This is a genomic window from Cellulomonas sp. P2_F12, assembly GCF_056403775.1.
Genome location: NZ_JBFUEV010000001.1, coordinates 1,024,426 through 1,066,962 on the forward strand (window position 1 = coordinate 1,024,426; position 42,537 = coordinate 1,066,962).

At 71.1% G+C, this 42,537-nt stretch carries 43 protein-coding genes, 1 tRNA gene, 3 pseudogenes and 2 riboswitches (1 of these 49 only partly in view); of the genes and pseudogenes, 14 read left to right on the plus strand and 33 right to left on the minus strand.

The features are described from left to right. On the plus strand, nucleotides 1-1,075 hold the 3' portion of the coding sequence (locus AC1DWH_RS04650; RefSeq protein WP_477092680.1) for a DUF5597 domain-containing protein. 554 nt of this gene lie to the left of the window's left edge; 1,075 of the gene's 1,629 nt are visible here — the last part of the coding sequence; its start codon lies beyond the left edge, outside the window; the stop codon is at nucleotides 1,073-1,075. 199 nt (nucleotides 1,076-1,274) lie between these two features. Here the strand turns inward: AC1DWH_RS04650 and AC1DWH_RS04655 are convergent, their stop codons facing one another. Next, the gene (locus tag AC1DWH_RS04655; RefSeq protein ID WP_456847466.1) at nucleotides 1,275-1,430 is read right to left on the minus strand and encodes a hypothetical protein; all 156 of its coding nucleotides are present in this window, start codon (nucleotides 1,428-1,430) and stop codon (nucleotides 1,275-1,277) included. Nucleotides 1,431-1,744: 314 nt separating this feature from the next. Here AC1DWH_RS04655 and AC1DWH_RS04660 point away from each other — a divergent pair, with 314 nt between their 5' ends. Then, complete coding sequence (locus AC1DWH_RS04660) at nucleotides 1,745-2,926, plus strand: PP2C family protein-serine/threonine phosphatase (RefSeq protein WP_477092681.1); 1,182 nt, start codon at nucleotides 1,745-1,747, stop codon at nucleotides 2,924-2,926. 36 nt (nucleotides 2,927-2,962) lie between these two features. On the opposite strand, the gene AC1DWH_RS04665 is transcribed toward AC1DWH_RS04660, so the two are convergent. The 4 genes from AC1DWH_RS04665 to AC1DWH_RS04680 all read right to left on the minus strand — a co-directional run bounded on the left by AC1DWH_RS04665 (nucleotide 2,963) and on the right by AC1DWH_RS04680 (nucleotide 5,789). After that, nucleotides 2,963-3,088 (minus strand): hypothetical protein, encoded by a 126-nt coding sequence (locus AC1DWH_RS04665; protein ID WP_477092682.1) that lies wholly within the window; start codon nucleotides 3,086-3,088, stop codon nucleotides 2,963-2,965. Next, on the minus strand, nucleotides 3,088-4,290 hold the full coding sequence (locus AC1DWH_RS04670) for a zinc-dependent alcohol dehydrogenase (protein WP_477092683.1): 1,203 nt from the start codon (nucleotides 4,288-4,290) through the stop codon (nucleotides 3,088-3,090). Before AC1DWH_RS04670 ends, AC1DWH_RS04665 begins: the two co-directional genes overlap by 1 nt. A 132-nt stretch (nucleotides 4,291-4,422) precedes the next feature. Next, nucleotides 4,423-5,199, minus strand: a complete 777-nt coding sequence (locus AC1DWH_RS04675) for an aldo/keto reductase (protein WP_477092684.1) — start codon at nucleotides 5,197-5,199, stop codon at nucleotides 4,423-4,425. Between the two features lie 149 nt (nucleotides 5,200-5,348). After that, nucleotides 5,349-5,789: an Hsp20/alpha crystallin family protein gene (locus AC1DWH_RS04680; RefSeq protein ID WP_477092685.1), complete on the minus strand. Its 441-nt coding sequence runs from the start codon at nucleotides 5,787-5,789 to the stop codon at nucleotides 5,349-5,351. A gap of 463 nt (nucleotides 5,790-6,252) precedes the next feature. On the opposite strand from AC1DWH_RS04680, the gene AC1DWH_RS04685 reads away from it, so the two are divergent. Genes AC1DWH_RS04685 through AC1DWH_RS04695 form a run of 3 tightly spaced genes read left to right on the plus strand, consistent with a single transcriptional unit; the run spans nucleotide 6,253 to nucleotide 9,286 of the window. Further along, nucleotides 6,253-7,245, plus strand: coding sequence for an acyl-CoA dehydrogenase family protein (locus AC1DWH_RS04685; RefSeq protein WP_477092686.1), 993 nt, complete (start codon nucleotides 6,253-6,255; stop codon nucleotides 7,243-7,245). Continuing rightward, on the plus strand, nucleotides 7,242-8,600 hold the full coding sequence (locus AC1DWH_RS04690) for a PIG-L family deacetylase (protein ID WP_477092687.1): 1,359 nt from the start codon (nucleotides 7,242-7,244) through the stop codon (nucleotides 8,598-8,600). Before AC1DWH_RS04685 ends, AC1DWH_RS04690 begins: the two co-directional genes overlap by 4 nt. Then, nucleotides 8,597-9,286, plus strand: a complete 690-nt coding sequence (locus tag AC1DWH_RS04695; RefSeq protein WP_477092688.1) for a glycosyltransferase family 2 protein — start codon at nucleotides 8,597-8,599, stop codon at nucleotides 9,284-9,286. The genes AC1DWH_RS04690 and AC1DWH_RS04695 overlap by 4 nt, the downstream gene beginning before the upstream one ends. Nucleotides 9,287-9,316: 30 nt before the next feature. Here AC1DWH_RS04695 and AC1DWH_RS04700 read toward each other — a convergent pair whose 3' ends face one another. From AC1DWH_RS04700 to AC1DWH_RS04740, 9 genes are all read right to left on the minus strand, one after another. After that, nucleotides 9,317-11,326, minus strand: coding sequence for a beta-galactosidase (locus AC1DWH_RS04700; RefSeq protein ID WP_477092689.1), 2,010 nt, complete (start codon nucleotides 11,324-11,326; stop codon nucleotides 9,317-9,319). Further along, nucleotides 11,323-11,637, minus strand: coding sequence for a hypothetical protein (locus AC1DWH_RS04705; RefSeq protein WP_477092690.1), 315 nt, complete (start codon nucleotides 11,635-11,637; stop codon nucleotides 11,323-11,325). Before AC1DWH_RS04705 ends, AC1DWH_RS04700 begins: the two co-directional genes overlap by 4 nt. A gap of 60 nt (nucleotides 11,638-11,697) precedes the next feature. Continuing rightward, nucleotides 11,698-13,911: a family 78 glycoside hydrolase catalytic domain gene (locus AC1DWH_RS04710; protein ID WP_477092731.1), complete on the minus strand. Its 2,214-nt coding sequence runs from the start codon at nucleotides 13,909-13,911 to the stop codon at nucleotides 11,698-11,700. A 786-nt stretch (nucleotides 13,912-14,697) separates the two neighbouring features. Then, a complete protein-coding gene (locus AC1DWH_RS04715) occupies nucleotides 14,698-15,615 on the minus strand; it encodes a carbohydrate ABC transporter permease (RefSeq protein ID WP_477092691.1) in 918 nt (305 codons plus the stop codon). Beyond that, nucleotides 15,602-16,420, minus strand: a complete 819-nt coding sequence (locus AC1DWH_RS04720) for a carbohydrate ABC transporter permease (RefSeq protein ID WP_477092692.1) — start codon at nucleotides 16,418-16,420, stop codon at nucleotides 15,602-15,604. Before AC1DWH_RS04720 ends, AC1DWH_RS04715 begins: the two co-directional genes overlap by 14 nt. A gap of 144 nt (nucleotides 16,421-16,564) precedes the next feature. Continuing rightward, nucleotides 16,565-17,920 carry an ABC transporter substrate-binding protein gene (locus AC1DWH_RS04725; protein ID WP_477092693.1) on the minus strand — a complete coding sequence of 452 codons (1,356 nt, stop codon included), beginning with the start codon at nucleotides 17,918-17,920 and terminating at the stop codon, nucleotides 16,565-16,567. A gap of 340 nt (nucleotides 17,921-18,260) precedes the next feature. Then, nucleotides 18,261-18,449 (minus strand): hypothetical protein, encoded by a 189-nt coding sequence (locus AC1DWH_RS04730; RefSeq protein WP_477092694.1) that lies wholly within the window; start codon nucleotides 18,447-18,449, stop codon nucleotides 18,261-18,263. A 135-nt stretch (nucleotides 18,450-18,584) separates the two neighbouring features. Beyond that, nucleotides 18,585-19,340 carry an SDR family oxidoreductase gene (locus AC1DWH_RS04735; RefSeq protein WP_477092695.1) on the minus strand — a complete coding sequence of 252 codons (756 nt, stop codon included), beginning with the start codon at nucleotides 19,338-19,340 and terminating at the stop codon, nucleotides 18,585-18,587. Continuing rightward, entirely contained in the window at nucleotides 19,337-20,368 is a 1,032-nt protein-coding gene (locus tag AC1DWH_RS04740; RefSeq protein ID WP_477092696.1) for a zinc-dependent alcohol dehydrogenase, read from the minus strand. Before AC1DWH_RS04740 ends, AC1DWH_RS04735 begins: the two co-directional genes overlap by 4 nt. Before the next feature lie 133 nt (nucleotides 20,369-20,501). Between AC1DWH_RS04740 and AC1DWH_RS04745 the strand changes: the two genes are divergently transcribed. From AC1DWH_RS04745 to AC1DWH_RS04755, 3 genes and pseudogenes are all read left to right on the plus strand, one after another. Further along, nucleotides 20,502-20,828 (plus strand): L-rhamnose mutarotase, encoded by a 327-nt coding sequence (locus tag AC1DWH_RS04745; RefSeq protein WP_477092697.1) that lies wholly within the window; start codon nucleotides 20,502-20,504, stop codon nucleotides 20,826-20,828. Continuing rightward, nucleotides 20,825-21,667 carry an amidohydrolase family protein gene (locus AC1DWH_RS04750; protein WP_456846554.1) on the plus strand — a complete coding sequence of 281 codons (843 nt, stop codon included), beginning with the start codon at nucleotides 20,825-20,827 and terminating at the stop codon, nucleotides 21,665-21,667. The genes AC1DWH_RS04745 and AC1DWH_RS04750 overlap by 4 nt, the downstream gene beginning before the upstream one ends. 58 nt (nucleotides 21,668-21,725) lie before the next feature. Next, nucleotides 21,726-21,878 (plus strand): annotated as a pseudogene (locus tag AC1DWH_RS04755) (aldo/keto reductase); the annotation flags it as partial. A gap of 393 nt (nucleotides 21,879-22,271) precedes the next feature. On the opposite strand, the gene AC1DWH_RS04760 reads toward AC1DWH_RS04755, so the two are convergent. Then, nucleotides 22,272-22,673, minus strand: a complete 402-nt coding sequence (locus AC1DWH_RS04760; RefSeq protein WP_477092732.1) for a hypothetical protein — start codon at nucleotides 22,671-22,673, stop codon at nucleotides 22,272-22,274. Beyond that, a complete protein-coding gene (locus AC1DWH_RS04765) occupies nucleotides 22,558-23,703 on the minus strand; it encodes a mandelate racemase/muconate lactonizing enzyme family protein (protein ID WP_477092733.1) in 1,146 nt (381 codons plus the stop codon). The genes AC1DWH_RS04760 and AC1DWH_RS04765 overlap by 116 nt, the downstream gene beginning before the upstream one ends. 127 nt (nucleotides 23,704-23,830) lie before the next feature. Between AC1DWH_RS04765 and AC1DWH_RS04770 the strand changes: the two genes are divergently transcribed. After that, complete coding sequence (locus AC1DWH_RS04770) at nucleotides 23,831-24,607, plus strand: FadR/GntR family transcriptional regulator (protein ID WP_477092698.1); 777 nt, start codon at nucleotides 23,831-23,833, stop codon at nucleotides 24,605-24,607. Between the two features lie 156 nt (nucleotides 24,608-24,763). Here the strand turns inward: AC1DWH_RS04770 and AC1DWH_RS04775 are convergent, their stop codons facing one another. The 6 genes and pseudogenes from AC1DWH_RS04775 to AC1DWH_RS04800 form a co-directional block, all read right to left on the minus strand. Beyond that, complete coding sequence (locus AC1DWH_RS04775) at nucleotides 24,764-25,261, minus strand: MGH1-like glycoside hydrolase domain-containing protein (protein ID WP_477092734.1); 498 nt, start codon at nucleotides 25,259-25,261, stop codon at nucleotides 24,764-24,766. A gap of 294 nt (nucleotides 25,262-25,555) precedes the next feature. Beyond that, a pseudogene (locus AC1DWH_RS04780) lies at nucleotides 25,556-25,705 on the minus strand (helix-turn-helix transcriptional regulator); the annotation flags it as partial. 160 nt (nucleotides 25,706-25,865) lie between these two features. Then, a tRNA-Ala gene (locus tag AC1DWH_RS04785) sits at nucleotides 25,866-25,938 on the minus strand. A 71-nt stretch (nucleotides 25,939-26,009) separates the two neighbouring features. Continuing rightward, nucleotides 26,010-26,708: a histidine phosphatase family protein gene (locus AC1DWH_RS04790; RefSeq protein ID WP_477092699.1), complete on the minus strand. Its 699-nt coding sequence runs from the start codon at nucleotides 26,706-26,708 to the stop codon at nucleotides 26,010-26,012. Continuing rightward, entirely contained in the window at nucleotides 26,705-27,094 is a 390-nt protein-coding gene (gene rsfS, locus AC1DWH_RS04795) for a ribosome silencing factor (protein WP_456847472.1), read from the minus strand. Before rsfS ends, AC1DWH_RS04790 begins: the two co-directional genes overlap by 4 nt. A 19-nt stretch (nucleotides 27,095-27,113) precedes the next feature. Beyond that, on the minus strand, nucleotides 27,114-27,512 hold the full coding sequence (locus tag AC1DWH_RS04800) for a hypothetical protein (RefSeq protein WP_477092700.1): 399 nt from the start codon (nucleotides 27,510-27,512) through the stop codon (nucleotides 27,114-27,116). 403 nt (nucleotides 27,513-27,915) lie between these two features. Here AC1DWH_RS04800 and AC1DWH_RS04805 point away from each other — a divergent pair, with 403 nt between their 5' ends. Then, complete coding sequence (locus AC1DWH_RS04805) at nucleotides 27,916-28,356, plus strand: hypothetical protein (protein WP_477092701.1); 441 nt, start codon at nucleotides 27,916-27,918, stop codon at nucleotides 28,354-28,356. Nucleotides 28,357-28,537: 181 nt separating this feature from the next. On the opposite strand, the gene nadD is transcribed toward AC1DWH_RS04805, so the two are convergent. From nadD to AC1DWH_RS04855, 10 genes are read right to left on the minus strand one after another with little or no spacing between them, the layout of a single operon-like run. Then, complete coding sequence (nadD, locus tag AC1DWH_RS04810) at nucleotides 28,538-29,140, minus strand: nicotinate-nucleotide adenylyltransferase (RefSeq protein ID WP_456845707.1); 603 nt, start codon at nucleotides 29,138-29,140, stop codon at nucleotides 28,538-28,540. 26 nt (nucleotides 29,141-29,166) lie between these two features. Further along, nucleotides 29,167-29,322 (minus strand): hypothetical protein, encoded by a 156-nt coding sequence (locus AC1DWH_RS04815; protein ID WP_456826655.1) that lies wholly within the window; start codon nucleotides 29,320-29,322, stop codon nucleotides 29,167-29,169. 55 nt (nucleotides 29,323-29,377) lie between these two features. Continuing rightward, a complete protein-coding gene (locus AC1DWH_RS04820) occupies nucleotides 29,378-30,688 on the minus strand; it encodes a glutamate-5-semialdehyde dehydrogenase (RefSeq protein ID WP_477092702.1) in 1,311 nt (436 codons plus the stop codon). Beyond that, a complete protein-coding gene (locus AC1DWH_RS04825) occupies nucleotides 30,685-31,806 on the minus strand; it encodes an LLM class flavin-dependent oxidoreductase (protein ID WP_477092703.1) in 1,122 nt (373 codons plus the stop codon). The genes AC1DWH_RS04820 and AC1DWH_RS04825 overlap by 4 nt, the downstream gene beginning before the upstream one ends. Before the next feature lies 1 nt (nucleotide 31,807). Further along, the gene (locus AC1DWH_RS04830; protein WP_477092704.1) at nucleotides 31,808-32,914 is read right to left on the minus strand and encodes an LLM class flavin-dependent oxidoreductase; all 1,107 of its coding nucleotides are present in this window, start codon (nucleotides 32,912-32,914) and stop codon (nucleotides 31,808-31,810) included. Continuing rightward, nucleotides 32,911-33,432, minus strand: a complete 522-nt coding sequence (locus AC1DWH_RS04835; protein WP_477092705.1) for a GNAT family N-acetyltransferase — start codon at nucleotides 33,430-33,432, stop codon at nucleotides 32,911-32,913. Before AC1DWH_RS04835 ends, AC1DWH_RS04830 begins: the two co-directional genes overlap by 4 nt. Continuing rightward, nucleotides 33,429-34,775: a M20 family metallopeptidase gene (locus AC1DWH_RS04840; RefSeq protein WP_477092706.1), complete on the minus strand. Its 1,347-nt coding sequence runs from the start codon at nucleotides 34,773-34,775 to the stop codon at nucleotides 33,429-33,431. The genes AC1DWH_RS04835 and AC1DWH_RS04840 overlap by 4 nt, the downstream gene beginning before the upstream one ends. Next, nucleotides 34,772-35,185, minus strand: a complete 414-nt coding sequence (locus AC1DWH_RS04845) for a rhodanese-like domain-containing protein (protein ID WP_477092707.1) — start codon at nucleotides 35,183-35,185, stop codon at nucleotides 34,772-34,774. The genes AC1DWH_RS04840 and AC1DWH_RS04845 overlap by 4 nt, the downstream gene beginning before the upstream one ends. A 28-nt stretch (nucleotides 35,186-35,213) precedes the next feature. Next, complete coding sequence (locus AC1DWH_RS04850; RefSeq protein ID WP_477092708.1) at nucleotides 35,214-35,699, minus strand: GNAT family N-acetyltransferase; 486 nt, start codon at nucleotides 35,697-35,699, stop codon at nucleotides 35,214-35,216. Continuing rightward, a complete protein-coding gene (locus AC1DWH_RS04855) occupies nucleotides 35,696-36,514 on the minus strand; it encodes a nitroreductase family protein (protein ID WP_477092709.1) in 819 nt (272 codons plus the stop codon). The genes AC1DWH_RS04850 and AC1DWH_RS04855 overlap by 4 nt, the downstream gene beginning before the upstream one ends. 16 nt (nucleotides 36,515-36,530) lie before the next feature. Beyond that, nucleotides 36,531-36,640, minus strand: a riboswitch (SAM riboswitch). Nucleotides 36,641-36,814: 174 nt separating this feature from the next. After that, nucleotides 36,815-36,924: riboswitch (SAM riboswitch) on the plus strand. Nucleotides 36,925-36,962: 38 nt separating this feature from the next. Between AC1DWH_RS04855 and AC1DWH_RS04860 the strand changes: the two genes are divergently transcribed. The 4 genes from AC1DWH_RS04860 to AC1DWH_RS04875 all read left to right on the plus strand — a co-directional run bounded on the left by AC1DWH_RS04860 (nucleotide 36,963) and on the right by AC1DWH_RS04875 (nucleotide 42,228). Then, entirely contained in the window at nucleotides 36,963-37,961 is a 999-nt protein-coding gene (locus tag AC1DWH_RS04860; RefSeq protein WP_477092710.1) for an ABC transporter permease, read from the plus strand. 1 nt (nucleotide 37,962) lies between these two features. Then, on the plus strand, nucleotides 37,963-38,895 hold the full coding sequence (locus AC1DWH_RS04865) for an ABC transporter permease (protein ID WP_477092711.1): 933 nt from the start codon (nucleotides 37,963-37,965) through the stop codon (nucleotides 38,893-38,895). Next, complete coding sequence (locus AC1DWH_RS04870; RefSeq protein WP_477092712.1) at nucleotides 38,892-40,523, plus strand: dipeptide ABC transporter ATP-binding protein; 1,632 nt, start codon at nucleotides 38,892-38,894, stop codon at nucleotides 40,521-40,523. The genes AC1DWH_RS04865 and AC1DWH_RS04870 overlap by 4 nt, the downstream gene beginning before the upstream one ends. Nucleotides 40,524-40,587: 64 nt before the next feature. After that, the gene (locus AC1DWH_RS04875; RefSeq protein ID WP_477092713.1) at nucleotides 40,588-42,228 is read left to right on the plus strand and encodes an ABC transporter substrate-binding protein; all 1,641 of its coding nucleotides are present in this window, start codon (nucleotides 40,588-40,590) and stop codon (nucleotides 42,226-42,228) included. 63 nt (nucleotides 42,229-42,291) lie between these two features. Here AC1DWH_RS04875 and AC1DWH_RS04880 read toward each other — a convergent pair. Further along, nucleotides 42,292-42,537 (minus strand): annotated as a pseudogene (locus AC1DWH_RS04880) (hypothetical protein); the annotation flags it as partial.

The following is a 42,537-nucleotide window of genomic DNA, read 5'->3' on the forward strand; positions in this document are numbered from 1 at the left end:
CTTGGGGTCGAGCCGCGACCGCTCCTCCGCCGCCCAGCTCGCCTGGCTGTCGCCCGTGCCTGAGGCCCTCGTCGAGGCGGTGGCGACCGAACCCGCGGCCTTCGACGACGACGTCGTCGATCTGTTCGGTCGCTCGCGCCCGGACGGGGCATCGTGGCAGCAGCGATTCGGCGACGACGATCCGCTGGCCGACGAGGTCTTCATGGCGTGGGGGTTCGCCAGCTATGTCGGCGCCCTGGCGGCGAAGGGCAAGCAGATCAAGGCCCTACCTGCGTACGCGAACGCCTGGCTGGGCCCCCAGCCAGGTCAGGACACGCCGGGCCAGTATCCCAGCGGCGGTCCGACCGCACGGATGAGCGGGGTGTGGCGCGTCGCCGGACCGGCGCTCGATTTCGTGTCCCCCGACATCTACGTCTCCGACAGCGAGTCGGTCATGCGCGACTACACGTCGGACATCAACCCGCTCTTCATCCCCGAGGCGCGTGTACTGACCGGTGACGCCTTCCGCGCGTTCGGCGCCTTCAACGCCATGGGCTATCACGTCTTCGGAATCGACGACGTCCGTGAAGACAGCCAGCTCTACGACGCCTTCCGGAAACTCCTCGCACTCGCCCCGCAGATCCTCGAAGCCCAGCGGGACGGTCGGGTGATGGGATTCGCGCTGGATCCGGGGACGGACGCTGCCACCGCACGGCTCGGGTCGACGACAGTCACAGTGCGAAGTGCGCCGAAGCTCCTCGCTGACATGCTGCTGGATGCGGGTGTCCGGCTGCCGGAGCCGGCCCCGCTTCCCGACGAGACTCTGCCGACCGCCCACGCGCCCTCCCCCGGAGACTCCCGTCCGTTCGGAATCGTCCTGCACACCGGAGATCTCGAATACATCGCACTGGGACGGCAGGCGATGATCGACTTCAGTCGGGAGGGATCCGTGCTCGAGATCGACAGCCTGCGGGAGCTTCGTCTTCACGACGGCGCCTGGGTCGAGGGCCGCATCCTCAACGGAGACGAACGACTGATGATCCTCGGCCCACACGGGGTGTCGGCCGTGAGGATCACGCTGATCGCGAGCGAGTAGAAGCAGGCCAAGCAGCAGGAGGACGTACGGCTCGGCCGCGCCTTGCGGGAGTCGCGCGAGTCCGGCGCCGATGAGAACGACTGACGACTGAGAGCCAGTGCTGGATCTATCCCCAACCCGAACGGCCGACAGTTGGCAGACCGCCTCGGCGCCCACGCCGTCAGCCTGGGAGCACGACGTGTGCTGACGTCCGTGGCAGTCAGGCGCGAGACCTGCCGCGCCCCACAAGCCAGCCGATGAGGCTGATGACGAGCAGTGCGATGCCGATCCACAGCAATACCTTCGCCGCTGTGACAGCGACGCCGAGAACGATCATCACGACACCAACGACGATCAAGATCAGCCAGAGTGCCATGGGAGCATCTCCTCTTCGGGACTCGGCCTGGAGCGTGAAGCAACCCGCCCGGGCCTGGGGCGACGTCTCTGTACCCCTGGACCGAGCGTCCCACCGAGGCGGGCACCGCGCGAGCGGACGCAGCCATGACCGCCGGGACTCGTCCACGGTCAGAATCACCCGCAGCCAGCGGCGCATCGTCGGCCGCTGCTGCGCCTTGGGGCAGTTGCCGCCTGACTAGGGTGAGAGAAGGCTGGCATCGTCGACGATCTGGGTGGAGTGACATGACCGCGGGGCCAGACGACCCACGAGGGGGCTCGACTCTGCACGCGCTGATGTCGCTGCTGGAAGGCACGCACCTCGCACCGCCGGACCTGATTCCCGACGCGGTCGACACAGCGATCTCCCACCTCGACGCGAGCGGCGTGCTGTTCCTCGCGGACTACAGCGACACCGTGCTCGTGCCCATGGTGGGCGCCGACCGAGCTCGCCCCGACCTGCTGGCCGTCGACGCGACCCTCGCGGGGCGTGCGTACCGGCTGCTCACCGTGCAGACCAGTGTCTCCGACGGCGTGGGACTGATCTGGATGCCCGTCATCGACGGGGTCGAACGCCTCGGTGTCCTGCAGGTCAGCGTGACGGATGCGGGCCGGCTCGAGGACGACGTGTTCCTGCACGACGTGTGGTCGTTCGCGCACCTCCTCGGCCACCTCGTCTCGATCCTCGACGAGTACGGCGACGCCGTCGATGCGGTGCGCCGCCAGACGCCGCGGACCGTCTCCGCCGAGCTCATCTGGCAGCTGCTCCCACCGCTGACGTCGGGCACCAGCAAGGTCGTCGTCAGCGGCCGCCTGGAACCGTCCTCCGAGGTCGGCGGCGACGTGTTCGACTACGCGCTGTCCGACAGCCGGGCGCAGTTCGCGATCTTCGACGCCACCGGCCACGACCTGCACTCCGGCCTCGCGGCCGCGACCGCGCTCGCTGCCTACCGCAACTCACGCCGTGAGGGTCACGGACTGTTCGAGCAGACCGAGGCGGTCCACCGCGCGGTCGGCGACGAGTTCGCGGGTCGCATGTTCGCGACGGGCGTCCTGGGGACGCTCGATCTCGACACCGGCGAGCTGCGCTACATCGCGGCCGGCCACCCGCCGCCCCTCGTGCTGCGGCGTGGCCACGTGGTCAAGGTCCTGGACTCCGGCCGCCGCCCGCTGCTGGGTCTCGACATGGCGGCCGCGAACGTGGCCGTCGAGTGGCTCGAACCCGACGACGTCCTCGTCCTGTACACCGACGGGATCACCGAGGCCCGTGACGCCGAGCGCCAGTTCTTCGGCCTCGACCGACTGGTGGACTTCGTCGAACGCGAGGCCTCGGACGGCGTTCCCCTGCCCGAGATCGTCCGCCGGGTCGGGCGTCGGATCCTGGAGCACCAGAACGGCATCCTCCAGGACGACGCGACCATCCTGCTGATCCAGTGGACCTCCAACGGTCAGGATGCCCTCGAACCGACGCCCGAGTAGGGGGTCCCAGGTGCGGCGCATGCCGGCCCAGACCTGTCAGGGCACCGGCGGGTGGAGCGGCCGCGAGGTCCCGACCACCCACATGGCGTAGGTCCAGCCGTCGGCCAGCACGTCCAGGACGGCCTGCGGCGAACACCCCATCGCCCTGGTGACGGTGGCCATCAGCGCGCCGGCTCCGCCGGGTCCAGGACGACCTTGATGCAGCCGTCCTCCTTGGCCTGGAACATCGCGTAAGCCTCCGGAGCCTGCTCCAGCGGGAGCCGGTGCGTGCGCAGGTCGAGCACGCCGAGCGGGTCGTCGTCCGCTGCGACCAGCGGAAGCAGGTCGTTAACCCATCGGCGGACGTTCGCCTGCCCCATCCGCAAGGTCAGCTGGCGGTCGAACAGATCCATCATGGGCAACGGGTCCACCGCACCGCCGTAGACGCCGGAGATCGACACGGTTCCGCCGCGCCGCGCCAGCCGGATGGCCGTCTGCAGCGCCGCCAGGCGATCGATCCCGGCCTTCTCCATCACAGGCCGCGCAAGAGCGTCGGGCAGAAGGCCGGCGAGCTTCTGCGCCCCCGTCGCTGCGGGCGACCCGTGCGCCTCCATGCCCACGGCGTCGATGGTGGCGTCGGCGCCCCGGCCGTCCGTGAGGTCCCGCACCGCGGACTCGAGGTCGTCGACCTCCGTCACGTCGAGCACGTCGACGCCGTGCCGGCGGGCCATGGCCAGACGTTCCGGCACGAGGTCCAGGCCGATCACCAGCCCGGCTCCACGGTGCGCAGCGATGCGCGCCGCCATCTGCCCGATCGGGCCCAACCCGACGACGACCACCGAGCCGCCCGGCGGAACCTGCGCGTACTCGACGGCCTGCCACGCGGTCGGCAGGACGTCCGAGAGGTAGAGGTACCGCTCGTCGGGGCTCCCGTCGTCCGGCACGATGACCGGCCCGAACTGTGCCTGCGGCACGCGCAGGTACTGCGCCTGCCCGCCTGGGACCTGGCCGTACAGCTTGGTGTACCCGAAGAGGGCCGCGCCCTTGTCCTGGTCGCGGACCTGCGTGGTCTCGCACTGCGAGGTGAGACCGTGCGTGCACATCCAGCAGGTCCCGCACGCGATCCCGAACGGCACGACGACCCGGTCGCCGGGCTTGAGCCGCGTCGCCTGCGACCCGACCTCCTCGACGACACCCATCGTCTCGTGCCCGAGGATGTCCCCCTTGTCGAGGTACATCCCCAGCACGCTGTACAGGTGCAGGTCAGATCCGCAGATCGCGGTCGACGTGACTCGCACGATCGCGTCGTTCGGCTCCTCGATACGGGGGTCCGGGACGGTCTCGACCCGGACGTCCTCGCGTCCTTGCCAGGTGAGTGCTCGCACGTCGGTCCTCCCGGTCGTCAGTCCGGCGACGTCTCTGCACCTGACACGCATCGTGCGCTCCCGCGTCCGGGACCGCGACTCGGGCCGGTGCCGGCCGCACCCAGCGCCACCGGGCGGTTCGGTCCTGGAACGTCAGGCGAGCGCGTCGATCCGGGCCATCTCCTCGGCCGTGAGCTCGAACCCCAGCACGTCGAGGTTGGCGGCGATCCGGTCCCGGTCCGTCGACTTGGGTATCACGACCACCTCGTGCTGCACGTGCCAGCGGATCACCACCTGTGCGGCCGTGACGTCGTGTGCCGCGGCCGCGTCGGCCAGGGCCGGGGCGCGTAGGTCGGAGCGCTTCAACGGGCTGTAGCCCTCGACGACGATCCCGCGCTCGCGGTGCGCGGCGAGCAGCTCCGGGTCGTGGTCCGCCGGGCTGTACGGGATCTGGTTCACGGCCGGCGTTTCGCCGGTCGCGTCGATCAGCTCGTCGATCTGCGCGATCGAGTAGTTCGAGACGCCGATCGAGCGGACCAGTCCCTCGTCCCGGGCCGCACGGAACGCGTCCCACGTCCGCGGTGCCGGAGCACCGCCGGGCGGCCAGTGGATGAGCCAGAGGTCCAGGTGGTCGAGATGCAGCGCGGCCAGTGACTCGGTGAGCGTCTGTCGTTCACGCCCGACGCGTTCGGGCGGGAGCTTGGTGGTGACGAAGACGTCGTCGCGGTCGATGCCGACCGTGGCGAGCGCGCGTCCGACCTCCGCCTCGTTGCGGTACATGGTGGCGGTGTCGATGTGGCGGTAGCCGAGCTGCAGCGCCGTGCTGACGGCTCGCTCGGCCGCGCCACCTCCCGCCTGCCAGGTGCCCAGACCGACCATGGGTATCGCCCCGCCCGGCAAGCTCAGCGTGGGCACCTCGACGTGGATCATCGACCCATGATGCGTGGCCGTGCTGCGGCGCGCGAGCGAACCCGGGAAGCGCGCGGCAGGGGCGCGGAGGTCCGGCTCGTCCGCACAGGACGTCCCTCGCCTCGTCGGCGGCGCTCTCGCAGTCCGCGTCGTGCCCCTACCGCCTGGTCTTATGCGGTGGTGTCGGCCTGCGCGGTGATCTCAGCCGCGTCACTCCCGTGCTGGACCGTGATGCGGCGCGGCTTGGCTTCCTCCGCGACCGGGATGCTGAGCGTCAGGACCCCGTCGGTGTACGTGGCCGAGATGTCGTCCAGAGCCAGACCCCGGCCGACCGTCAGCTGCCTCGCGTAGGTTCCGACCGGCCGCTCCTTGGCCAGCCACTGCACGCCCTCGTCCGGCCTGCCGGTGCGCTGCGCCCTGATCGTCAGGGTGCGGTCCTCGACGTTCACGTCGATGGTCCCGGGGTCGGCGCCCGGAAGATCCATGTGGAGCACGTAGTGGTCACCGGCTCGGTACAGGTCCATCGGCATCGTCGCCGAGGATCGTTCGGCCGTGACCAGCTGGCCGAAGATCCGGTCGAGCTCCTGGAGCGGGTCGAATCGCGTAGCCATGATCCTCACCTCCCTCTCGGTGGGCGTCGGACGGTCCGGCGCCCGGATGCTTTCCGGCCTCGGCCGGAACGGCTACAGCAGAAGAATTAGCACTCGGGCATCGGGAGTGCCAGGGGGGATCGGTGGGCGTTCGCAGTGGGCGAACCCGCCGACACGACAGGTCTCGGCGCGAGCACGAGACCTCGGGTCGACGGACGCCGCGCGATCGCGCGGCGAAGTACCTACGCTCGTGCCAGGTCGAGGAGCGGCTGTCGAGACCGGCGAACTCGCGTTGCCGGGGCACGAGAGGCCAGCCCATGCCACAGCGACATCCAGGTGCGAGGGCCAGGAGCACGGCCGACCGCGTCCACATCTGGCGGTCCCGGTGAGCACGACCACGCGGCGAGCGGATCCGACAGTCGACTGGGCGGGAGTCCGCATCGGCCCCGGCCCGGCGCGTCCCCTCCCGGCACTCCCGGGCTCCGTGGACGAGGCCCTGCGGGACGTTCCCGACTGGCCCGACGACCTGCTGCCCGGGCGGGGCGACACGCTGGGCCTGTGGGAGCTGCTGGCGTCGCTCGCCGCCTCGGACCTTGCCGTGGCCCGCGCCGTCGAACCGCACCTCGACGCGCGAGCGATCCTCGACCAGGCCCAGCCGGCCGACATCACCAGCGGTCCGTTGGGGACGTGGGGCGTCTTCGCCGCGCAGACCCCGGCCCAGCGGTTGCGCGCGACGCGCGCGCCTGGCGAACCGTGGCGGCTGCACGGGGTCAAGCCCTGGTGCTCGCTCGCGGATCGGTTGGATGGCGCCCTCGTCACCGCGCAGCTGCCGGGCGAGGCCGACGACCACGGTCTGTTCGTCGTCGACCTGCACGAACCGGGCCTCACGGTCATGAGCGACGCGTGGGTGTCGCGCGGTCTGCGCGAGATCCCGAGCACGGCCGTCCAGTTCTCCGACGTCCGTGCCGAGTTCGTCCGCGACAGCGACTGGTATGTGCGGCGTCCGGGATTCTGGTGGGGCGGGATCGGCGTCGCCGCGTGCTGGTACGGCGGCGCGGTCGGCATCGCCCGACGGGTGCTGAGCGAGGCGCACCGACGGCCCGACGACCGCTTGCTCGCCATGCACGTCGGCCAGATCGACGAGCGGCTCGCGGCGGCGCGCTATGCCCTCGCCCATGCTGCGAGCGCCGTCGACGTCTCCGGACGGGCCACCGACGGCGGCCGGGTGATGGCCTCCGACATCGAGCGGGCCGCCGGCCGGCTGCTGGCCCGGCGCGTGCGCGCGGTCGTCGCGCGAGCCTGCGAGGACGTCCTGCAGAGCTCGGCCCACGCCCTGGGCCCGGGACCGCTGACGCAGGAGGAGAACCACGCCAAGCGCGTGGTGGACCTCCAGGTCTACGTCCGGCAACACCACGCCGAGCGTGACGACGCGTCGCTGGGCGTCACGTTGGCGGCGTCGTCGGACGAGCCGTGGTGAGGTTCGACGGCCGCGCGCCCGGCACGTCCGCGGACGACTGGTCGGCGGACCCCCGGCTCGCGGACCTCGACCCGATCGGCCTGCCCGGACGCGGACGCGTGGTCGTCGTCGCGGCGCACCCGGACGACGAGACCCTGGGCGCTGGTGGCCTGATCGCCGAGCTCGCCGCGGCAGGGCGCCCCCCGGAGGTCGTCGTCGTGACCGACGGGGCCGCCTCTCACCCGGGTTCGGTGACCCTGCCGCCGGAGCGGCTCGCCGCGCTCCGGGCGGACGAGGTCCGGCGCGCCGTCGCACTCCTGTCGCCCGACTCACCGGTGACGCATCTCGGCCATCAGGACGGCCGCGTCCAGGAGGAGCGCGACTCCATCGCCCGCGAGCTGGCCGAGATCTGCGGCCCGGATGCCTCCGCCGTGACGCTGGTGGCGCCGTGGCGGGGCGACGGTCACCGCGACCACCGGGTGCTGGGCGAGATCTGCGCCGAGCGGGCGGTCCAGACCGGAGCCCAGCTGCTCGAGTACCCGATCTGGCTCTGGCACTGGGCGACGCCGGCGGACCCGGACGTGCCGTGGTCGCACATGCGGGCGCTGCGGCTGTCGGACCGCTCGATCGTGCTCAAGAACCGCGCGGTCGGCGCGCACGTCACGCAGGTCCGCGCGGCGTCGCCGGCAGTGGCGGACGCGGCCCCGCTGCACCCGGAGTTCCTTCGTGCGTTCGACCGGGACGTCGAGGTCTTCGTCACCGCCGGGAAGTCGTCGGGCGACCTGTCCGCGGCGTTCTTCGACGAGAGCTACGCCCGCCGCGGCGACCCGTGGTACCTGGCCACGCGGTGGTACGAGCGCCGGAAGCGGGCCGCCACGCTGGCCGCGATCCCCGAGGACGAGGTCGGGAGCGTCCTCGAGATCGGGTGCTCCATCGGCACGCTCACCGTCGAGCTCGCCCGGCGCTGCCGCCGGCTCGTGGCGACCGACGTCTCGGCGGCAGCACTGTCGCAGGCGAAGGAACGGACCGGCCACCTGGCGAACGTCGACCTGCTCCAGCACGACATGGCGGAGGGTGTGCCGGGTGGTCCCTACGACCTGATCGTCCTCTCCGAGGTCGGCTACTACCTGACCGCGCCGCACCTGCGGCGACTGGCTCGCGAGCTGACGGACGCGCTCACCGAGACGGGCAGCCTGGTGGCGTGCCACTGGAGACACCCGGTGGCGGAGTACCCGCTGGGCGGGGACGCCGTGCACCATGTGCTGCGCAGCTCGATCGGTGCCCGGCGGCTCCTGATGCATGTCGAGGACGACTTCGTCCTCGAGGTGTGGAGCCGCGATCCACGCTCGGTGGCGAACCGGGCAGGGCTGGCATGACGGCGCCGATCGAGCACGTGATCGTCGTCGTGCCTGCGCGCAACGAGGAGGACCTCATTGCCCGCTGCCTGCACTCGGTGTGCCTCGCCGCCGCGGCGACCGTCGGTCCCAGCGTGCACGTCGTCGTCGTGCTCGACGACTGCGACGACGCGACCGCGCTGATCGCCGCGCGGTTCCCCGTGGATGTCCACACGATCGCCGTGCGGTCGGTCGGTGCCGCACGTGCGTACGGCGTGTCCCACGGGCTGTCGGTTGCGCGTTCGGACCTGGCCCGGACGTGGATCGCCAGCACGGACGCCGACTCGCAGGTGCCGACCCACTGGTTGACCCGGCAGCTCGCCCACGCCGGCCTGGGCGCCCACGTGGTCGTCGGCACCGTCCGCCCTGATCCTCTCGATCTGGACGAGCAGCAGCTCGCCAGGTGGGCCGCTACACGCAGGCCTGGCCGGCCGAACGGTCACGTGCACGGGGCGAACCTGGGCGTCCGGGCGGACGCCTACGTCCGCGCCGGTGGGTTCGACCACGAGCCGGAGCACGAGGACGTCCATCTCGTGCAGCGGATCGCGTCGACCGGGTCCGCGGTCCTCGTCGCCTGCGACGAGGGCGACGTGCTCACCTCCGGCCGCACGACGGGACGCACGCCAGGCGGCTACGCACGGTACCTGGGCACGGCTCTGTCCAGCTGACCTCTCCCGCGCCACGCATGGCCGACCGGTTCAGTCTTCTCGGACGACGACGACGCCGAGTGCGGGGACGTCCGCCCCCGCCTCGTGACGTCGGTCGGCCACCAGGTCATGCCCGGAGACGTGCAGGGGCACGTCCGTGCTGGTGTGGTTGACCGCGAACAGCCAGCTACCGGTCGCGCTCGTCCGACGGACAACTTCCAAGCCGCCTGGCGACGGGACGAGGGACGACACGCCGGACGCCGCGAGCACACGTCCGAGCAGGTCGCCGAGGGACGGGTCGTCGAGGCGGGTCGACAGGTACCACGCGGCACCGCCCGCCCGCGTCACTCGGCGCGTGACCGCAGGGCCGCCCGCCGACGGTCCGTCGAGGTAGGTCGACACTGCCTCGGCGCCTGCCAGCGTCATCCGCTCGGTCCAGACTTCCCCGGTGCTCCCGTCGCTCAGCGTCGTCGTGCCATGGGCAGCCAGCGGCGCGAACTCCTCCACGCGGATGCCGAGCAGGTCCCGGAACGCCCCGGGGTAGCCGCCCAGCAGCACGCGGTCCTGCTCGTCGACGATGCCGGAGAAGTACGTGACGAGCACCTGGCCGCCGCGAGCCACGACGGCCGACAGCCGGTCGGACAGGTCCGCAGGCGCGAGGTAGAGCGTCGGCACCAGGACAACGTCGTAGCCGTCGAGCGACGACGTCGCGGGCACCACGTCGACCGCGACGCCCGCGTCGAGGAGCGCGCCGTGCATGCGCTGGGCGAGGTCGAGGTAGCGCAGGTCGACGGTGGGGCGAGCCTCCAGCTCGGCCGCCCACCACGCCTGGGTGTCCCACAGCAGGGCCACGCGTGCCTGCTCGACCTCGCTCCCCTGCACCTCGGCGAGCCGGCCCAGGGTAGCCCCCAGCTCGACGACGTCCCGGAACAGCTGCGAGTCGCGCCCGGCGTGCGGAACCATCCCGGAGTGGTACTTCTCCGCACCGGCGCGCGACTGCCGCCACTGGAAGAAGAGCACCCCGTCGGCGCCGCGGGCGACGTGCTGCAGCGAGTTGCGCAGCATCTGCCCGGGCTCCTTGGCGATGTTGCGCGGCTGCCAGTTGACCGCACTCGTGGAGTGCTCCATGAGGATCCACGGGTGGCCGCCGGCCAGACCGCGCGTCCGGTCGGCGCTGAACGCGAGATCGGCCCACCCGCGCGGGTCCTCGCCCCAGAGGTAGTGGTCGTTCGAGACGATGTCGAGGAGCGGTGTCGTGGTCGTGTAGTCGATCTTCTGGAACCCGCTGATGACCATGTAGTTCGTCGTCACCGGCAGGTGGGGCGTCACCTCGCGCAGCACCGCCGCCTCGGCCTCGAGGTGCGCGACGAACGCATCGGAGGAGAACCGCTCGAACGCGAGACGCTGCCCCGGGTTGGGGAACGCGGTGGTGCGCCGCGGCGGCAGGATCTGCTCGAAGGACGAGTACCGCTGACCCCAGAACTCGGTGCCCCACGCCAGGTTGAGCGCGTCGACGTCTGCGTACCGGGCTCGCAACCACTCGCGGAACGCTGCTGCGGACACGTCGCAGTAGCAGCGGCCGTTGTGGCCGCCCAACTCGTTCGAGACGTGCCACATCTTCACCGCGGGGTGGTGGCCGTACCGCTCGGCGATCACGCGCGCGATCCGGGTGGCGTGCGCGCGGATCACCGGGGACGAGACGCACCACGACTCGCGGCTGCCGTGCGTGAACCGCAGGCCGTCGGCACCGACGGGCAGCATCTCCGGGTGCGCGAGGTGCAGCCACACGGGCGGCGCGGCGCTGGGTGTCGCCAGGTCCACCCCGATCCCGGCCTCGTGCAGCAGGTCCAGGATCCGGTCGAGCCAGCCGAACTCGAACCGTCCTTCCTCGGGCTCGAGCTCGCCCCACGAGAAGATGCCGACGCTCACCAGCGTCACACCCGCCTCCCGCATGAGCGCGACGTCGTCGGCCCAGACCTCCTCCGGCCACTGCTCCGGGTTGTAGTCCGCTCCGAACGCGATGCCCTCGGTGGGCCACGGGCCGGTCCAGCGCGGGCTCACCGGGTCACCGCCACGAGCACGTCCCACGCGCCGAGCGTGACGGAGTCGCCCGCGGCGACCCGAACCGGGGCCGACGTGAACCCGTGCGGAGCCGCGAGAACGTCGAAGTCAGTCAGAACAGTTGCCACGGTGGCCTCCCAGGACCAGTTGTGCACGAGGTGCGCCCGCACGTCCGCGAGCCGGGTATCCACACGGGCCCGACCCGCGCTGGAGCGCCGGGGGCATCGGTGCGTACGGGGGACGACCTCGTGCGGGCCATCGCCCGTGAGGTCGTTGATCGCGACACCGTTCCCTTCGAGGAGCGAGTCCATGTCGCGGTTCCTCCTGACGACGGGTGATCGGGTCGATGGTCCTGGGACACGCACGTGCAGCTACGCGACGAAATGATGCGTCCCCCCGTCGACCCGCTCCACCCGGCCGTCGGGGAGCACGACCTCGGTCGGGATGCCCTCGGGCACGGTGACGTCGAGGTCGAACTGTGTCGCAGTCTGCGTCCAGTGCACGGCGATGCGGCCGACGGGTGAGTCATAGGCAGCGGTCACGTAGTCGATTCCCGGGCCCGGGACCGGGTGGATGCGGATTGCCCGGTAGCCGGGAGCGGCCGGTCGGATGCCGGCGACCGCCTGATAGATCCAGTCGGCCACCGCCCCGAGCGCGTAGTGGTTGAAGCTGGTCATCTCACCAGCGTTGATGCTGCCGTCCGGGAGCATCGAGTCCCACCGTTCCCAGATCGTGGTCGCTCCCATGGTCACCGGATAGAGCCACGACGGGCACTCCTTCTCGAGAAGCAGGCGGTACGCGTCGTCGACGTGACCAGTCTCGGACAACGCCCACGACACGAACGGAGTGCCGGCGAACCCGGTCGTGATGCGGTACCCGGTCGCGCGGACGATCTCTGCCAGCCGAGCAGCCGCAGCGCTCCGGTGGGGCTCGTCTAGGAGACCGAACGTGATCGCCAGTGCGTAGACAGTCGCGCAGTCCGAGACGACCCGACCGTCGCGGACGTAGTGGGCGTTGAACGCGGTCCGTGTCCGGGCCGCGAGCTCGCCCCATCGGGCCGCCTCGTCGGCGTGGCCGAGGATCGCCGCAGCCTCTGCAGTGAACGACGCGCTGCGGAACAGGCACGCGGTCGCCACGACCCCCGTGTCGGCCTTGGCGTCGGCCGGTGCGTCCGGGGGTGCGTCGGGGTCGAGCCAGTCGCCGAACTGGAACCCGCTGTCCCACAGTCCGGTCGGGGACAGCCTCGCCTCGACGGACTCCAGGTGCATCGCCATACCGGGGTAGTGCGCGCGGAGCCGGTCGACGTCGCCGAAGGCGTTCCACAGAGCCTGCGGGACCCAGACGGCGGCATCGCCCCAGACGGCGGTCGGAGTCCCACCGAACTCGATGTCGAGCCGGGACAGGTCACCGAGCTTCATGATGTCGGGAACGACGAACGGGACGATCTGTCCCGGTGCGTGCGCGGTCTCCTCGGCGAGGTCGAGGAGCCACTTGTGCAGGAAGTCGGCGGTGTCGAACTGGAACGACGCCGACGCCGCGTAGGCCGCGATGTCCCCCGTCCACCCGAGCCGCTCGTCACGCTGCGGGCAATCGGTGGGCACGTCCAGAAAGTTGCCCTTCTGGCCCCACACGGAGTTCTGCACCAGCTGGTCCACGAGCGGGTCGGAACAGCTGAACTCGCTCGTGGGCCGCATGTCGGAGTGCACGACGACCGCCTCGAGGTCGTCCGCGGTGAGCTCGCCGGGCCAGCCCGTCACCTCGACGTAGCGGAACCCGTGGAACGTGAAGGTCGGCTCGAAGGTGTCGACGCCACCGGAGAGCAGGAAGGTGTCGGTGGCGCGGGCGTCGCGCAGCGGCCGGGTACCGAGCTCTCCGTCTTCCACGACCTCGGCGTGCCGGACGACGACCTCGGAGCCTTCCGGGCCGCTGGCCGTGACACGGAGCCAGCCGACGAGGTTCTGCCCGAAGTCGACGAGCGTGCGACCGGACGGTGACTGCCAGATCCGCTGCGGGCGCAGCACCTCGTGCCGGGTGATCAGCGGAGCGACCTGTGCGACGAGCGTCGCGCGGTCGAACGGCACCTCGTGCACTGCCACAGCCTGGCCGCCGCCTCGGAGCCGAGCATCGATGCGTTGCCCGCCGTAGAGCGAGTTCTCGGTGGTTGCCGAGGTACGGGCCGTCCAGCTCGGGGACGTCGCGACGGTCTGTGAGGAGCCGTCGTCGAAGGCGATCTCCAGGACGGCGCAGAAACCGATGCGCTCTCCGTAGTTGGCGTTGGCACCGCTGAAGCCCAGGTCGCCCCGGTACCACCCGTTGCCCAGCTCGACCTCGATCTCCACCTCGCGAGGTCCGGCGGCGACGAGGCGCGTGACGTCGTACTCCTGGTACTGGAGCCGCCACTCGTACGCGGTCCAGCCCGGGTTGAGCACCGACGTGGTCACCGGACCGCCGTTCACGTACGCCTCGTACACCCCGTGCGCGGTCGCGACGAGCCTCGCCGACCGAATCGTCGACGGTTCACGATCGAGCGGCACGGTGATGCCGAACGTGACGGCAGCCGTACGGCTCGCATCGCCGGAGATCATGGCGGCGCCGGAGAGGAGGTCGCTCGCACTGCTGAGGAAGGGGGTAGCGGTCTGGTGAGACAACGATGGCTCCTTTGCCGACATCGGATCACGTCACGCGACTCACGCCAGGGACGACGTGCCGGCGATCTTGAATCGGTTCATATCATCACCCATCGACCGGCTGCAGATCGGCTCACCCGAGGCAACTCACCCGATCGGCTAACGCCACGGCATGGAGCATCGGTTCAGGACCGAAGCGCGCTCGCCACAGCGCTCACCGCCCTCGACCGTCGGCACCGGGAGACAGTGAGTGTCGCTCCGCTCTCGGACGTCGCCGCGACCCGTGCCCGGTCTCGAGATTGATCTCGGAGCTCTGGTGCTGACCGCGACGTAACGCTCGCGGCAGGTTCAATGCCGACCTCGTCTACCTCGATGAGTGCGCGCGCCGGGTGGCGTCAGCCTGCGCAGCTGGGCGTGCGGTCAGCCAGTGTCGCCGGGTAGATGATGAATCAGGTTCGATCCCAGTATCGCCTACCGGCATTACCGCAGGTCAGAGGGCCGTTTCTGAATCATCGGAAACGGCCCTCAGTCGCGCGTATGCCAACTGCTTACGCCAACCAGGTCTCCAGTTGGCGTACGGAGGGACCCGATAGACACTGGCGGACACAGCGGGACGCCGCTGGTCATTGGCCCGTTCCCTGGCTCGATCTCCACGATCGGACCTTGCGCCGGAGGCGTCAGAGCCCGCGAGGTGCTCCTCACACCGCTCGGGTCACCTCCGGCACGCCATCTTGAACCGGCGGGTCATTCCTTCGTGGCACCCGCTGTCAGCCCGGTCACGAGGAAGCGCTGTGAGAACAAGAAGACCACCAGAACCGGGGCCACGGAGATGAGCGTCGCGAGCGCCAACTGGGGAAGGCTGATCGTCAACGAGGCGACATTGGTCGGGTTGAACACGGGCGTGTTCGAGATCAGCTCCGTCAGGCCCACCTGTATGGGCATCTTTCGCGACCCGGGCTGCGTGACGAACGGGAGGAAATAGTTGTTCCAGTTGCTGACAAAGTTGAAGAAGCCGACGAGCGCGATCACGGGGGTCGCCAGGGGCACGGCGATCTTCGTGAAGACCCGGAACTCGCCCGCGCCATCGATGCGGGCGGCATCGAGCAGATCGCGCGACATAGTCGTGGAAAAATAAATGTACGTCAAATAGACCCCGAACGGGAAGAAGGCGAACGGGAGGATCACGGCGAGCGGCGTACCAACCAGTTGAACACGGGTGAGTTCGAGGAAGATCGGCAACGCAAGTGCCGTGTTTGGGATGAGCATCACCATGAGAGTCGTGATGAGCACGAGCCGACGAAGCTTGAAGGTGGTCATCGCGAGGGCATAGCCCGCGGGAATCGACACGATAATCGTGAGCACCAGGGCGACCCCGCAGTACAGCACCGAATTGCCGAGCCACGTCCAGATGATGCCGTGCTGGAAGGTGACCAGATTGTTCCAGTTCTCAGCGAGTTGATCGAAGGACCCGAAACTGAACGGAAGTTCACCGTTGGCACCATTGAGTTGAGCCTGGGACTTCGTCGGCGCAAGCAACAGCCACGCCAAGGGCAGCACGAAGAACACGCTGAAGAACACGAGGACGGCAATGACGAGAACGCGCCGAAGCCAACGCGTCGGAGCCAGCGCTGAGGGAACGACGCGGAGACTAGTCGCGGTCAAAGAGTCCTCCTTTGAAGACGAAGATGGCTGCAAGGCCCGCCGCGACGAACAGTAGGAGGATCGAAATCGCCGCCGACCCGTTGTAGTCCGATTGGGTACCGAAAGCGAATTGGTAGGCAAGCTGATTGATCGAATAGTCCTTCGGGACAACTCCCCGACTCGCCTGGCTGAGGACCCTGGGCTCGACGAACAACTGGCTTCCGACCGCGATCGAGATGATGGCCATGTAGACGATCCATTTTCGCATGAGCGGAATCTGGATATACCACGCCGTCTTCAGGGGGCCGGCACCGTCGATGCGTGCGGCCTCCATCACATCGGTTGAGATCGTGTTGAGCGCGCCGTACATGATGATGATCCATCCACCGGCACCGACCCAGAACGCGATGATCGTGAAGATCACCGGAAGGTTGCTTTGGGCGACCGTTGTGGTGAAGCTATCGAATCCGAATTGCTGCAGCAAAACAGCAATAGGGCTCACGCTCGGGTCGAGCAGGAAGAGCCAGAGCAGGACGCTCGCCGACCCTGCCAACGCTCCGGGGATGTAGAACATGAATCGAGTCGACGCGGACACCCACCTGACGCGCGCGGCGTGGACGATGAGCGCCAGCACGACGACGAACAAAAGGAGGCTCACCAGCCAGATGGCGACGAAGAGCGCAACGTGCTCCACGGCCGGGAAGAATCGGAAATCGCCGAACACTTTGACAAAGTTGTCGAATGCGACGAACTGTCCGCGCTTGGTAAAAGCGAGGTACAGCGCGTACAACATCGGCACGATACCGAAGGCCAGAAGCAGCAGCACGTAGCCACTCGAGAATATGTAGCCAATGTAGGCCTGGGAGCCGGTTCGGCTCTGCGGGCGCCGGGCTGCCCCCCGCCGCCGCCCCTGTGGAGGGGAGGCGGCGAGAGGCGCTATCTCGGTGCTCGAGATGGTTCTTGTCATTCTTTACTTGACCGTGTAGCCGTTGACTCTGGCGTCGTTCTCGTATCGCGTCTTCCACTCGTCTGCGACCGAGTCGATGGTTTTGCCGGCGGCCAGAGCCGGAGCCACGATCTCGGCCCAAGCGGGCTCGGAGCTGAAGGAGAGCGTCGCACCCCATCCGGCCCAGATGTGGCTGGCTGCGCCAGTGACGACGTCCTTGAACGTGTCCGAGTCGGCCCAGTATCCGCTGTCGACCTGTCCGTCCAACCACTCGCTCGCGGTTGACTCGTACGCCGGCAGGCCGGTGATCAACTTGACAGACTGAGGACCGCTCGTCGCGTACTGCAGGAACTTGCCCACTGCCTCGAGGTTTGTCGAGTGGCTCGAGCCGTACCAGAAGCCACCGCCCACGTTGCCGGTATTGACGTCTTCGCCAGCCCAGTGCAACGGAGCGCCAGCAGCCCACGTGCCCGGCTCTGCGGCGAGGCTGTCAGGGTTCTGGATGACCGCTCCAATGAACCAGGTCGGTCCGGGGATGCCGAGCGTCGTGTCCTTGTGGTTCGCCACCCAGTCGGGTGTGAACAGTCCATCGAGCGTCAGAGTGCCGTTCGCGAACATGTGGTCCAGGAGGGCGATCATGCGGGTCGTGTGGTCATCCGAGAAGTCGGCCGTGAAGTTGTTGTCACTGTCGACCGTGTAGATCGGCGCCTGAGCGGCCCACATGTCCGTCAGCACCGCGGTGAACGGGTCACCGATCGAGCCGAGGATGTATCCAGGGTGGTCGGCTGCAAGCTTGTCGCTGAGCGCCTGGTAGTCCTCCCAGGTCTCGGGGACGTCGTAGCCAAACTCGTCGAACAGGGCCTTGTTGTACCAGAACACCACGGGCGCGAGGTTGTCGCGGGCACCGTAGATGTGGCCGTCGACCGTGACCGGGTCCAGCGCGTGCGCGGTGTAGCCGTCAAGCCAGCCGTCCTCGGTGACGCCCGTGTCGAGCGCCGCGGCGAAAGCCTGAACGCCGTTCTGCTCCTTCGCGGCCCAGCTGGCGTCGTTCACCTGCCCCGACCACACGACGTCGGGCCAGCCTTCACCGGCTGCGTCGGCGAGCGCGACCTTGGTCTGGAACGAGTTGGTACCGCCGGAGTTGCCGTCGTACGTCTCGATATTCACCTTGATGTCGGGGTTGTCCGTCTGGAATGCCTCGGCGATGGCCGAGCGGTCAGCGTCCACCCAGATGGTGATCGGGCTGTCCTTGATCTGCTCGGGGGCGGGGAATCCGAAGCTGGAGTCGGAACCACTACCTCCGCTGGAGTCGGAACCACTACCTCCGCTGGAGCAACCGGCCGCCATCAGCGCGAGGCTCGCGGCTGCTGCGGTCAGCACCAACAGACGGGGGAATCGGGTGGAGCGGCGTTGCTGTGCTGACATTGTCGCGTCCTCTTCTGGTCGACGTCGTTGACGACTTCACCACCCACTTTGGCGATGCTTTTGCCATTCGATCATACATGTGACGTATGCGCAATGAGCGCCGCTGGTTGGCGGGACCTCTCCCGTGGCGGACCTGCCACGGGCCGCGACCAGCCTGGCGCTGACCGACCTGACGCTCACCCCAACGTGATGTTGATCGGGGCCGCTTTGCCCCGATCGACGCAGTGCCCGAGCGTGACCGGCGCCGCCTCGTCAGCCGACCCCGGCCGCGATGGCGGCAAGGATCTGGTCGTGCTCAGAGGGGGTCTGCTCGTGGAACGCGGCCGGGCACGTCGAGGGAGTACCGGCTGCCCTCCCGTGCCCGCTCGAACAGCGACCGTGCGATGCTCTCCGCGATGCGCTTGTGCGACAGTGCCAGCACGGTCTCGTGGAAGGCGACGTCGGCCGCCTGGACGTGCGGGATGTGGCCGAGGGACGTCTGCATCTGCTCCAGGGTGTGCCGCGGAATTTTCGAAGCCGCGCGACGGTGCTCGGCCCGCTCGCCGCGGATCCGAGCTGATGCGGCAGGCGGCTCTGGCCAGTCACGTCTGGAGCCGGCACCACGTCGGAGGTCGCTAGCTCATCGTCCGAGCCAGCCACCGTCGACCGGGATGGTGATCCCGTCCACGTAGTCCGAGGCGGACGACGCGAGAAAGACGACCGCCCCGCACAGGTCGGTGGCTCTGCCCCACCGGCCGGCGGGGATCCGCTCGAGGATCGCCCGGGAGCGCTCGGGGTCGTCCTGCAGGGCCCGGGTGTTGTCGGTCGCGATGTAGCCGGGTGCGATCGCGTTGACGTTGACCCCATGCGATGCCCACTCGTTCGCGAGGGCCTTGGTGAGCCCGGCGACGGCGGACTTCGATGCGGTGTACCCGGGGACGTTGATCCCGCCCTGGTAGCTCAGCAGGCTCGCGGTGAAGACGATCTTCCCTGAGCCGCGCTCCAGCATCGGCCGCGCGACGAGCTGAGTCAGCACGAAGTGACTTGTGAGGTTGACCTCCAGGACGCGGTCCCACCAGTCGAGAGGATGCTGCGCTGCCGGCATCCGGGCGATCGTGCCGGCGTTGTTGACGAGGATGTCCGGCGCTCGCTCGGCGAGCTCTCCACCGAGAGTGGTGACCGCCTGACGATCGCCGAAGTCCACCGCGTAGCTCTGGAACGAGCGCCCGTGCGACTCGACGACCCGCGCCACGGCACTGCCTTCGCGTTCGAGCGTGGCGCTCACGCCGATCACGTCGGCACCCGCGGCGGCGAGCGCCTCGGCGAGGGCGAAGCCGATGCCGCGCTTGGCGCCGGTGACGACGGCGAGCCGCCCGGTCAGGTCGAACGGGTTCACTTCGCACTCTCCGTAGCGGCGACATCGACCAGGATCTTCATGGCGAGTCCCCGCTCGAGGTCGTCGAAAGCGGCTCGCACAGCGGTGAGGGGCACGACCTGTGAGATGAGCAGCTCGCTGGGCACGACACCGTCGGCCAGCAAGGAGCTCGCCGTCTCGAAGTCGGACCGCTCGTAGACGCGGGCACCCAGGACCCGGAGCTCGCGCCAGAAGATCTGCATGAGATCGACCTCCCTGCGGGCTCCGTGGATCGCGACGACGACGATCGTCCCTCGAACCTTGGCCAGCCCGGTGGCGGCAGCGACCGCAGCCGCAGCGCCGGAGACCTCGAAGACCACATCGGCACCTGCACCGTCGGTCCATGCGGCGACCCAGGCGGCCTGATCGGTCGAGCCGGGGTCGACGGCCACGTGACCGAGCTGTTCGATCTGCGCGCGACGGTGGGGATCGGGCTCGACGATCGCGACGATCGCGCCGACGTGCCGCGCGACGGTCGCGATCAGTACCCCGATCGGCCCGCCCCCGAGCACGACCACATGGTCGCCGGGCGCAACCTCACCGCGGCGTACGTCGTGGACGGCGACGGCGGTGGGCTCGACGAGAGCCGCGACGTCCAAGGCCAGGCCTGCGGGGAGTGCGACGAGAGTGTGGGCCCTCACGTTCCACAGCGTCTGCAGCGCACCCGGGGAGTCGATCCCGATGAACTCCAGGTTCTGGCAGATGTGCTGATGACCGGCCAGGCACGCCGGGCAGGTCCCGTCCCAGGCGAGCGGCATGACCGTCACGGCATCACCCGTCGACCAGCCGGCGACGCCCTCGCCCACCCTCTCGATCGTCCCGCTCATCTCGTGACCGAAGATCAGCGGCGTGGTGACGCGGGCGTCCATGGCCCCGTGGACGACGTGCAGGTCCGTACCGCACAAACCGACGAAGGCCACGCGGACCTGCACGTGACCGCTGGGCGGGGGCACAGGCTCGGACGCGAGGACCTCGACCGTCCCGTTCCCTGTATATGCAGCACTGCGCACAGCGCATCTCCTTCGGTGTCGGCCGGCGACCCTCGTTGGTCACGATCCGGTTTCGGACTGTACCGGAGGATTGAGTAAACGTCACATGTATGATCTACTCTGGCGTCGCTCGGCTCAAGACGAAGGAGTGAACATGCAGCGATTTGCGTTCGTCGTCGACGTAGTCCCCGAGAAGCGCGACGAGTACGTCCGGCTGCACGCCGACGTCTGGCCGGGCGTCGAGGCCCTGCTCTCGGCGCACCACGTGACCAACTACTCGATCCTTCTGATCGAGGACACGCTGTTCGGGTACTACGAGTACATCGGCGAAGACCACGACGCGGACCTGGCGGTCGTGGACGCCGATCCCGTCACCCGGGAGTGGCTCGCGCTCACCGGCCCCTGCCAGACACCGTTCGGACGTCTCGCCGCACCGACGGACGGATGGCGCCGGCTCGAGGAGCTCTGGCACCTTCCGTGAGGCACCTCCTCGATTCCCACCTGCACATGTGGGAGCGGGCCAAGCACCCGCAACCCTGGCTCGACGCACAGCCGATGTCGGCGATCGATCGTGACTTTCCACCAGGCGCCGCCGTCGCGGAGCTGGCACTCCACAGCGTCGACGGCTGCGTGGTGGTGCAGGCCGTCAACGACCTCTCGGAGACGGTCGACCTCCTGGCGGTGGCTCACGCCACGCCGGAGATCCGCGGTGTGGTGGGTTGGCTGGATCTCACGGGGGACGTACCGGAGCAGCTCCGGACGCTTCGCCGGTTGCCGGGCGGCGACCGGCTGGTCGGCGTTCGGCACGTCACCTTTGTCGAAGAGGACCCACACTGGCTCGCCCGGGACGACGTCCGGCGGGGGCTGTCGGATCTCGGCGACGCCGGCTTGGTGTTCGACGTACTGATCGCCCATCACCAGCTCCCCCTGGCGGCCGACGTCGCCCGCCGCCTCCCTGGGACGACCTTCGTCCTCGACCACGGGGGCAAGGTCCCGATGCGCAGTACCGAGCTGGCGACGTGGGCCCGGGACCTCGCCGAGCTCGCGGGCTGCCCGAACGTGGCCACGAAGGTCTCCGGAATAGTCACCGAGGACGACTGGCACGGCTGGTCGACCCCGCGGTTGCGCCCGGTGTTCGAGCATGCGCTCGCGACCTTCGGGTCGCAGCGGCTGCTCTTCGGCTCCGACTGGCCGGTCGTCGAGCTCGCCGGCGGGTACGGCCGTTGGCTCAGGGCGTACCTCGAGCTCACGGACGACCTGTCGCAGACCGAGCGCGATGCGATCGACGGTGTCAACGCGACCCGCGTCTACGGGCTGTGATGACGACCCATCCCGCCCGCCCGCTCGGCGGCACCGGTCTGCACATCGCGCAGTCGAGCGTGCGTGGGAGCGGGGGGGGCGGTACTTCGACACCGCGCCGCACTATGGCCTGGGCCTGTCCGAGCGCCGCTTGGGAGCGGCGTTGCAGGGACTCCCGCGAGACGAGTTCGTCGTGTCCACCAAGGTCGGTCGTCTCATCCGTCCGAACCCACGGCCGACTGCGCTCGACGCCGCACTGGCGGGTCTGCGAGGACCATGGCACGACCCTCCCGGCTGCCGCGATCGCCTTCCCTCTGCAGCACCCTGCGGTCGCGGGGGTCGTTCTGGGGATGCGTACCGTCGCGCAGGTCGACCCGAACCTGGACCGCTACGTGGAGGACGTACCGGCGGCGCTGTGGGCCGATCTGCAGAGCCTCGGGCTCCTCGCATCGTCGGTGCGCTGAGCAGGAGCGTCATCGGCGGCGCCGCACGATCTCGGCTCGCGACAATCTCCCATGTCCAGGGCGGAGCACACCTAGGCAGCTTTCCGCCACCTACCCGGTCGCGAACGAGTCACCGCCTCCCACCCGGTCGAGGATGTCCAACCCCTCACGCTGCTTGACGGTCATCGGGCCGGTGTGCGGAAACCAGGCCAGGTCCGGCCCATGCGACACCGAGAATCGGCCGGCTCATCGACCTGGGCGGCGTCCAGCACGGTTCCGGCACCGATGAGGAGGCCGCCGTGCCGGGACACGGTCCGCGGGAGGGCGAGCGCGGCCGGTGCGCGACGTGTCAACTCGGCGACCGGAAGGCCGCCCGTCACGAGCGCCTCGGCCAGACGGGTCGCACACCGTTCGTCGTCCGCGACGACGAACGGGACGAGCCAGTGGCCGTGAGAGAGCCAACGACGCCTATCGACCGCTCTGACGAGGGTCGTCCGATCGCGACTCTGGCACGAGTCGCAGGCCGGCGCGGTCGGGGCGGACGTGCGGCCCGTCCGTCTGGGCCCACCCGTCCAGCGGCACAGCCCGGGCGATCCGCGTCTCATCGATCGTCGTGCCGTGACCGGGCTTGTCCCCGAGCACGATGCCACCATCGGCGATCTCATAGTCCACCGTCATGCCGAGCGGGGCTCCAAGGTCCTGCAACTCTGCCGAGAGGTGGTTCGGAACGGCCGCGGCGGCATGGAAGACGGGGTTCGCCGTCGACCCGACAGGACTGATGGGCAGGTCGCGGCTGTGCGCGACTGCCGCGACGCGCAGGAAGTGCGTGATCCCCCACATGCTGCCGACCTGGACGATGTCGACGGCCCCAGCGTCCAGAAGCGGCTTGAACTGCTCCAGACCGGTGAGGTTTTCGCCGGTGGCGACCCCCGCGCGTACAGCGCGACTGACCACTGCCATGCCGTCGGCGTCCCACCGCCGCAACGGCTCCTCGACCCAGGACAGGTCGACCTTCTCCTCGACGGCGTGGATGTATCGGATCGCCTGCTTGCGGTTCCAGGACTCGTTGGCATCCAGCATGATGCCCGGTCGGGGCGTGTTGGCCGAGAAGATGTCACGCACGCGCGCCAACCTGACAAGGTCGCTGTCCAGGTTCAGGCCGCCCTTCACCTTGACGCTCGTGAACCCGCGCGCCACCCACTCGCCGTACAGGTCGTCGAGCTCGTCGTCGGGGATCGCGATCTCCAGCGCCGAGGCATACGCGGGCACGAACCGGTCGCGTGCCCCGAGAGTGCGCCATAGGGGCTCGTCGGCGATCTTCGCCTTCAAGTCCCAGAGCGCCATGTCCAGTGCGCCGATGCCGCCGAACGTCGCCCCGACGTGTCCGCCCTTGAAGACACGGGCCAGCATGCGGTCGTACAGCGCGACGACCGCGCGCGGGTCCTCGCCCTCGATCGCAGGAAAGACGCGGTCGATGTCCGCGTGCGACCCGACGCCGATCCCCTCGAGGCCCTCGTCCGTCTCGAGGACGACGATTGGCACCTCGGTGATGCCGTCCCGGAAGAAGCCGTTGACATCGCCGACGGGGCGCCCCCAGTCCTGGAGTGTCGTCACAGTCCGGTACGCGGTGATTCTCATTCGCTCACATGTCCTCTTCGGGGCGCGGTCGGCCGCAGTGCCGCCACGAAAAGAACATACATCACACGTCTGCACAGTAGGTACATCCGCATATACTCCCGCCATGACCGTTCCTGACCCGACCGCAGAGGGCCCGCGCATCCCGTCCATCCAGGATCGGATGCCTGCGCAACGCCTGGGCGTGGCGGTCGTGGAGGCGCTGGTCAACGTGATCGTCACGGGGCAGCTCGCGCCCGGCGACACGCTGCCGCCGGAGGTCCCGCTCGCCAAGCAGTTCGGGGTCAGCCGGACGGTGCTGCGCGAGTCGGTCAAGCGACTGGAGGAGAAGGGGCTGGTGTCGGTCGGTCAGGGTCGCGGGACCACGGTGCAGCCGACCCGGTCGTGGAACATGATGGATCGCGTCGTCCTGACGGCTCTCATCGCGCACGACGAGACGCTCGGAGTCCTCGACGAGCTCAGCGACGTCCGCGCCCGCCTCGAGGCCGCCATGGCCGCCGACACCGCCCGCGTCCGCTCGTCGGAGGAGCTCGAGACGCTGCGACAGGCCCTGGAGTCCATGCGCGCGTCGCTCGACGACCCCAGCGCGTTCGGCGCGTCCGACGTGCGCTTCCACGACATCGTCATGGAGATCTCCGGCAACCGCCTCGCCGAGAGCATCGCCCGGTCCCTGTTCGAGCGCGCGCGCGACAGCGCGCGGTACCACGGCATGACACCGCCGTCGTTCCACGAGCGGACGCTGCGCGAGCACGAAGCCGTGTTCGCGACGATCGAGGCCCGCACCACCGAGGCCGCTGAGCACGCGATGTACTCGCACATCATCGACGCCTGGCAACGCCGCCGCCTGCCTGACCACTCGGGCACCAAGTCGCGTCGCATGTAAGCGCCTCGGGGATCACGTCGACGGAGATGGATCCGGGATCTCGGGTGGCCAGGGTTACGACACGGTTCGCCGGGCGACGACGTTGGCGCGGCACCCACGCTCAACGCCCGAGGCGTCCGCGGCGTCCGCGGCAGGAGTCAGGTAGACCGAGGCGGCTCACGTGTACGCGCGATCTCGGAGGCCCGCCCCGGTGCGTGCGTCGAAGCTCTGCGAATCCCGACGCATGCACAGAGCGCGGAAGCGAGCGCAGACCGAATCCGGGAGTTCGGAATACCCCGAGGCGCGCAGGCCACTGTCGATGAGCGCCGTCGACGGCGCCCAGATCGGGCCGCGCCGGTAGCCATCGTCCTCGTCGTGCGGAGAGTCGACCCCTTCGGTCACCGAGCCGAACTCTGACAGGTGACCCTCGAGGCGGGAGGCCAGCGCGTCGCGGACGTCGGCGGGCAACCGCTGGCCGAGAACGATTGGCAGGAGGTTGAGCAGGCTGGATGCGGTGCTCGGTCGTCCCGGCAATGCCCCGACCGCGACGAGCTCCTTGCCGTTCCACACATCGCTCGGGAGCGCCTCCAGGACGGTGTCGTGCGCGGATTGCCACCGATCGGCGAGCTCGCGGGTGGTCGGGCCCCCGGGAGCGACCGTCGCGGACCAGATCACCGGCCATCTCCGCGTTCCGACGCCGGAGTACTTGGGCAGCGAAGTCCGGTACGGCGATGCTGCGGTGTGAGGCGTCAGTCTTGGCCTGGTCCTGCCGGAAGTCACGCGTCCCCTGCCGCCGCACGACCGTGCCCCGCAGATGGGCGACCATCCCCTGAGGCGTGTCGGTGATGTCGCACGGTCGTAGTGCGAGCACTTCGCCGGGGCGCATCGACGTGCCGAGTAGGACCTCGCAGATGTCGGCCTCACGCCGCAGGAACCACTCGACGCGGCCGGTGCCGATTTCATCCGGAACCGCAGCTGGCGTCCGACTCGGAAGCCGCGCGGTCCCCGCCCCTGGGAGCGCAGGTCGTAGAGCGCCTGGTTGCTCACCGACAGGTAGGCGGCGAGCTCGGACAGGGTCATCGCCGGCTCGGTGGCCGACACCGCAAGGTTGGTGTCCATGCCACCAGGTATGCGGGGACGGTCCCAAGACGCGGCAGGAGGTCCGAGAGACCCGTGTGACGGGCCGAGCCGCGACCGATAAGTGTCTCTTAAGTGGCCAGTGGCCACGTCAGGCTCCCGTGTTCAGGATCCCGGCGTGGCCTCTGACCAGCACTTTCGGTGGAGCTGAGGGGATTCGAACCCCTGACCCCCTGCATGCCATGCAGGTGCGCTACCAGCTGCGCCACAGCCCCGCAGCCCCCCGAGGGGGACCACTCACGCCCGTAGGCGCTCGGAGAGTTTAGAACGAACGCGGCCCCAAACGCTAATCGGGGTCCCGCGTCTCGGAGTCGGCGTCCGAGTCGTGGGTCGTGTCCGGTCCGGCGTTCCAGTCGCTCGACGCGTCGGTGGGCCCGAGGTTGTAGCCGACCATCCGCCAGGCGGGGGCGAAGTCGCCGCGGGTGGCGACGAGCTCGGTCCAGTGGACGTTGAGCATGCCGGCGAAGCCGTGCCAGTCGGTGGGCATGCCGAGCAGGTCGCCGACGGCGCAGCTGATGGCGGAGCCGTGCGAGACGACCACGAGCGTGTCGTCCTGCCCGAGTGCCGCGGCGTGCTCCAGGATCCCCTCCCGGACACGCGCCGCTACCTGCGCACGCGTCTCGGCGCCGACACCCTCGGGCTGGCCACCCGCGCGCCACACGGCGAACTCCTGGGGCCAGTCGCGCCGCAGGTCGTCGCCCGTGAGCCCCTCCCAGAGACCGAACGCGCGCTCACGCAGGCGGGCGTCGACGACGAGGTCGAGCCCGGCGGCACGCCCGAGGAAGCTCGCGGTCTCGTGCGCGCGGCTCAGGTCGGAGGTGACGATGACGGTCGGCTCGTGGCGCGTCAGCAGGCGCGCGGCGGCCGTGCGGGCCTGCCAGCGGCCGACGTCGTCGAGGGGGATGTCGACCTGGCCCTGCAGGCGCGCCTGCGAGTTGTAGGCCGTCCGGCCGTGCCGGACGAGGAGCAGACGCCCCGCCGTCACGCGTCCGCGCCCTGGTCGGTCCCCCGCGCGTCGGCGGGGAGATCGATCACAGGGCAGTCCTTCCACAGCCGCTCGAGGGCGTAGTACACGCGGTCCTCCGCGTGCTGGACGTGCACGACGACGTCGCCGAAGTCGACCAGCACCCAGCGGCCCGCGCCCTTGCCCTCGCGACGGATCGGCTTGGCACCGAGCTTGAACAGGGCCTCCTCGACGGCGTCGACGATGGCGCCGACCTGGCGCTCGTTGCTGCCGGAGGCGATGAGGAAGACGTCGGTCAGGACGAGCTGCTCGCTGACGTCGAGGGCGATGATCTCCTCGGCCTTGATGTCGGAAGCGGCGCGGGCGGCCGCCACGGCCAGCTCGATCGCTCGTTCGGTCGCAGCCACGGTTCTCCTCGGTTCGGGGTCAGGCAGGTCCGGCCCGGAGGCCGGTCGGGACGTGCACGGTGGAGGCGGCGACGGACGCCGCGGCGCTGGTCCCCGGGGTGTCCTGCCCTCGACTGAGCAGCAGGACGATGAGGAAGCCGAGCACGAACGCGACGAGCGCGAGCACGATGAGGTGCAGCCACGTGTACGGGTGACGAGGGCGCTCGTCGTCGTCATCGTCGTCGAAGTCGTCGTCCTCGTCGTGCGCGGCGCCGGCCGGGATCGGGTCCGGGAACCCGCCGGGCGGAGGCGTGAAGGCTGCAGCGGCGGGCGCGCCGCCAGCCCGCGGGGCGGGGACGGTGCCGGCGGACAGCCCGGTGGGCGACCACGCTGCGGGTGCCGCGTCCGGCGAGGACGCCGCGGGTGCTGCGGGTGCCACGGACCAGCCCGGCTGACCGGTCGGCTGGGCCGGGCGGCTGGTCGCCGGCGCGCTGGAGGACCGCGAGGTGGCCGGCGTGGGCTGCCAGGCGCCGGGCTGCGCCGCCGGAGCGGGCGCCGCGGCGGGCGTCGGCTGCCACGGCGCGGGTTGACCGGTGGGGGTCGGCGGGGTCCCCTGCTGCCAGGACCCGGGCTGGGCCGCCGGAGCGGGCGAGCCGGGCTGCGGCCGGGGTGCGGGCGGCGCGGCGCTCGGCTGCGATCCCCACGTCGCTGCCGCGGCACCGGCGGCGGCAGGGCCGGACGACGCCCAGCTGGGTCCGTCGCGGCGGGGGGCGGGTGCGCCGGGCTGCGGCGCTGCCGTGGGCTGCGGTGCCGGGGTCGGCGACCCCGTCTGCGGTCCGGCGGTGGGACGACCCGCGGCGGGGGTCGGCGCCCAGCCGGAGCCGGCGGCCGGGGACGTCTCGGGTGCGGCGCCGCGCTGGCCCCACTGGGCGGGGGCTGCCGAGGCCGGCTGGGGCGTCGGCGACGGGCGCGACGTCGCGGGTGCGGTCGCTGCGGGGCGGGACGTCGCCGGGGGCACCGGCGGGGGCGCAGCGGGTGCCGTGGGGGCCGACGGCTGGCGCACGGGCGCCGGGGCCGGTGCCGACCAGATCGGCGTGCCCGCGGCCGGCGCGCCGGAGGGCGCGGGGCGGGCGCTGGTGGGGTCGAGCGACGTGTCACGGATCGAGCGGCGCGACCGGCTCGCGGCGTCGGCCGAGGCACTGGTCGGGGTCGCCGGCTGGACCGGCGTGGGCGACGGGCTCGCGACGGTGCCGTGGGCCGGCGTCTCGTCGGCACCGCCCTGACCGCGCATGGCCCGGCGGGAGACGGGAGCGCCGGTCCCCGAGGGACCGGGAGAGGGCGTCGAGGCGGGGACCGGGGTCGCCGGCGCAGCCGCGGGCGCGGCGTCGGGTACGGCACCCGCGACGTCACCCGTCTCGGGATTGCGATGGAGCTCGCGGCGACGGCGCCGCTCTCCCGGTTCACTCATGACTGACCTCGATACAACCTGTGCTTGGCGATGTACTGGACGACCCCGTCAGGGACGAGGTACCACACCGGCTGTCCGGCACGTTCCCGCGCGCGGACGTCGGTCGAGGAGATCGCCAGGGCGGGGACCTCCAGGACGTGGACACGATCGCCCGGGAGCCCGTCGACCGACAGCGTGTGCCCGGGGCGGGTGACCGCCACGAACTGCGCCATCGAGAAGAGCTCGTCCGCATCCTTCCACGTCAGGATCTGCGTGATGGCGTCCGCGCCTGTGATGAAGAACAGTTCGGCGTCCGGACGGGCCGTCTTGAGGTCGCGGAGGGTATCCACGGTGTACGTCACACCGGATCGGTCCACATCCACGCGGCTCACCGTGAACCGCGGGTTCGACGCCGTCGCGATGACGGTCATCAGATAGCGGTGCTCGGCGAGCGTGACGTCCTGGTCCAGCTTGAACGTCGGCTGACCCGTCGGGACGAAGACGACCTCGTCGAGGTCGAACCGTGCGGCGACCTCGCTGGCGGCGACCAGGTGACCGTGGTGGACGGGGTCGAACGTCCCACCCATCACGCCGAGCCGAAGTCTGCGCGGCTCCGTCATCGGCCCGGTCCCTCCCGCTGCCTCGGTCAGTGGCGCGTCCCCACGCTGCGGAACGCGTAGGTGATGAGCAGCATCGCCGTGAGTCCGACGAACGCGCCGACACCGAACACGATCGGCGGGAACGGCAGCTCGCGGGCGTGCTCGGCGCCCTCGGCAGCGGCGGCGATCAGGGCAGCGTGCACGTCATTCCTCCAGGGGTGGGCGGGAGCGACCAGTGTCGCACGGTGGGCTGTGCCATCAGGGTCGGACGTGCCCGTCTCCGTGCACGATCCACTTCGTCGTCGTCAGCTCGCCCAGCCCCATCGGGCCGCGGGCGTGCAGCTTCTGCGTGGAGATGCCGATCTCGGCGCCGAGGCCCAGCTGGCCGCCGTCGGTGAACCGCGTCGAGGCGTTCACCATGACCGCAGCGGAGTCGACCTCGGCGACGAACCGCTCCGACGACGCCAGGTCCCGCGTGATGATCGCCTCGGTGTGACCCGAGCTCCACTCGCGGATGTGGTCGAGCGCCTCGTCCAGGGAGTCGACCACGCGGACGGCGATGTCGAGCGAGAGGTACTCGGTGGCCCAGTCCACGTCGGTGGCCGGCACGCAGTCGGCCTCCTCCGGGGCGAGCGCGAGCGTGGTCTCGTCGCCGTGCACCGTCACGCCCTCGTCGGCCAGCATCGCGATGGCGACCGGCAGGAACTCGTCGGCGACCGCCTGGTGCACCAGCAGCGTCTCGGCGGCGTTGCAGACCCCGACCCGCTGGGTCTTGGAGTTCAGCAGGATCGGGATGGCGACGGCCAGGTCCGCGGTCTCGTCGACGTAGATGTGCACGTTTCCGACGCCGGTCTCGACCACCGGCACCGTCGACTCGCGCACCACCGTGCGGATGAGGTCCGCTCCCCCGCGGGGCACCAGCACGTCGACCAGGCCACGGGCGTGCATGAGCGCCACGGCACCCTCGCGTCCCCACGCGTCGATCGACTGGACCAGGGCGCCGGGCAGCCGCTGCGAGACGAGCGCCTGCGACAGGACCTCGACGATGACTTCATTGCTCGATGCGGCCGCCGAGCCGCCGCGCAGGATGACGGCGTTGCCGCTCTTGAGCGCGAGCCCGGCGGCGTCGACGGTCACGTTCGGGCGTGCCTCGTAGATCATGCCGACGACGCCCATCGGCACCCGCACCTGGCGCATGCGCAGGCCGTTGGGCAGCGTGGACCCGCGGACGACCTCCCCGACCGGGTCGGGCAGGGCGGCCAGCTCGCGCAGGGCGTCGGCGATGGCCACGATGCGGTCCGGCGTCAGCGCGAGGCGGTCCAGCAGGCCGGCCGACGTGCCGTTCGCACGGCCGCGCGCGAGGTCCACCGCGTTGGCCGCGACGATCTCGGGGGTGGCCGCGACGAGGGCGTCGGCCATGGCGCGCAGCGCCGCGTCCTTGGTGGCGCGGGTGGCCGTCGCGAGCGTGCGGGACGCGACCTTGGCGCGCTCCGCGACCGCGCGGACCTGCGCGACGACGTCCGGCGCCTCGAGCGCGTCCTGCACCGGCTGGTCGAGCGAGGTGGTCATCGGACCAGGGTAGTCCCGGACCTCGCACGCTCACGCTGCGCGACGCCTTGGCGGACGAGCGGGATCACGTGGTCGCCGAACTCGATCGCGTCGGCGACGAGGTCGTAGCCGCGCAGCCCGAAGATCTCGAACCCGAGGTCGACGTAGTCCAGCAGCGCGGCGGCCACGGTCTCGTACGAGCCGACCAGCGCGGTCGCGCTCGTCGGCAGCCCACCAGCTCCCGCGACGGTGGGCGTCCAGAGCGCGCGGTCGTGCCGCTCCCCCGACGCCGCCAGCTCGGCCAGCCGCAGGTTCGCGGTGTTCTCGGGGAGCCTGCCCGGCTCCCGCGCCGCCTCCGTCAGCGTCCGGACGGGCCGCGGTGCCGCGAGCTCGTCGATGCGGGCGCGGATCGCGTGCGCCTTGGCCCAGGCCTCGTCGTCGGTGGCCGCGACGATCGGGCGGAACGCGATCTGCAGCCGCGGGGTCGGCCGCCCGACCTCGGCCGCGAGCGCGCCCAGCAGGGCCACCTGGTCGGCCGTCGCCGCGAGCGGTTCGCCGAAGAACGCGAACACGTCGGCCACCCGGGCACCCACCTCGAGCGCCCGTCGCGACGCGCCGCCGGCGCTCAGGCCCGGGCGCCGCGCCGAGCGTGCACGCAGGAGGAACTCCTCCGTCCGGTAGTACGGACCGACGTGGCTGAACGGCTCGGCCGAGGTCCACGAGCGCAGCAGCACGTCCGCGTACTCCCCGAGGCGGTCGTAGCGGGCGTCCTTGTCGAGGTCGTCGCCCTCGGCCCGCTGGTCGCTGGTCAGGCCGCCGGCGATCAGATGCACCGTGACGCGACCGCCGGATGCCCTGTCGAGCGTCGCGAACGACTTGGCGGCGAACGTGGGCGCCGAGACGTTCGGGCGGTGCGCGACCCGCAGCCGGATCCGGTCCGTGTGCGCCGCGGCCCAGGCCGCCGCCTGCGCCGGGTCCGGCCCGTCGGAGGCGTACGGGAACAGCACGTGGTCCCAGCCGTGCTGCTCGTGGGCCTGCACGATCTCCCGCGTGTAGCCGGGGTCCCAGACGGGGCCGACGAGCGGCGTGGTCTCGGTCGACGGGTTGCCGTACCCGGCACCGAGGAACTCGACCGGCACGTCAGACCGCCACGAGCCGGTCGAGGCCACGCGCCCGGCCGGCGTCCTGCGGTCCCCACAGCGTGGTCGACACCTCGGCCCGGACCAGCGGGACGACCTCCTCGGCGAACCGGCGCAGCACGTCCTGCTGCTGCTCGTACGGCAGCACCGGGTTGAGCGAGACGGACTGCAGGTCGTGGCCGTAGGAGCGGTGGTAGTCGAGGATCTTCTCCGCGACGCGCTCCGGGGAGCCGACGAGGGCCGGGCCGCGCTCGACCGCGTCCTCGATGTGCGTGAACGACGACACCTTGCCGGGCCGCGTCTCGCCGACGTGCTTGGCGGCCATCCGGGCGGCGAAGCCCTCGTAGACCGCGCGGTACTCCTCGGTGGCCTGCTCGGTGGTGTCGGCGAGGAACAGCCCGCCCGAGCCGGATCCCACGTAGCCGACCGAGGGGTCGAACCCGTTCACGTCGAGCTGCTCGCGGTAGCGGTCGATCAGCACCTTGTAGTTCTCGCGCGGCTGCAGCGCATTGGCCGAGACGATCGGGTCGCCGTGCTTCGCCGCGAGGTCCACCGAGATAGTGCTGGTCGCCGAGCCGTGCCAGATCCGGAACGGGCCGTCGTACGGCCGGGGCAACGTGGTGACGTCCGTGAGCGGCGCGTGGAACCGGCCCTCCCAGTCGACGTCCTCCTGGCTCAGCAGCAGCCGCAGGAGCTCGTAGTTCTCCTCGAGGTAGTCGTACTGGTGCGCCAGGTCGAGGCCGAAGAGCGGGAAGTGCTTGTCCTCGTTGCCCTTGCCGATGACGATCTCGAGCCGGCCGCGCGAGAGCAGGTCGATCGTCGCGTAGTCCTCGGCCACCCGGACCGGGTCCAGCAGGCTCAGCACGGTCACGCCGGTGCTCAGCAGGATCCGGTCGGTGGCCTGCGCGAGCGCGCCCAGCAGCACGGTCGGCGACGAGGACAGGAAGTCGCCCGCGTGCCGCTCCCCCACGGCGAACGCGTCGAGCCCGAGCTCCTCGGCCAGGACGGCGGTCTCGACGACGCGCTCCAGCCGGGTGGACGGGTCGAGCAGCTCGCCGGTCACAGGGTGCGGGCCGTGGGGGACGATGTCGAGGACCTGGAACTTCACGAGCGTGCTCCTTGTGTCAGTGCGGACGTGTCGTAGCCGAAGGCCAGCAGGGTGCCGCCGTGCACCACGCGGGTCTCCCGCTCGGTGAGGCGGACGAAGCCGAGCCGGTAGTACAGGGCGTGCGCCCCGAGCATCTGCGGCCCGGAGTTCATGACGACGCGGTCGAGGTCCCGCTGCCGGGCGAGCGCGATGACGTGCTCGGTGAGCAGCACCCCGATCCCCCGTCGGCGGGCCGCGGGGTCGACCGCGAGCAGGCGGAAGTCGAGCTCGCCGTCGCGTCCCAGCTCCGAGATGTGCTCGCCGGGCCGCGGGGTGGCGACCGTGCCGAGCAGCTCCCCCGTCGCCAGGTCCTCGGCCACCCACACCTCGTGCTCGCGCGCGCGGGTGGCCACGTCGGCCAGGGAGGCGCGGTAGTCGTCGGGCAGGTCGTAGTCGTGGCCGTACGCGTCGACGGACAGCTGCGCGACGCGCTCGTACTCGTCGGGCCGCACGAGGCGGATCCGCACCTCGATGCTCACGAGAAGTACCCCTCCACGTCCAGGACGCCTCCGGCGTCGTCGAAGTCCTGCCGGACCGCTGCGCGCAGCGCCGGGTCGGCCAGGTAGTCCAGCGCCGTGAGCGCGAGCCCGACGGCACCGTCGATCGCGGCCGCGTCGCCGCGCGGGCCGCCGGCCACCTCGGCGAACTCGCGGGTGTGCAGGGCGATGTCCGGGTCGCTGACCGCGATCATCGGGTGGATGCCCGGCAGGCGGACGCTCACGTTCCCGAAGTCGGTGGACGCCGCGAGGATCTCGGGCACCACACCGCCGGCCAGGACCGTGCGGCCCTGACCCGCCTGGTGCACGGCCCAACGCTCCGCCAGCGGCGAGTTGGTGCGCACGGGCAGCGTGAACGGGGCGGCGTCCCACACCAGCTCGGCCGTCGTGCCGGTGGCCAACGCGGCCCCCTGGGCGATGCCGGCGAGGCGCTCGGAGAGGTCCTTGAGCGTGGCCGGGCTGGCCGACCGCACGTAGTACTCCACGGTCGCCCGCTCGGGCACGACGCTCGGCCGGGTCCCGCCCTCCAGCACCACGCCGTGCACGCGGTCGCTCGGCGGGATGTGCTGGCGCAGCATCGCCACGGCCTGATAGTTCAGCGCGACGGCGTCCAGCGCGTTGCGACCCATGAACGGGCTGGCCGACGCGTGGGCCGCGACCCCGTGATAGGTCACGCGCAGCTGCCGACGACCGAGGAACGGGTGGTCGACCACGTCGAACCCGAACGGGTGGACCATGATCGCCGCGTCGACGCCGGCGAAGAACCCGTTGCGCGCCAGGATCTCCTTGCCCGAGCTGCCCTCCTCCGCCGGCGTACCCAGCAGGAGCACCCGGCCGGGCAGCTCGAGCCCGTCCGCGACGGCCTGCCGCAGCGCCAGGAACGCCCCCGTCGCGGCCCCCGCGATGAGGTGGTGGCCGCACGCGTGGCCGACGCCCGGCAGGGCGTCGTACTCGGCGAGGATCGCGACCGTCGGGCCGGCGTCCTCGCGCGGGGCGCCGTCGTCGGGGCCGTGGCCGGTCAGGCCGGCGCGTAGCGACGTCGACAGCCCGTGCGACCCCATCGTGGCGGGCACGCCGTGCCGGGCGAGCAGGTCCGCGACCGCCGCGACCGAGCGGACCTCGCGGAACGCCTCCTCCGGGTGGGAGTGGATCGCGTGCGCGACGTCGAGCACGTCGGTCTCGCCCGCCTTGGCCGCCGCCCGGACCAAGGCACGCGAGGGCTCGTCGGCACCCGCGAACGGCGACGTCAGCGGCACGAACGACGCCCGACGACGCTCGGTCAGCGCCCGGAGCTCGTCGAGGAAGGCGGTGGACGGGCTGGTCATCCGACGGGCGCCCCGGCCGGCAGCCCGGCGTCCTTCCACGCGGGGAAGCCGCCCTCGACGTGCACGACGTTGGTGAAACCCTTGGCCCGCAGCTCGGCCGCGACCGGCCCCGACCCGCGCACCGAGCCGCAGACGACGACGATCGGCGTGTCCAGCGACACGATCGGCGCGTGGCGGGTGGCCGCGGTCAGGTCGAACTCCTGGTCGATCGCGTACCGGTCGCCGATCGTGGCCCCCGGGATCGAGCCCGTGCGGGACCGGCCGGCCTCGCTGCGCACGTCGAGCAGGAACGCGCCCTCGGCCACGCGCTCGGCGGCCTCGGTCGGGCTGACCGCGGGCGCGAGGGCCGCGGCCTCCTCGAGGCTCAGGTGCTCCGCCGGGGCGCCGGGGCGGGTGGTGGTGTCGGTCATGGTGCTCTCCTTCGTGAGGGGGTTCGGGTCAGGCCTCGAGCAGGTCCTTGGCGAAGCACAGGCTCAGCCGGTCGCCCACGTAGTCGCCGAAGGGCTCGACAGCGCGCCAGCCCTCGCGCAGGTACAGCGCGACCGCGTCCGGCTGCCGGACCCCCGTCTGCAGGACGATCGTGCGCACGCCCGCGTCGGCCGCGAAGCGCCCGACCGCGTCGAGGAGCCGGGCGGCCAGGCCGAGCCGGCGGTGGGTGGCGGCGACGAAGACACGCTTGACCTCGTGCTCGCCGTCGACCAGGCGTAGGGAGGCGGTGCCGACGGGACGGTCCCCGTCGTAGGCCACGTAGGTCACCAGGATCGAGGCGGGATCGACGGGCACGCGCGGACCGCGCTGCGCGAGGAGGTCGGCGTAGCGCGGAGCCAGCTCGGCGTCCATCTGGTCGCGCAGGCGACCGGCGTGCGGGTGCGTCCACGGGACGACGGCCAGCGTGACCTCCCCGGTGGAGGTGGTGGTGGTCATCGCAGCCCGAACCCCTGCGCCTCGAGGGCCGACCGCAGCTGGTCGCGGCCGTTGAGCGCGGCCGGACCGGAGAGCCGGGCGAGCACCCTCTCGACCCACGAGTGGGACAGTCCCTCCTCGGCGTAGAAGTCGCCGATCAGGCCCTCGTAGGCGGCGACCGCGTCGGCGTGCTCGGCGTCGTCGTACGTCTCGTGGTGCAGCACGGCCGACTGCGGCAGGCGGGGCTTGACGCGGGTGTTCTCACTGAGGTCCGGCCGCCCGACCACGAGCCCGAACGCGGCAAACACGTGCTGCGGTAGGTGAAGCAACTCGGCGACCTGCTCCGGACGGTTGCGCAGCGCACCGATGTACACGGTGCCCAGGCCCAGCGACTCCGCGGCGAGCACCGCGTTCTGCGCGGCCAGCGCGGCGTCGACGAACCCGACGACCGCGGTCTCGAGGTAGGCCGCGCCCTCGGTCGGCGCCTCGTGCGCGGCCGCGATGGCGTGCGCGCGCCCGAGGTCGACCAGCCAGACGAGAAGCAGCGGGGCCTGCGCGATGTGGGCCTGGTCGCCCGCGAGCGCGGACAGGGCGGCGCGGCGCGCGTCGTCGCGGACTGCGACCACGCTCCACAGCTGCAGGTTCGAGCTGGTGGCGGCGGACTGCGCCGCGGCGACGACGGCGGCGAGCTCGGCATCCGTGACGTCGTCCGGCAGGTAGCGGCGCACAGACCGGTGGGCCAGCTGGAGCTCGATGACGTCGGAGGTCGCGAGGTCGGTGGGCGCGGCGCCGCCGTAGCGCGCAGCGACGGAGGACGGGAGGAGATCGACGGACAAGACGGTTCCCTGGGGTGTCGGACGTTTGCCCTCCGCGATCCGGCGGGCCGGGTCTTGCTCGGGAGCACCCCACGTCACCGAGGGTTGCTGCTCCGCCTGCCGAGCCAGACGGCGGAGCTCGTGACCTGCGCCGGAGGGTCGACCGCGCACCCGGCGATGTCAACGATCGGGACGGGGTTCTCACATCCCGGTACGGCTCGCGGCAGGGGCCGCTCGAACCGTGCGTGAGACGTCTGTCCACCTGATGAGAAGGCCCGGCGGATCGTTGACGACCGCCGACCGCGTGCCTACCTTCGCGCCGGTCTCGAGCCCCGACGACAAACCCTGGTTGGTCGGGCAGCAACCCTTCAGGTGTGACGGGGTGCTCCAGGTGACGACCCGGCACGGCACCCGCCGTGCAAGCACAGACCCGCCGGACCCGTCCGGCAGATCGAGGACGACCGCTCACATGTCCCGCTACATCGGCACCCGCCTCGGCCAGGCAGTCCTGGTGCTCTGGGCCGCCTACACGGTCACGTTCGTCGTGCTCTACGCGCTGCCGGGCGACCCGGTCTCGCTCATGTACGGCAGCGAGTCCAACGACGTGACGCCGGAGCAGCTCGACGCGCTGCGGGCCCAGTACGGGCTCGACCAGCCCTTGCCCGTGCAGTACGTGACGCAGCTGGGCGCCCTGCTGCGCGGCAACCTCGGCACGTCCGTCGTCCTGCACCGTCCGGTGCTCGGCCTGATCGCCGAGGCGATCCCGCCCACAGCCGCCATCGCGGGCGCGGCGTTCGTGCTGGCGCTGCTGCTGGGCGGCGGGCTGGCCGTCGTCGCGACGCTGGCACGCGGCCGGGGTCTGTCCAACGCGCTGCTGGGCCTGCCCCCGCTCGGCGTGGCCATCCCGTCGTTCTGGTTCGGCCTCATGCTCGTGCAGTGGTTCTCGTTCGCGAACCCGATCTTCCCGGCTGTGGGGAACAAGGGGTTCGCGTCGATCGTGCTGCCGGCCGTGACGCTCGCGGTGCCCACCGCTGCGCTCATCGCCCAGATGCTCTCGCGCTCGCTGCGGCACAGCCTCGCCCAGCCCTACGTCGACACCGCGCGCGCCAAGGGCGCGAGTCCGGCACGCGTCCACTTCCGGCACGCGCTGCGCAACGCCTCGCTGCCCGCCCTCACGGTCATCGGCCTGGTGATCGGCGAGCTGCTCGCCGGCGCGGTGGTCACCGAGACCGTGTTCTCGCGCGCCGGCATCGGCCGGCTGACGGCCACCTCGGTCAGCGCGCAGGACATCCCCGTGGTGCAGGGCATCGTGCTCTTCGCCGCCGCCGTGTTCGTGCTGGTCAACCTCGCGGTCGACCTGCTGTACCCGCTGCTCGACCCACGGATCGTCCGGCGCAGCCGGCCCGTCAAGGCGCCGGTGTCGACCGAGGCGGCGCAGGTCCGTCGGCCCGTCACGGCGGGGGTGTGACATGACGGACCTCCTGAACGAGAAGGTCGCGGTCGACGACTTCGCCGCCACCGCCCCGGACCGCCTGGCCGACGCGATCCGCGACCGGCAGGACGCCGCGACCCCCGGCCCGCTCGCCTGGGTGGGCGAGCTCGCCCGCCGGCCCGGCCTGCTGCTCGCCCTCGTCTGGATCGCCCTGGTCCTGCTCGCCGCGTTCGTCCCCCAGCTGCTCGCGCCGGGTGACCCGCTGACCGGCGTGCCGGCGGACAAGCTGCAACCCCCGTCGGGTGCGCACTGGTTCGGCACCGACCAGCTCGGTCGCGACCTCTACACGCGCGTGGTTCACGGCACGCACCTGACCCTGGAGGCGGCCCTCGTCGCCGTCGGCGTCGGCCTGCTGGTCGGGGCCCTCGTCGGGCTGCTGGCGGGCTTCGTCGGCGGGGTGTTCGACGACGTCGTCATGCGCGCGGTGGACGTGCTCCTGTCCATCCCGGCGCTGCTCCTCTCGCTCGCCCTCATCACGGCGCTCGGCTTCGGCACGGTCAAGGTCGCGATCGCCGTCGGCCTGGCCAGCGTCGCCACGGTGGCGCGGATCATGCGCTCCGAGGTCCTGCGCGTCCGCTCGTCCGTGTACGTCGAGGCCGCGCACGCCGGCGGCAGCCGCTGGTGGTCCGTCCTGTTCCGCCACGTGCTGCCCAACGCCGCCGGCCCGGTGGTCGTCCTGGCGGCCCTGCAGCTGGGCGCCGCGATCCTGGCGGTCTCCGCGCTGAGCTTCCTCGGCTACGGCGCGCCGCCCCCGGCGCCCGAGTGGGGCGCGCTCGTGTCCGGCGGCCGCGACTACCTGCGGACGTCCTGGTGGCTGACCACGCTGCCCGGCCTGACCATCGCCGTGAGCGTGCTGGCCGCCGGCCGCATCTCGCGGTCCCTCGACCGTCCCGACGGGGGTGCCGCATGAGCGAGCGCCTGCTCACCGTCACCGACCTCGCCGTCGCCTACAAGGCCCGCCGCGGCACGGTCCGCGCCGTCCGGGACGTCTCGCTGCACGTCGACGCCGGCGAGACCGTCGCAGTCGTGGGCGAGTCCGGCTCGGGCAAGTCGACCACCGCCGCGGCCGTCGTCCGGCTGCTCGCCCCCGCCGCCGTCATCGACCACGGCAGCATCGACCTGCTGGGCCACGACATGGCCCGCGCCACGCAGCGCGAGCTCCGCTCCGTGCGCGGCCTGCTCGTAGGCCTGGTCCCTCAGGACCCGACCGTCTCGCTCAACCCCGTGACCCGCGTGGGCGAGCAGGTGGCCGAGGTGCTGCGCATCCACGGCCTGGCGGACCGCAAGAACGCGATGATCGAGGCGGTCGAGGCGCTGGACCGCGCCGGGCTGAGCAACCCGGAGGTCCGGGCCCGCCAGTACCCGCACGAGCTGTCCGGCGGCATGCGGCAGCGCGTGCTCATCGCCATCGCGCTCGCGGCGCAGCCGCGCCTGCTGGTGGCCGACGAGCCGACGAGCGCGCTCGACGTGACGGTGCAGCGCCAGATCCTGGACCACCTCGAGCAGCTGACGACGGGTACCGGGACGGGCGTGCTGCTCATCACGCACGACCTCGGGGTGGCCGCCGACCGCGCCGACCGGATCGTCGTGATGTCGCAGGGGCGGGTGGTCGAGCAAGGCACGCCCGACCAGGTGCTCGGCTCGCCGTCGGACCCGTACACGCGCGCCCTGCTCGCCGCGGCCCCCAGCCTGCGGGGCGCCCGCACGATCGCCGCGCCCGTCCCGCCGACCGCAGTCCCCGCGCTCGAGGTCCGGCACCTGTCCAAGGACTTCGCGCTGCCGCGGTCCGCGGGCGGCGGGACGCTGCGGGCCGTCGACGATGTCTCGTTCGTGCTGCCCCGCGGCCGCACCCTCGCCCTGGTCGGCGAGTCCGGCTCGGGCAAGTCCACGACCGCCCGGCTCGCGCTGCGCCTGGCCGACCCGACCTCCGGCTCGGTCCTGGTGGACGGCGCGGACGTCACGCACACCCGCGGCGCGGCCCTGCGGCTCCTGCGCCGCCGGATGCAGGTGGTCTACCAGAACCCGTATGCGTCGCTCGACCCGCGGTACTCGGTCCAGCGGATCATCACGGAACCCCTGCAGGCCTTCGGGGTCGGGTCCCGCGCGGAGCGGGCCGCCCGGTCCGCGGAGCTGCTCGACCTCGTCGCGCTGCCCCGGACGGTGCTGCAGCGTCGACCCGCGGAGCTGTCCGGCGGCCAGCGCCAGCGCGTCGCCATCGCGCGCGCACTGGCCCTGCACCCCGAGCTCGTGGTGCTCGACGAACCCGTCTCCGCGCTCGACGTCTCCGTCCAGGCGCAGATCCTCGACCTGCTCGCGGACCTGCAGACCGAGCTCGACCTCAGCTACCTGTTCATCTCGCACGACCTCGCGGTGGTGCGGCAGGTGGCCCACGAGGTCGCCGTCCTGCAGCACGGCCGCGTGGTCGAGCAGGGCGAGGTCGAGGCCGTGTTCGCCCGGCCACAGGACCCGTACACGGCCGAGCTGCTCTCCGCGATCCCCGGTGCGCGTGTGCGCACGGGCGAAGGGGGTGCGTCGTGACCTCGTGTCGACGTGACTGAGCCCGCACCCCGTCACCCCCACCCCTCAGCAAGGAGCATCACCCATGTCTGTCCGACGACCTTCGCGCCGTCATGCCGGCTTCCTCGCCGGCCTCGCCACCACCGCCCTCCTGCTCGCCGCCTGCTCCTCGGGCTCGGACCAGCCCGGTGCCGACGCCTCGACGACCGCGACCGCCGAGGCAGTCGACGGCGGCGACCTGACGTTCGCCATCGGCAACGACCCCATCTCGATCAACCCCGCCGGCATCGGCTCGGGCAACGACACGCTGTACGTCACGCGCCAGCTGGTCGACTCGCTGCTCTGGCAGGACCCGGCCGACGGCTCGCTGAAGCCGTGGCTCGCCACGGCGTGGGAGGCCAACGCCGACTCGACACAGTTCACGTTCACGCTGCGCGACGACGTCACGTTCTCCGACGGGACGCCCTTCGACGCCGACTCGGTGAAGAAGAACTTCGACGACACGGTCGCCGCCGGCGCCAAGAGCTCCGCCGCGGCCAGCTTCCTCGGCTACGTCGGGACGACCGTCGTCGACCCGACCCACGTCACCGTCGCCTTCAAGGCCCCGAACTCGGCGTTCCCGCAGGCCACCACGACCGTCGCGCTCGGCTTCCTCGCCGACTCGACGCTCGCCATCCCGTTCGACGACCGCGCGAGCGGCACGGGCATCGTCGGCACCGGCCCCTTCACGCTGGACCACTACACCAAGGACACCGAGACGGTGCTCACGGCCCGCGACGACTACGCGTGGGGACCGGACGGCCGCGAGAACACGGGCAAGGCGCACCTGAACAGCGTGACGTTCCAGGTGATCCCCGAGGCGGGCGTGCGCACCGGCGCGCTGACCTCGGAGCAGGTCGACGTGATCGGCGGCGTCCAGCCGACCGACATCGAGACGCTCGAGTCGTCGGGCTTCGGCGTCGTGCACCGGGCCAACCCCGGCATCACCTTCGGCCTGACGTTCAACGAAGCCGGCGCCCTGGGGTCCGACCCGGTCGTCCGTGAGGCGATCGCCCTGACCGTGAACCCGACCGAGGTCCGCGACACGGCGCTCAACGACGGGTTCGCCGTCGCCGAGGGCCCGCTGGCCAGCACCACCCCCGGTGTCGCGGACCTGAGCAAGGACCTGGTCACCGACCCGAAGAAGGCCGCGAGCGTGCTCGAGGACGACGGCTGGGCCAAGGGGTCCGACGGCATCTACGCCAAGGGCGGCACGCGCCTGGCCCCCGTGCTGGTGTGGATCACCAACTTCTCCCCCAACCAGACGTCGGTCGAGCTCATCCAGCAGGAGCTCAAGGCCAACGGCATCGACGCCACGCTGTGGAGCGGCGCCGTGCCGGACTTCCAGGCGAAGCTCAAGGAGGGCTCGTTCGACCTGGTCTGGGGCAACCTGAGCCGGGCCGACGGTGACGTGCTGCGGACGCAGTACTCCACGGCGGCGACCAACTTCTACAAGCTGGCCGACCCCGACCTGGAGGCGCTGCTGCAGAAGCAGCTGACCATCAGCGACCCGACCGAGCGCGACGCCGTCCTCGCGGACGCCCAGGAGCGCCTGGTCACCCAGCACCACGTCATCCCGGTGCACGAGCTCACCACGTTCCTCGGTCTGGGCACCGAGGTGCACGCGGTCGAGCTCGGGGCGGACTCCCGCCTCGACCAGCTGACGCAGGCCTGGCTCGGCAGCTGACGGCACGACGAAGGGGGCGGTCCGCATCACGCGGGCCGCCCCCTTCGTCGTCTCCGCCGCAGGTCAGACCGGCACGGCCTCCAGTGCGCCCCACGGACGGGACGGCACCTCGGCCCGCAGCACGGGCGCGACCTCGGCGAAGAAGTGCTCCAGGTGGCCCCGTGCGGCGGCCGGGTCGCTGAGCAGGAAGCTGTCGACGCCGATGCCCAGGACCTCGTTGCCGAACAGCTCGCGGAACCGCAGCAGCTTCTCGGTGACCTGCTCGGCGGTGCCCACTAGGAGCGACCCGTGCTCGGCGAAGTCCTCGAC

Bases quoted from the DNA above. Each gene is read 5' to 3' on its own strand.
- AC1DWH_RS04655 (WP_456847466.1), bottom strand. From the start codon at position 1,430: ATGGCACTCTGGCTGATCTTGATCGTCGTTGGTGTCGTGATGATCGTT.
- AC1DWH_RS04660 (WP_477092681.1), top strand. From the start codon at position 1,745: ATGTCGCTGCTGGAAGGCACGCACCTCGCACCGCCGGACCTGATTCCC.
- AC1DWH_RS04665 (WP_477092682.1), bottom strand. From the start codon at position 3,088: ATGGCCACCGTCACCAGGGCGATGGGGTGTTCGCCGCAGGCCGTCCTG.
- AC1DWH_RS04675 (WP_477092684.1), bottom strand. From the start codon at position 5,199: ATGATCCACGTCGAGGTGCCCACGCTGAGCTTGCCGGGCGGGGCGATA.
- AC1DWH_RS04680 (WP_477092685.1), bottom strand. From the start codon at position 5,789: ATGGCTACGCGATTCGACCCGCTCCAGGAGCTCGACCGGATCTTCGGC.
- AC1DWH_RS04695 (WP_477092688.1), top strand. From the start codon at position 8,597: ATGACGGCGCCGATCGAGCACGTGATCGTCGTCGTGCCTGCGCGCAAC.
- AC1DWH_RS04705 (WP_477092690.1), bottom strand. From the start codon at position 11,637: ATGGACTCGCTCCTCGAAGGGAACGGTGTCGCGATCAACGACCTCACG.
- AC1DWH_RS04710 (WP_477092731.1), bottom strand. From the start codon at position 13,911: ATGATCTCCGGCGATGCGAGCCGTACGGCTGCCGTCACGTTCGGCATC.
- AC1DWH_RS04730 (WP_477092694.1), bottom strand. From the start codon at position 18,449: ATGCAGACGTCCCTCGGCCACATCCCGCACGTCCAGGCGGCCGACGTC.
- AC1DWH_RS04745 (WP_477092697.1), top strand. From the start codon at position 20,502: ATGCAGCGATTTGCGTTCGTCGTCGACGTAGTCCCCGAGAAGCGCGAC.
- AC1DWH_RS04770 (WP_477092698.1), top strand. From the start codon at position 23,831: ATGACCGTTCCTGACCCGACCGCAGAGGGCCCGCGCATCCCGTCCATC.
- nadD (WP_456845707.1), bottom strand. From the start codon at position 29,140: ATGACGGAGCCGCGCAGACTTCGGCTCGGCGTGATGGGTGGGACGTTC.
- AC1DWH_RS04820 (WP_477092702.1), bottom strand. From the start codon at position 30,688: ATGACCACCTCGCTCGACCAGCCGGTGCAGGACGCGCTCGAGGCGCCG.
- AC1DWH_RS04840 (WP_477092706.1), bottom strand. From the start codon at position 34,775: ATGACCAGCCCGTCCACCGCCTTCCTCGACGAGCTCCGGGCGCTGACC.
- AC1DWH_RS04845 (WP_477092707.1), bottom strand. From the start codon at position 35,185: ATGACCGACACCACCACCCGCCCCGGCGCCCCGGCGGAGCACCTGAGC.
- AC1DWH_RS04850 (WP_477092708.1), bottom strand. From the start codon at position 35,699: ATGACCACCACCACCTCCACCGGGGAGGTCACGCTGGCCGTCGTCCCG.
- AC1DWH_RS04860 (WP_477092710.1), top strand. From the start codon at position 36,963: ATGTCCCGCTACATCGGCACCCGCCTCGGCCAGGCAGTCCTGGTGCTC.
- AC1DWH_RS04865 (WP_477092711.1), top strand. From the start codon at position 37,963: ATGACGGACCTCCTGAACGAGAAGGTCGCGGTCGACGACTTCGCCGCC.
- AC1DWH_RS04870 (WP_477092712.1), top strand. From the start codon at position 38,892: ATGAGCGAGCGCCTGCTCACCGTCACCGACCTCGCCGTCGCCTACAAG.
- AC1DWH_RS04875 (WP_477092713.1), top strand. From the start codon at position 40,588: ATGTCTGTCCGACGACCTTCGCGCCGTCATGCCGGCTTCCTCGCCGGC.